Origin of the sequence: Streptomyces sp. NPDC004647, assembly GCF_040609575.1 — a bacterium.
In the GTDB taxonomy this organism is placed as follows: Bacteria; Actinomycetota; Actinomycetes; order Streptomycetales; family Streptomycetaceae; genus Streptomyces.
The window spans coordinates 1-51,394 of record NZ_JBEXKU010000057.1; the positions used below are offsets into that span (position 1 = coordinate 1).

Below are 51,394 nucleotides of genomic sequence, written 5' to 3' on the forward strand. Positions count from 1 at the left end.
GTTCAGATCTCGCGCCTACCGCGAATCAGGCCCCCCGCCGTCCCGGTATGCGCCTCGTCGCTCGCCGGGGCGGCCGACGAGCGCGGCGAGTCTCCCGGGGCAGTAGCCGGGCACCGGACCAAGCCCCAGCCCCCGGAGGGCGGGAACATGGGCGGGCCGTGCGAGCCCCCCGGAAGTTGGTCCGCGCAGACTCTCAGCCAGGCGGCGCCGTACGAGGCACGGTGATCGTCACGCACAGCCCGTTCGGCTCCCGCGGGGCGTACGCGATCGAGGCTCCACCGGCGGCCAGCAGCACGCTCGTGATGGACAGCCCCAGACCCGAGCCGGAGACGTTCTGGTGCCGGCCGCTGCGCCAGAAGCGGTCGCCGATCCGGGCCAGTTCCTCCTCCGTCAGGCCCGGCCCGCCATCTGAGACCGCGATGCGTACGGTGTCGCCGTCGGGCTCCACGGCGACCGTGACCGCCGCGCCTTCCGGGGTGAACTTCAGGGCGTTGTCGACAACCGCGTCCAGCGCGCTGGACAGAGCGATGGGGTCGGCCCAGCCAGTCGCCCCGGCCGGGCCCTCGTAGGAGAGTTCGACCCCCTTGCGGTCGGCGACCGGGCGCCAGGCGCCGACCCGCTCATGAGCCAACTCGGCGATGTCCGTCAGCTGGAGGTCCGCCGCCGTGTGCTCGGCGAGCGCGAGATCGAGAAGGTCGTCGAGCACACGCGCCAGCCGCTTGCCCTCCGTACGGACCGCGGCGACCTCCTCGTTGCCCTCCGGGAGTTCGAGCCCGAGCAACTCCATCCGCAGCAGCAGCGCGGCGAGCGGATTGCGCAACTGGTGCGAGGCGTCGGCGACGAACGCGCGCTGCTGTTCGAGCACTTCCTCGACGTTGTCGGCCATCTCGTTGAACGAGCGGGCCAGTCGGCGCAGCTCAGGCGGCCCTCCCCCGGCCGCCACCCGGGACTTCATCCTCCCGGTCGCGATGTCGTGGGTGGCCGCGTCCAGGATGCGTACGGGCCGCAGCACCCAGCCCGTGAGGCGGAAGGCCGCCCCCACCGCCAGCAGCATCGCGGCGAACTCCCCCGCACCGATGAGCAGCCAGCCGTGCAGGGTGCGCGAGCGCATCTGACCGGTGGGCGAGTCGGTGACGACGACCGCGACCACATCACCGTCCCGGACGACCGGCGAGGCGACCGCGAGCCGGCCGCGCTGCCAGGGCCAGACCTGGTGCGGATCATGGCTGCGGCGGCCGGCCAGCGCCTCGCGGAAAGCCTGGTCGCCCTCGCCCTCGTCCGGCACGGCCCAGTCGCCCGGGGAGACGGCCATGGCCGACCGGTCGCGGTAGAAGACCCCGGCCCGGATGCCGTACAGGTCGTGGTACCGGTCGAGTTCCGCGCGCAGCGTGACGAGCCGGCCGCCCTCGTCCGCGGGCTTGCTGGCCTCGGGGCGGGCGGTCACGAACTGGGCCAGGGCCGCAAAGCGCGCGGTGTCGTCGATCCGGTCGACGACCACCCGCTGCTGCTGCGCCGCCGCCAGGCTCCCGGCGAGCGGAAAGCCCAGCGCGAGCAGTACGCCCGCCATCAGGACGATGAGCAGCGGAAGGAGTCGGGTGCGCACGGGGCCGCAGCCGTCTTTCAGGCAGCCGGGGCGACGAGGCGGTAACCGACCCCGCGGACCGTCTCGATCAAGGCGGGCAGGCCCAGCTTGGAGCGCAATGAGGCGATGTGCACCTCAAGGGTGCGGCCGGTCCCTTCCCAGCTGGTCCGCCAGACCTCGCTGATGATCTGCTCCCGGCGGAAGACGACGCCGGGGCGCTGGGCGAGCAGCGCCAGCAGATCGAACTCCTTGCGGGTGAGCGGGACGGGGGTGCCGTCCACCGACACCTGGCGCGTGGGCAGCTCGATGAGCATCGGGCCGAGGCGCAGCGGCTCCGCCGGGCCCGCGGCCGCGTCGTCGGACTCGGCCTCACCGGGGACGGCCCGGCGGCTGACGGCGTGGATACGGGCGAGCAGCTCGCCGGTGTCGTACGGCTTGACGACGTAGTCGTCCGCGCCGAGATTCAGCCCGTGTATCCGGGAGCGCACATCGGCCCGCGCCGTCACCATGATCACGGGCGTGGTGCTGCGCTTGCGGATCCGCCCGCAGACCTCGAAGCCGTCCTGGTCGGGCAGGCCGAGGTCGAGCAGCACGACACCGAACGGGGCGCGGGTATCGGGCAGCAGCGCCTGGAGCGCCTCCTCGCCGCTGCGGGCGTGGGTGACATGGAAGCCGTGCCGGGCCAGTACGGCGGAGAGGGCGGCGGCGACATGGTCGTCGTCCTCGACGAGCAGCAGTCTCATAGGCCCCTCTCTGTCCTGGTGGCCTGTGGCCCCGCCATGCCGGTCATGCGCTCCTCAGGCATCCAGCACGATGCACGCGGTGCACGTCAAGGGCTGTCCGGCCGACCGGACCATCCGTTATGGAGCCGGTAGGGAAGCGGCAGCCACCGGAGGGAATGGCGTCCATAACCGAGCGTCGCCACCGGTATCCGGATCGTTATGCTCAATTTCCCCTCAGATGTAATGACGCTGGTCGGATCGGCTCACTAAGGTCCTCCCAACCGAGGAGGACGGAGCTAGAAGCGGATGACCGAAGTATCGGTGACCAAGGATGCCGCAGCCACGGCGGACGAACTGGTCGTGCTGGACAACGTCAACAAGCACTTCGGCGCGCTGCATGTGCTCCAGGATGTCGACCTGACCATCACACGCGGCGAGGTCGTCGTCGTCATCGGGCCGTCCGGGTCGGGCAAGTCGACGCTGTGCCGAACGATCAACCGGCTGGAGACGATCGACTCCGGCGCCATCAGGGTCGACGGCAAGCCGCTGCCCCAGGAGGGCCGCGAGCTCGCACGGCTGCGTGCCGACGTCGGCATGGTCTTCCAGTCCTTCAACCTCTTCGCGCACAAGACCGTGCTGGAGAACGTGATGCTGGGCCAGGTCAAGGTCCGGCGCACGGACAAGAAGGCGGCCGAGGACAAGGCCCGCGCCCTGCTCGACCGGGTGGGCGTCGGCACTCAGGCGGACAAGTACCCGGCGCAGCTGTCCGGCGGTCAGCAGCAGCGGGTGGCGATAGCCCGCGCCCTGGCCATGGACCCGAAGGTGATGCTCTTCGACGAGCCGACCTCGGCACTGGACCCCGAGATGATCAACGAGGTGCTGGAGGTCATGCAGCAGCTCGCCCGGGACGGCATGACGATGGTCGTCGTCACCCACGAGATGGGCTTCGCGCGATCCGCAGCGAACCGGGTCGTCTTCATGTCGGACGGCCGGATCGTCGAAGAGGCGCAGCCGGAACAATTTTTCAACAACCCCCGCAGCGACCGGGCCAAGGACTTCCTGTCGAAGATCCTGCACCACTGACCGCCCAGGTCTGCCAACGCCTGACGACACAAAGGATGTTCACGATGAAGCTCCGCAAGACGGCCGCAGTGGCCATCGCCGTGCTCGCCCTCACCGCCACGGCGTGTGGTGGCAAGGAGGGTTCGGCGGGCGACAAGCCGGGCGCCGCACCGGACGGCAAGACCGCTCCGAAGCTGCCGACGTACACCGTCGCCAAGGACGTCAAGGTCGACTCGCCGGTGCTGAAGAAGGCCCAGAAGCGCGGCAAGATCGTCATCGGCGCCAAGGCCGACCAGCCGTACCTCGGCTTCGAGGACCAGGCGACCAAGGAGCGTTCCGGCTTCGACATCGAGATCGCCAAGATGGTCGCGGCCGACCTCGGCTTCTCCCCGAAGCAGATCACCTGGGAGACCGTCGACTCCGGCGCACGTGAGACGGCCGTTTCCAAGGGCGATGTCGACCTGATGATCGGCACGTACACGATCAACGACGAGCGGAAGAAGCAGGTCGGCTTCGCCGGTCCGTACTACCACGCCGGTGCCTCCCTGCTGGTGCGCAAGGACGAGAAGTCCGTCACCGGCCCGGACACCGTCAAGGGCAAGAAGGTCTGCTCGATCGTCGGATCCACCCCGCTGCAGACGATCAAGCAGCCGAAGTACGGCGCGAAGGTCACCGAGCTCGCCAAGTACTCGGACTGCGTCAAGCAGCTCCTCGACAACCAGGTCGACGCGGTCACCACGGACGACGCGATCCTGAAGGGCTACGCCGCCCAGAACCCGAAGAACCTGAAGGTCGTCGGCAAGCCGTTCAGCGACGAGCCGTACGGCATCGGCCTCAACAAGGACGACAAGAACCTTCGGGCCGCCCTGAGCGACGCTCTGGAGGCGCACCAGAAGAACGGCGACTACAAGAAGGCGTACGACGCGACGATCGGCCTCTCCGGTTCGGAGTACGTCGACCCGCCGGCCCTCGAGCGCTACTGACGTCCCTTCAGCCGGCCTGCCCTGTACGGCTGCGGTCCGCCGTGGCCGTACGGAGCAGGCCGACTCTTGCCCGTCCGTTGCTTCCCGCCCGCCCCCGCGGAGACACTTCATGAACGTATTGCTCGACAACCTGGCGCTGTTCCGCGAAGGGTTCATCGGGACCGTGTCGCTGACCCTCGTCAGCGGACTGCTCGCCATGGTGCTGGGCGTGCTGATCGCGGGCTGCCGGGTCTCGCCCGTGCCGCCGTTGCGCATATTCGGCACGGCGTGGGTCACGCTGCTGCGCAACACCCCGCTGACCCTGCTGTTCCTCGTCGCGTTCTTCGTTGTGCCGAAGATCCTCTTCCCCGGCATCGACTCGTTCGTTCTGGGCGTCCTCGCCTGCGGCTTCTACACCTCCGCGTTCATCTGCGAGGCGGTGCGCTCCGGCTTCAACACGGTGCCGATGGGGCAGGCGGAGGCCGCGCGCAGCATCGGTATGACCTTCATGCAGTCCATGCGGATCGTGGTGCTGCCGCAGGCCACCCGCTCGGTCATACCGCCGCTGAGCAGCATCTTCATCGCGCTCACCAAGAACACCGCGATCGCCGGCGCGTTCTCGAACGTCGAGCTGTTCAACGTCTCGAAGACGCTGAGCAATGACGGCTACGACATCGCCGTCATCTTCGTCTGGGTCACCCTCGCCTACCTGGTCATCACCTTCACCATCAGCGGACTCTTCCGCCTGCTGGAGCGCCGTATGGAGGTCGCCCGATGAGCGCGAGCGTGCTCTACGACGCACCGGGTCCCAAGGCCCGGGTGCGCAACCTCATCTACTCGGTCGTCGGCACACTCCTGGTGCTCGGCCTGATCGGCGTGATCGTCGCCCGGCTGGCCGCCGAGGGCGAGTTCGCCCCCGCGATGTGGGACATCTTCAACTACGCGGGTATCCGGAACAACATCCTCGAGGGCCTGCTCGCCACCCTGAAGGTGTTCGCCCTCGCCGCGGTTCTCTCTCTCGCATTCGCCGTGATCCTGGCCGTGGGGCGGCTCTCCGACCACAAGCCGGTGCGCTGGCTGGCCACCGGGTTCATCGAGCTGTTCCGCTCGGTGCCACTGCTGATCACGATCTTCGCGCTGTGGGTGGGCATCGCCGACACCCTGTGGTCGGACCTCCTCCATCTGCCGGGCAGCATCGACATCAATTCGATGTGGGCGCTGGTCATCGGTCTCACGATCTACAACGGCTGTGTCCAGGCCGAAGTGCTCCGCGCGGGCATCAACGCGGTGCCCAAGGGGCAGCGTGAGGCGGCGTACGCGCTGGGGATGAGCAAGACCCAGGTCATGACGACCGTGCTGGTGCCGCAGGCTGTGCGGTCCATGCTGCCGACGATCATCAGCCAGCTCGTGGTGACCCTCAAGGACACCTCGCTCGGCTACATCATCCTGTTCCCGGAGCTTCTGCAGACCACCCGGCTCATCGCCGGCAACACCCTGGTCGACGGCAGCTATCCGTACGTTCCGGTGATCATCGTCATCGGCACGATCTATGTGGCGCTGTGCATGGCGCTCTCCTCCCTCGCGACGTGGATCGAGAAGCGTGGGCGGCGTGCGAAGACCGGCATCACCGTGGCCGCGGCCGCGGAGCCGGCCGAGGCGCCCGGGGTGCTCGACGTGACCGGGGCGGACCACACCGCCAATGAGCCGGAGGGGCCCGATGGGCCTTCTGTGACGAAGAACTGACGCCTCGGCGGCAGCGGCGCCCACGTCGCTGCCGCCGTCGCTTGACGCAGGCACCCGCAGTGGGTTGCATACGAAGTGTGATCGCGCACCGGGCTCCCCTTGGCATTTCCTGTACGACCCGAACGGCCGCGGGAGCCACGCCGTGGACCCGGTGATCATCGCTGGGGCCGGGCCCGTCGGTCTGTCCCTCGCCCTGGCCCTCACGCGGCGCAATGTGCCCGTCGTCGTCCTCGACGAGAGCCCGGGACAAGATGAGACGCGTCCCGCGCGGACCGCCGTACTCCGGCCCGACACCGCCGGCTTCGTCGGCCGGCTCGGCTGCGCCCCCGCTACGGAGGACGGCTGCCGCTGGACCGCCTCGCGGACGATGCGCCGCCGCCAACTCGTGCACCGCCAGGAGTTCGGCGACGCTGAGCCGGCCGGGGCCGGGGCCGCTCCGGGAGCCCCGCTCCACCTGCCCCAGCACGCCCTGACCCGGCGGCTCCGCGCGGCACTCGCCGAGGAGAGCCTCGCATCGATCGCCACCGGCAGCCGGCTCGACGCCCTCGAACAGGACGAACGGGGAGTCACCGCGCACACCCGCGGCTCGGGGTCCCCCTCGGCGCAACCGGGCGGAGGCACCTGGTGGCGGGGCAGTTACCTCGTCGGCTGCGACGGTCCACGGTCCACGGTCCGCAAGCTGCTCGCGGTGCGCTTCCCGGGACGTACTGCCGTCGAACGGCACGCCGTGGCGGCGTTGCGCGCCGCGCTGCCCTGGCCCGGCGAGGCCGTACTGCACCGCTCCCCGCCCCGCGGCGGGGACGTGATGGCCCGGCCACTCCCGGGCGGGGTGTGGCGGATCGACTGGCTGCTGCCGCCGCGCGGCGAGCTGGTCACCCCCGAAGCGCTCGTCGCCCGGATCCGCGACACCCTGGCCCTGTGGAACGGCGACACCCCGTCGTACGAACTGCTGGACACCGGTGTGCACACCGTCCACCACCGGTTGGCCCTGCGCTGGCGCGTGGGCCGGGCCTTCCTCGCGGGCGACGCCGCCCATCTGCTCGGCGCCCTGGGGACGCAGGAGTTGGACGAGGGGCTGCGGGACGCGGACAACCTGGCCTGGAAGCTCGCACTGGTCTGGCACCGCCACGCGTCCGAAGCGCTCCTCGACAGCTACCAGGCCGAGCGGCGTTCGGCCGTCGGGGCCCGGCTCCGCGCTGCCGACCAGGCGCTTCCACTCGTACGGGCGGGCGGCGGCTGGCCCGCCGTACGCCGCTCCGTGCTGCCGGGCGCATCCGGCGCGCTCGACGCGCTGCTCACGGACGGCCATCTCGGACGGGGGCCGCTCGGGGCGCCGCCGGTGTACGCGCGCTCCCCCCTCGCGCCGACCAGGCCGGCGGGTGAGGCGGAGGCGGCCACGGCACCCGGGGCGCAGGTGACCGACGTACCGGTCACCGCGCCGGACGGGTCGGCTGCGCGGCTGCGCGACCGGCTCGGCCGCGACCTTCTGGTGGTACTGGTCGCCCCGGGAACGGGTGTGTGGGAGCGGCGTCACTGGCTGAGCGCCGGGCTGATGCCGCGGCTCGCGTCCGCTGTCTCCGCGCTGCCGGTAAGGGCCGAGCTCCTGGTCGCGGAGGGTTACCCGGGCGCGGCAGCGCACACCGTGCTCGTCGTACGGCCCGACGGGCATCTGGTCGCGGCGATGCCCGGGGTCCGGCCGGCCGAGCTCCACTCGTGCGCCGACGCGGCACGCGGAGGGGCGGCAGTGCCGCCACAGGCGGGCGCGGAGAGCGCCGCGCAGTCCGCGGGGGAGGCTTCCGCGCGCCGCTGACCATGGGCTCGGCAGGCGCGCCAACCGAAACGCGACCCGAACGCGAACCGAAACGCGAACCGGGGCGCGCGGAGGAGCCGCGGAGGAGCCGGGCGTCTGGCGACCGCACCCGGCACGTCCGTCCCACCGCCGCCACCGAGTTGACCCGCGCATCCCTGCGTGGTCTACTCCGGAGCGTGACTGACACCCGGCTGTGCTTCTGGCGGAGGGTCCATCTGGACCTGGTCCGCTACGCAGGCTGCGTGTGTCGTCCGTCCTGTTGATCCGCTGCTCCCTCAGCGCGGCTCTGCTCCGCGCACACCTTCGCGATCACTCAGGACGGTTCTGTGTCTTCCACCACTCCCGGCGGCGTTTCCGCCACCCCGCCCGCCCCCGCCCCGTTCCCTGCCCTGTCCGCGTCCGGTGACGGTGGTCCCACGGCCACCGAACTGCTCGACTTCGTACGCCGTACCGCCGCCGATCAGGCACTGATCGGCTCCCTCCCCCTCGACCCCGAAGGCCGCACCTGGATGCGGCTCGACGGCCCGGGGGGCAGCGAGGCATGGCTCATCGGCTGGCCCCCGGGCACCGGCACCGGGTGGCACGACCACGGCGGCTCCCGGGGCGCCTTCGCCACCGCCTCGGGCCGGCTCACCGAACAGTCCCTCGCCGTACAGCTGCCCACCGAGGGCTGGCGGACGCTCGAACTGGCCGAGGACGTCGACCGCGAGCGGCAGCTGCCCCCCGGCCAGGGCCGCGCGTTCGGCCCGCACCATGTGCATCAGGTGCTGAACTTCGCCGCGGAGGAGCACGCCCTCTCGGTGCACGCGTACTACCCGCCGCTGCCGCTGATGCGGCGCTACAGCCGCACGGGGCCGCTGTTGCGGCTCGAGGAGATCGAGCAGCCGGAGGAGTGGACGTGAGCGAGACACACGCGACACAACTGCGGGGCATCGACGCCCTGCTGGCCCAGGCCCGTACGGGGCTGGACCGGCTCGGCCCGGAGCAGGCCGCCGAGGCCGCGGCGGCAGGGGCGCTGCTCGTCGACACCCGCTACGCCGAGCTGCGTGAGCGCGACGGCACCATTCCCGGTGCGGTGATCGTGGAGCGCAATGAGCTGGAGTGGCGGCTCGACCCGCTCGGCAGCCACCGGCTGCCGGAGGCGACGAGCCACGATCTGACCGTCGTGGTCGTGTGCAACGAAGGCTATGCCTCCAGCCTCGCGGCTGTCTCGCTACGGCAGTTGGGGCTGCACCGTGCCACAGACCTGGACGGCGGATTCCAGGCGTGGCGAGCGGCGGGGCTGCCCGTGGAGCAGTCAGGGGTCACCCGGCCGAACGCACCGATCGCCGGCCACTGACCTCGGTGAGTGCGGCTCCTCCCGGCAGAAGACCGCGGCGTCCATGACCGCGGTCCGGACGCGGGTGGCCCCGTTGTCCGGGGAAGGAGGCGGGGCAGGGCAGGGCGAGGTTCTTGCTCAGGGCCTCAGAGGTCCGGGAGATGGTGGTCCAGCAGCTCGGGATCCTCGCCCTCCTCCTCCAGCGCGCGCCGGACCACTCGTCGGGCAAGTCCCTCCGAATAGCCCTTGCGGGCCAGCATTCCGGCGAGGCGGCGGATCCGCTTCTCCCGGTCGAGGCCGCGGGTCGCCCGCAGCTTCCGCTCCACCAGATCCCGGGCGGTCCACTCCTCCTGCTCCGGGTCGAGCTGCCCGATGGCCTCGTCGATCAGCTCGGAATCGACTCCCTTGGTGCGCAGCTCGCGCGCCAGGGCACGGCGGGCCAGGCCCTTGGCGTGGTGCCGGGACTCCACCCACGCGTCGGCGAACGCCGCGTCGTCGATCAGTCCGACGTCCTCGAACCTGGACAGCAGCTCTTCCGCCACGTCATCCGGGATGTCGCGCTTGCGCAGGGCGTACGCGAGCTGCTTGCGGGTGCGCGGAGTCCCGGTGAGCAGGCGCAGGCAGATCGCCCGCGCCTGCTCCTCGGGACTGCGCGGTGGCCCCTGCTCGGCCCTCGACGAGCCGGGGTCACCGCTGTCCGTGCCTACCTCGCCGCCGCTGCCGGTCTCCCCCCAGTTGGTTCGCCGCGTCATGAATCAGCTCTTGGCCGCGGCCTTGGTCGTCTTGGCGGCCTTGGCCGCCGGGGCAGCGACCGGAGTCGACACGGCAGCAGCCGGGTCGGCCCCCGCACCCGCGGCGTCCGCACCGGGCTCCGCCGCCGGCGCCACCGGCTTCACACCGACGCCCAGCTTTTCCTTGATCTTCTTCTCGATCTCGTTGCCGAGGTCGGGGTTGTCCTTCAGGAACTTGCGGGCGTTCTCCTTGCCCTGGCCGAGCTGATCTCCCTCGTACGTGTACCAGGCGCCGGACTTACGGACGAAGCCGTGCTCGACGCCCATGTCGATCAGACCGCCCTCGCGGCTGATGCCCTCCCCGTAGAGGATGTCGAACTCCGCCTGCTTGAAGGGCGGCGCGACCTTGTTCTTGACGACCTTGACGCGAGTGCGGTTGCCGACCGCGTCGGTGCCGTCCTTCAGCGTCTCGATGCGACGGATGTCGAGCCGCACCGAGGCGTAGAACTTCAGCGCCCGGCCACCGGTCGTCGTCTCCGGGGAGCCGAACATCACGCCGATCTTCTCGCGCAGCTGGTTGATGAAGATCGCGGTGGTCTTGGACTGGTTCAGCGCACTGGTGATCTTGCGCAGTGCCTGGCTCATCAGCCGGGCCTGGAGACCGACGTGCGAGTCGCCCATCTCGCCCTCGATCTCGGCCCGCGGCACGAGGGCCGCCACCGAGTCGATGACGATGAGGTCGAGAGCGCCGGAGCGGATCAGCATGTCCACGATCTCGAGCGCCTGCTCGCCGGTGTCCGGCTGGGAGAGGATGAGGTTGTCCGTGTCGACGCCGAGCGCCTTGGCGTACTCGGGGTCGAGTGCGTGCTCGGCATCCACGAACGCGACCGTGCCGCCCGCCTTCTGTGCGTTGGCCACCGCATGCAGCGTGAGAGTCGTCTTACCGGAGGACTCCGGCCCGTACACCTCCACCACGCGGCCGCGCGGCAGCCCGCCGACGCCGAGAGCGACGTCGAGAGCGGTGGACCCGGTGGGAATGACCTCGATGGGGTCGTTCGGCCGGTCACCGAGGCGCATCACCGCGCCTTTGCCGAATTGCCGTTCAATCTGTGCGAGCGCGGCGTCGAGCGCCTTCTCGCGGTCGGTACCTGCCATGGGTTCCACCCGGTTTGCTTGAGTCGATCGCTTCACGTCCATGACGCTAGCGCCTGCCACTGACAATGCGCCCGGGCGTCGGTCTGCCTGTGGAAAACCCAGCCCGCGAACCATAAGAATGGATGTTCGATTTCCGTGTCAAGCGCCACTCCAGCCCCGCAGGTCGCTGGGACTGAGCGCCGTGGGTGACGGGTTTCGCCGGTTGAAACGCTCAACGGCTCAGCCGGGCGCGGCAGGGTTGATCAGGCCACAGCGAGCGGCTGGAACAGGGTGAGCATCAGGCAGGGCACGTCGTCGGTGTCGTAGGCGGTGGCGAACCAGGTGGGATCATCCGTGCCCACCGGATGCTCGAAGAAGACCGTCAGGTACCCGACGACGCCTGCGGCGGTATGGCACGCACGGTGAGTGCGTCGGCCCCGCAGCCGCCTCGGCGAGGGCGGGGCGGCACCAAACCCATCGGAGGAAGTGCGCCATGTTCGTGATCACCGGAGCCAACGGCCGGACCGGCGGAGCCGTCGCCCGCGCCCTAGCTCTTCGGTAACTCTTCGGCCGGTCATCGGTGGCTCTTCGGCAGTCGCTCAGTGGACCCCCGCAGTCCGCGTGCGCACCCCGCGCATGTCTCTGATCAGGCGTCAGCAGGCCCCGGCGGCTCCTCAGCGACCGCGCCGCAGCCCGCGCCGCATCCTCGCGAGAGCCGAGGCACCAGGGTTCCGGCGCGGACGGCCGTGCACCCGTGGGTCGTCCGTGACGTCGTAGCGCTTCACATACGCCCCGAGAAAGGCCTGCAGCGTCGCCGTCGCCGGGATGGCGATCAACGCGCCGACGGCGCCCAGCAGCGCCGTACCCGCGACCACCGATCCGAAGGCGACGGCCGGGTGTATGTCCACGGTCCTGGCGGTGATGCGCGGCTGCAGCAGATAGTTCTCGAACTGCTGGTAGATCACCACGAAGCCGAGCACCCACAGCGCGTACCAGGGGTTGACGGTGAAGGCCAGCAACATCGGCAGCGCGCCCGCCAGATAGGTGCCGATGGTCGGAATGAACTGCGAGAGCACGCCCACCCACAGCGCCAGGGCGGGGGCGTACGGGACACCCAGGAACTCCAGCAGGACGTAGTGCGCGCCCCCGGAGATCAGCGCCATCAGACCGCGCGAGTAGAGATATCCGCCCGTCTTGGCGACCGCGATCTCCCAGGCCCGCAGTACCTCCGTCTGCTTGGCGGGGGGCAGCACCGAGCACAGCGCCCTGCGCAGCCGGGGGCCGTCGGCTGCGAAGTAGAACGAGAAGAGCGACACAGTCAGCAGCTTGAAGAGCCCGCCGAGGACGGTCGCCGACACGTCCAGCACCCCGGAGGCGCTGTTCTGGGCGTACTTCCTCAGCCAGTCGGACCTGAGCAGGCTCTCCTGGATCTCCACCCGCGACAGGCTCGTCCGGAACGTGTCGTTGATCCAGCGCATCACCGAGTCCAGGTACTGCGGGAAGTTCTCCACCATCGTGACGATCTGGCCGGCCAGCATCGAGCCGAGCAGCACGAAGAACCCGGCGAAGAAGACGATGACACCGAGGAAGACCAGCGCGGTGGCCAGGCCTCGGCGCATTCCGCGCGCGGCCATACGGTCCACCGCGGGCTCCATGGCGAGCGCCAGGAAGAAGGCGATCAGGACGTTGACCAGGAGCCCGATCAGCTGGTGGAAGGCCCAGTTCGCGAGCTGGAAGCAGGCGAAAAGGGCGAGCGCCAGCACGATGGCCCGGGGCAGCCAGCGGGGTATCCGGTCGCCGCGGTCCGCGGGCGCACCGGGTCGGAGACCGTCCTGAGCTGCTTCGTCTGCTGCCACCCGGCAAGTCTGGACTACCGACCGGCGGGCCCCTCCGTCACCCCGGACTTCAGTGCCGGCGTCCCGGCAGGGAGCCGTCCGCCGTCATCGCTCCATCCGCCGTCATCGCTTGTCCGACGGGATGTCCAGGGCGGCGCACACCCCGCGCCACACCTCCTTGGCGTTCCACCCGGCCGCCAGTGCCTCGTGAACGGTCCGCCCGCCCAGCTCGGACATCACATGATCACGCGCGAACGAGTCGGCGTACGCCTCGCCGAAATAGTCCGCCATCCGCTGCCAGAAGACCGTCAACCGCATGAATTCCGCTCCGTACCCGCTTTGACCTGCACGTTTCCCGCCTCTCGCGCCCCCGCACGACGGTCAGGGGGTTTCCAGGGAGCTGGCCTCCCCATCGAACCAAGCATCCATGGCGGCGCGACCTCGCGTGCCTGCGTCGGGCATGAAGTGTGTGTATGTACGCAGAGTAAAGCCAGGGTCGGCGTGCCCGAGCCATCGGGCGAGGGAGACGATCGACTCGCCGGCTTCGAGCTGGACACTGGCGTAGGTGTGGCGCAGTGCATGGAAGCCGAGCTCGCGCGACGGCTCCCACTTGCTTCCGCCGGCGTCGGCGTCCACCTTGCTGATGAGCCCCGCGGAAGCGAGCGCGGGCTTCCAGAGGCGCGTGTTCCATGTGTCGCGGTTGCATGCGCGCCGCTGCCGGGTAGCCAGGAAAAGCGGGTAAGCACGCGGAGCCCAGTCGACGCGCTGCCGTTCGTTCTGAGGTTCGTGGGGGCTCTCCCACGGGAGTTCCACCGTGACCGGCTGCCAGCGCTTCGCGTGCTGCTTAATGCTGGCCAGGACGCCGGGCGTCGCATCGACTTCCCGCGTCTTTCCGCCTTTGGGTAGCGCGAAAAAGAGGCGGCCGTCGATCATGCAGGCTTGCCGCCGGACATGCACGACCCCATTCTCCGTGTCGATGTCCTCCGGGGACAGTCCGAATGCCTCGCCTTGGCGCAGGCCGAGCCGCCCAAGTCGACCACGAGGCGGTGCTGCTCGGAGAGTCCGGCGCGTACCCGCATAGCCTGCTCGCGCGACCACGCTCGCGCCTTCTGCGCAGGCTTGGAGATCACCGACCTGACACCAGCGGAACGCCGCGTCTGGCAGGCATTCCCGCTCGGCGAAGGCGTCGACTTCCGCGAGAGGGCCGACGACGACCCCATGGCCGGCACGTCCTGGGGTCTCGAGCGGACGGTACGGGCAGAGGTGCTGCGGGCGCTGCTGCTCGACGGGCCAACGCAGGACGGTGAGATAGCGGGCCTGAAGCTGACAGGCGCGCGCATCACGGGGCGGCTGAACCTCACGTACGGGATGGTCGAGCACGCCGTTCGGCTGCGGTCCTGTCACTTAGAGCAGTGCCCGAACCTGTACGGGGTGCAGATCCGCGCCCTTGAGCTGAGCAACTCGGCACTGCCTGGGCTCACTGCTGGAACCCTCCGTGTCGATGGGCCTCTGGCGGTCGGCCCAGTAGCACACGCGCGTGCCGGTACGCGACGTGGGGATCTTGGCCGTTCGGCGCAGGCCTTGAGCGGGGATAAAGGGGGCATCGGGTCCGGGGGCGGTGTAGGTGCCGGGGACGCCGTGGCGGAAGCTGATGGCGTGGGTGTGTCCGTGGCGGTCGACCTCGATGTCGAGCCGGGCGGAGAGAGCGTTGACCACCGAGGCGCCGACGCCGTGCAGACCGCCGGAGGCGGCGTAGGAGCCGCCGCCGAACTTTCCGCCGGCGTGGAGTTTGGTGTAGGCGATCTCGACGCCGGACAGGCCGGTGCGGGGTTCGGTGTCCACGGGGATGCCGCGGCCGTTGTCGCTCACCTCCACCGACCCGTCCTCGTGGAGGATGACCTCGATGCGGTCGCAGACGCCGGCCAGAGCCTCGTCGACGGCGTTGTCGATGATCTCCCCACAGGCAATGCATCAGGCCGCGGCTGTCGCTGGAGCCGATGTACATACCGGGGCGCTTGCGCACGGCCTCAAGTCCTTCGAGGACCATCAGGCGCCGCGCGGTGTAGTCGAAGCCGTCCTGGACGCGGCTGCCGGTGGACGGGACGGAGAACGTGCTCACGCAGTGCTCTATTCAGCTACGGACGGGCAAGGGCGGGTCGCCCAGGCCGCGGATGCGGCCTGGGCGAGTGGGCGGCCAGGAGCTGGCGCGATCAGATGTCGAGGAAGCGCACGTCCTTGGCGTTGCGCTGGATGAAGGAGCGCCGGGCCTCGACGTCCTCGCCCATCAGGACGGAGAAGAGGGCGTCGGCAACGGCCGCGTCGTCGAGGGTGACCTGGCCCAGGACACGGTGCTCCTGGTCCATGGTCGTGATGCGCAGCTCCTCGGCGTTCATCTCGCCCAGGCCCTTGAACCGCTGGATGGAGTCGTCCTTGACCCGGCGGCCGTCCTGCCGGCCCCGTTCCAGCAGTACATCGCGTTCGCGGTCGGAGTAGGCGTACTCCACATGGTCCCGGCTCCACTTGATCTTGTAGAGCGGCGGGCGGGAGAGGTAGACGTGCCCGTGCTCGATCAGGGGCCGCATGAAGCGGAACAGGAAGGTCAGCAGCAGGGTGTTGATGTGCTGGCCGTCGACGTCGGCGTCCGCCATCAGAATGATCTTGCGGTACCGGAGCTTCTCGATGTCGAAGTCCTCGTGCACGCCAGTGCCGAACGCGGAGATCATCGACTGGACCTCCTGGTTGTGCAGGATCTTGTCGATACGGGCCTTCTCGACGTTGAGGATCTTGCCGCGGATGGGAAGGATCGCCTGGTACTGCGGGTTGCGGCCGGACTTGGCCGAGCCACCGGCGGAGTCGCCCTCGACGATGAAGATCTCGCTCTTCGCCGGATCGTTGGACTGACAGTCGGACAGCTTGCCCGGCAGGGCCGCTGACTCCAGCAAGCCCTTGCGGCGGGTCAGGTCCCGTGCCTTGCGGGCCGCCAGCCGGGCGGTGGCCGCCTGGGTCGCCTTGCGGACGATGTCGGCCGCCTCGTTGGGGTTGCTGTCGAACCAGTCCGTCAGATGCTCGTGCACGACCTTCTGCACGAACGTCCTGGCCTCGCTGTTGCCCAGCTTGGTCTTGGTCTGGCCCTCGAACTGCGGCTCACCCAGCTTGACCGAGATGATCGCCGTCAGACCCTCGCGGATGTCCTCACCCGTGAGGTTGCCGTCCTTTTCGCGCAGCAGCTTCTTCTCGCGCGCATACCGGTTGACGACCGTGGTCAGCGCCGTACGGAAGCCCTCCTCGTGGGTGCCGCCCTCGTGGGTGTGGATGGTGTTGGCGTAGGAGTAGACGCTGTCGGTGAACTGGCTGTTCCACTGCAGCGCGACCTCCACCGACAGCAGCCGCTCGGTGTCCTCGGCGGCGATGGAGACGACGGAGGGGTGGACCGGCTCACCCTTGCGGGCATTGAGGTAGGCGACGAAGTCGGTGATGCCGCCGTCGTAGCGGTGGGAGACCGTCTTGGCCGCCTGCTCCCCGGCGGTGTCCGGACCCGCTTCGTCGGCCGCTGCCGTCGCGCGGGCCGACTCGCGCTCATCGGTGAGGGTCAGGGTCAGCCCCCGGTTGAGGAAGGCCATCTCCTGGAACCGCCGGGCCAGCGTCTCGAAGGAGTACTCGGTGGTCTCGAAGATGCCGCCGTCCGCCCAGAAGGTCAGGGACGTGCCCGTCTTCGAAGTGGCCTCGTGGCGGGCCAGCGGCGCGGTCGGCGCTCCGCCCTTGTACTCCTGGGTCCACCGGTAGCCGTCGGTCCAGATCTGTGCCGACAGCCTGGTCGAGAGCGCATTGACCACCGACAGGCCCACACCGTGCAAGCCGCCGGAGACGGCGTATCCGCCGCCCCCGAACTTGCCGCCCGCGTGCAGCACGGTCAGTACGACTTCCACGGCCGGCTTCTTCTCCACCGGGTGCATGCCGACGGGGATGCCGCGCCCGTTGTCGATCACCCGCACGCCGCCGTCGGCCAGGATCGTCACATCGATCCGGTCGGCCACCCCGGCCAGCGCCTCGTCGACGGAGTTGTCCACGATCTCCTGCACCAGATGGTGCAGACCCCGCTCACCCGTGGAGCCGATGTACATCCCGGGCCGCTTGCGTACCGCGTCCAGCCCGTCCAGGACGGTGATCGCGGTGGCGTCATACGCAGCAGCCCCGGCATGGCCGTTCTGCTCGGCGCGGAGCTCTCGGGGGCGGCGTGAGTGCCGGAAGTAGTCACAATGCTCTCTTTTCGGGCACGGCAAACCACGCTCCCGCGCGCCACGGCGCGAGAGCGGTCGGATCGCTGGACGGAAAACGTGTCGCGGGCAAGCCAAAGAAGCCCCTCAGGGCCCGCAGACCCCGACGCCAGGAGGGCGACGAGGCGCTTTCCAGGATACCGAAAACCCCATGCACACCTAGGGCGAGAAGCCCCCCAGGCGCCCCTCTCGCCGCCGCTGAGCCTGCCAGCCAATCCCCCCTGCCCGGCCAGCAGTAAAACCCCGGAGGGTGGCACGCGGGGGCTTTCTGGGCGCTTTGGCGCGCCGGGCTAAGGGAACTTTTTCGAGCGTGACGCTCCGCGGTCGAAAGCCGGCATCCCGGGGCGCGCGGCGGCCCGCCGTCCGCAGTGGTCAACGATGACCGGCTCGCCCAGCCAGCCGCCTGCCGGGCAGCGAGTGAGACAGGCCAACTGCCGGAGGAATGCAGGCTCGACATGCCCGCCCAGTGGCAGGGCACGACCCCCATGGCATCGGAGCGAGCGCGACTGCGGCGGTCCCCCCGCCAGCGCACACAAACCGTAAGATCGAAATTCACACTCCGCCCCGACTGCCCACCCCGCAAACGTTCGTCGTCCAGGTAGTCGCCGAGCTCATCCGCAAAGTGGAACTGCAACGGACAACGGAGGCGGTCGACTTGGGGATGCGGCGAGTGGACGCCTGATCGCTGATGTAGCTGTTACCTCGGGCTTCGCGCCGAGTCTTGCGAAAGGCGTGGAACCAACTGGCTGGAACCGAGAAGGTTGACGTGGGAAAGGCGTACCCTTCCCCCCATGACCGACCGCCATCCGAGGCACCCGGAGGTGCGGCGCTCCGCGCCGGAATGGGTGAAGACGGAGACCCTCCGCCCGGAGGCAGCCGGAGTCGACCCGGAAGCGCCTGAGTACCTGCCGCGGCACCACGATCTAGTCCTGGCGACCAACATGCTGGCGGCTGGCCTTCCCAAGGGAAGCCGCCTGGGGCTTCTGTATGGGATCGGCGCCCGCCTGCGCGATCTGGGACGGCACTGGGTCATCGAGGAGGAACCCAGCTCCAGAGCCCCAGCGGCGGAGGATCTGACGCGCCTCCTCCTACGCACAGCGGAGGAAGCCCCCGGCATCCCGTGCAGCACTTCTGGACTGCTTTACGGCCTTGACCCTGCGCCGCCTTCCGCCTCGTCGTTGGCTCTTGACGGACAGCACCAGCTTTTGGAGATGAAGGATGAACTTCATCTAGCTACTGGTTCAGGCAAGTCTTGGGCCATCGTGGCCTTCTGGACCGAGCGGTTGTATCAGCGACTGGGCCGCCTCAACCGGCACGGAGCAGTCCCAACAGCTGCCGAGGTCGTGCATATTGCCGACGAAGCGCACGCGCTCTCAGCGCTCCTGCTGGACCTCACGCAGCGCCTCCTTACCAGCTGCGTCAAGTGCTTCGGGCACTTCATTGCTCTTCCGCCCAATGACTCCTCACCATGCGGTGTCTTGCGTCTGGCCGTGCCGCGCGTGCCCCGGGCTCCAGGTACGAGTGCGACTCTCGGCCCGACTAAGTTCGCCCTCGCTGCATAGCTTCGCGCGGGGGCGTCGAGACCCGCGTGAGGTTGATCGTGAACGTGTCCCCCTGGTTGCTCCCATATCTGGTGTTGTTGCCCGTGGCCATCTGGTGGTACGGCGTAAGAGCCCGTCGGCTTTCGCGGCGCGTCAGGGCATGGGCTTCGCGTTTGAAGGTGCGGTCCCTCGCCGCACTCAAGCGTCGGCTCTGGCGCTTCCTGACAGAGCCCTCCCCTTTCGAAACCGATGAGGAGTCGCCGCAGACGGCCCCGCTGCGTCCCCGGTCCTGAACGGGTGAGTTGCGCGTGAGCGTTGAGCGGGTCACCTCCGCTCAGGGTGGTGACCCTCTCAACGTGCAGCGGCTACTTCACCGGCCAGTCGCCGAGTCAGCGAACCCGCAGACACCCGGGCCGCTGCTGGCCCTTGTGAGGCTGCTCCTGCTGAGTACGGCGGTGGTGTCGGACCTTGCTGCTACGTTGCGCGCTCCGGGGTTGGCCTGAGTGAAGGTGCACTGGGTGGAACCGCGGACCGAACGAGCCGAGCAGCCCGGGAGCACGATGTCCCACCTCACTCCGCGAAGCCTCAGCCACGGGTCCCGGCGGACAGCAGGCCGGCTGAAGACGCGGGTGCGCAGCTACTCCGCGGGCCGACAGTTCCTCCTCGGCCTGGCCGTGGGATTCCCACCCGTCCTCCTTCACCTGTGCACCATGCGCTCGGGACTGTCGTTCCCGGCCTCTGCGGCTTTGCTGGCCATGTCAACCGCCGGGTGCGCGACCTCGGTCTGGTTGATGCGCCCGTGGTTCGACTCACTGTCGAGAGCAGAGCAGAGACGGATCACCGCGCTTCCGATGGTCGGGTACATCGCGCTGGGATCGCTGTTCGTACTCTGCACGATTCTGCTGGCCTTCTCCGGCCGTTGGGCATCGTCCCTAGCTCATGCGCCAGCCGCCGCGTGACTGTGTCGCGCACCACGCCCTCCGACCCGCACTTCCGGCACCACGGATCCGGCTCGGCGACTCGGCACTCGATCACCGCCTGATCCGGCTCAAGGCGTTGCCCGACGGCTTCCAGACCGAGTTCATCGAGACGGCAGAACGTGGTCAGACAGGGCGCGGCGAAGATAGCGTGGAGCATGTCGAGGTCTTTCGGATGGGCAGTGTAGGAAGAACTTCCATCCTGGAAGACCTCCACGCCTACCCGCCAACACCCCCGACTACGAAGAGTCGATGAACGTCGCCGATCAGTAAACGTAGACGTACTGATTGAGGACGTTGATCGAAGGCGACGGATGGCTCTTAGTGGTGCCGTGGGGGTGCACCCAATGACAGATGTGTCGCAGGCGTGGGGCCCACTTGGATGTACCGAGGTAACGATCACTCCGCTGATCTGGGGTTTTTGCGCTGGTTGGCATTGAAGCGCGCTTTCTTCTGACGATTCCCACACGTGTTCATGTCACACCATTTGCGGGTGCGACTTTGGCTGGTGTCGAAGAAGGCGGCTTGGCAGGTTGGTGATGCACACAAGGCCAATTTTCCGTCTCGTTCGCCTGCGATGATGCTGATCGCGTCGGCGGCGATCACGCTGAGGGCATCTTCCACGCAGGAAGCCGAGCCAAGTAGCCATCGCCGCTTACCCTCGGGCGTCAGGATAGCCGCGGCCCGACCCTGAGCGCTGCAGTCATTGATGACTTGGACAGCAGACGCAGGGAGAGCGTCCTGGATCGCGGCCGCTGTCGCGGCGGCGTGAATCGACTCCCTCAGTTCCCGAGCGAGGTCGAGCTGGGCAGTGGTGCAGGACGCCACGGCGAGGCCGTTCACTGCCAGCCAGTCGACGAGTCGGTGCGGCGTGGGAATGCGCTCCACAGCGTTGCCATGACGCTCCGACAGAGTCCCCGTGAAGCTGGTCGCTAGCACGTTACCGAGGCGGAAGTCAGGGAACCCAGCACGCATGGAACCACCTTAGCAGGTTGCAGCGTGGCTCGGAGAACTGCTAGAACCTCCTTAGTCGGTTCGCGATAGATCGTAGCCGGTTCCACGATGGCCAGGAGGTCTCATGCCCCGTCTAACCAGCGACGTGCAAGCATTTGAAGCCCACGCAACTGACGCTGACCTCGACGATCTGCGCGCGCGACTAGCCGCGGCGCGACTACCGGAGGCTGAGACGGTCTATCGCGCCGCGCCCGACCCTCACCGATGGGAACAGGGCGTTCCTCTCGCCGACCTCGTCGGTGTCGTGAACTACTGGCGCACCGGGTACAACTGGCGGTCGTTCGAAGCGCGCCTTAACCGGATCGGCCAGTTCCGCACGACCATTGATGATCTGGGAATCCACTTCCTGCACCGCCGATCCGCGCGCGCAGATGCCACTCCTCTGATCTTGACGCACGGCTGGCCAGGCAGCATTGCTGAGTTCATCGATGTAGTAGACGAGCTGGCAGATCCGAAAGATGCAGACGCGCCAGCGTTCCACGTCGTGGTCCCGTCGCTACCAGGCTTTGGTTACAGCGACAAGCCGACCACCACCGGGTGGGGAACCGAAAAGATCGCGGCCGCATGGGTAGAACTGATGGGAAGGCTCGGCTACAGCAAGTTCGCAGCCCACGGCGGCGACTGGGGAGGTGTGATCACCACGGTCCTCGGCGGCAGGTTCCCGGCGCACGTTCTCGGCATCCACACAACGTTCGCGGAGGCACCACCCGGGTTGACAACGGACGGGCTGACGGCGGTCGAGCGCAAGTGGACCGAGGAAACCCGCGATTTCTGGCGCCACCACGCGGCGTACGCGAAGCAGCAGGCGACCCGACCGCAGACCATCGGCTACTCGCTCGTCGACTCACCGGTCGGGCTTCTTGCCTGGATCCTTGACAAGTTCGCCGAGTGGTCAGACACCGAAGATAGCCCGTTCGAGACGATTTCCAGAGACAGCGTTCTTGACAACGTCACCCTGTATTGGCTGACGCGGACCGGCGCATCGTCGGCCCGCATTTACTACGAAAGCCACAACTCGCTCGATCCCGAACTTCGGGTCGACGTCCCGTCAGCAATCAGTATGTATCCCCGCGACATCGAGAAGTGTCCGCGCGCCTGGGCACAGGAGCGGTACCGACAGATCGTCCGATGGAGGTCGCCCGAAATCGGGGGACATTTCCCGTCGCTGGAGGTTCCCGAGTATTTCGTCAAAGATCTACAAGAGGGCCTCGCGGCAGTGCTGGCCGCTAATCGGTGAACGCGGCTGGGTGCCGGCACTCGATCACCGCCTGATCCGGCTCAAGGCGTTGCCCGACGGCTTCCAGACCGAGCTCATCGAGACGGCAGAACGTGGTCAGACAGGGCGCGGCGAAGATAGCGTGGAGCATGTCGAGGTCTTTCGGATGGGCAGTGTAGGAACTTCCATCCTGGAAGACCTCCGCGCCTACCCGCCAACACCCTCAACTGCGAAGAGCCGATAATCCCCATGAGGGTGCTCTCTTCGGGACGCCGTTCGAGGCCACTCCGGGTACCTCGTCGATGGCAGGCATCGGCTCCCCATCCGGGTGCCATCGCTCGCGAAACCCGGCCTGTCCGCTTGGAACTGAAGAGCCTTCCTCGCCCTGAGCCACAGAGAGTTGTCGCCATCAGGCCAGGTCACGGGCCCAAAACTCCCCGGTCGCAGCCTCACTCCAGGGGGTTTCCAGGGGGTTCGAGCACGAATCCAGGGAGTTTTCAGGGTGTTTCAGCGCGGGACGGACCGGGACACGAAGGGCTCTGCCTGCGCACAACAGTGCAGGTCGTAGCACTCACTGACGAGGATCTCCGCAGGTCGACGGCTCTTCCGTTGCCAGAAGACCGTCAACCGCATGTGCCCGGTATCCAGCCCTGGGAGTGCAGCCGGGCACTTGTCGCTGACCGGCGGCGCATTCCGCCCTACGGTCGGGTCATGGCCCGATCCGGAGCAACCCCTCTCGCCCGCGCCGAGCAGTTCGTCTGGCTCACCGCCCGAGTGCTCGAGCAGCGCAGGTTCGCCTACCACTTCCTGTCCGGCACCTCCGGGGATCCTGGGGAGGCGAGCCGGTCCCACGCGGCCGACGCCGTCGAGACGGCTCTGGAGGCGTACCGCAACACCGACGGCGGCTACGGCCACGCCCTGGAGCCCGACCTGCGCGGCCCGGTCAGCCAGCCCCTGCACACCGCGCACGCGCTGCGGGTGCTCGACGGCATCGGCCGCTGCGGCGGCCAGCGCGTCGAACGAGTGTGCCGTTACCTGACGGAGGTATCCACCGAGGACGGAGCTCTGCCCGCGCTCCATCCCTCGCAGCGCGGCTACCCCGCTGCGCCCTGGATCCCGATCGTGGACGACCCGCCGAGCGATCTGCTCGCCACCGGGCCCGTGGTGGGGCTGCTGCACCGCAACGAGGTGTGGCACGCCTGGCTGTTCCGGGCCACCGACTTCTGCTGGGCGGCCGTCGAGTCGCTGGAGAAAACGCACCCGTACGAGGTAATGGCGGCCGTCGCCTTCCTCGAGGGAGCGCCGGACCGGGCGCGCGCCGAGGCCGCCGCGGAGCGGCTCGGGCGGCTCGTACGGGAGCAGGAGCTGGTGGTGCTGGAGCCGGACCGGGCGCGGGACCATCCGGTGCCGGAGGGCTACGGGCCGGGCGAGCACCACTTCCCGTACGACTTCGCGCGGACCCCGGATTCCCCCGCCCGCCGCTGGTTCACCGATGCCGAGTTCAGCCGGTCGCTCGACTTCCTGGCGGACGCGCAGCGGGAGGACGGCGGCTGGCCGATCCGCTGGCGCGCCTGGGCGCCGGGCACTGAGCTCGAATCCCGGCCGATGGTGACGGTCGAGTCGCTGCTGACGCTGCGCGCCTTCGGCCGTCCCCTCTGATCGCGCTCACTGATCCGGCCTCATCGCGGCCCGTCCCCGGGCTCGCGCAGGGAGGCCGGGCCAGCCCGGCAGCCGGCCGGTGCAGCAACGCCGGCTTCCCGAGCACCGGACCGCGCCGGACGGTGCGTCACCCGCCGAGCGCTCGTACGCCCGCGGTGACGAGCACGGCGAGGGCGACGACCACCAGGAAGGGGGCGCGCAGCACCAGCGCGAGCGCCGCCGCCACGAGCCCCGCCGCGCGGGCGTCCAGTACCAGGGCGCGCCCGTCGTCGCCGAATGTCTGGATGGCGATCAGCGCGGCGAGCAGAGCGACGGGGAGCAGGGCCGCGAGCTGTCTCACCCTCGGGCGCTCCAGTGCGCCCGAGGGCACGGAAAGGCCCAGCAGCTTGACGAGGTAGCAGCCGAGAACGGTGACGCCGATGGCGATCCAGACGCTCATCGAACCTCCTCGGTGATCTCACCGGACGTCTCACCGGACGTCTCACCGGTCTCGGACGCGGTCTCCGCGGGCGCGGCCCCACGGCCCCGCAGCGCGAGCACGACGGGTGCCGCGACAGCCGCGACGAGGACCGGCACACCGGTCGGCAGCAGCGGGTGGCAGACGAGGGCGAGCACGACGGCGAGTCCTGCCACGGCGCGCTCGGAGGCTGTATGGAGCATGGGCGCCAGCAACGCGAGGAAGACGGCCGGGCCGGCCGCGTCCAGCCCCCACGCGTTGGGGTCGCCGAGAGCGGCGGCACCGAGTGCGCCGAGCAGCGTGGTGAGGTTCCACAGCACGTACAGGGTCAGCCCGGTGACGGTGAAGCCGATCCGCGCGCTGCGCCGGTCGGGCTGGGCGAGGGCCACCGCGGAGGTCTCGTCGATGACCCAGTGGGCGGCGAAGGGGCGCACGGCACGCGGGAGGCGGAGCAGTTGGGAGAGCCGCAGCCCGTAGAAGGCGTTGCGTACCCCCAGGAAGAACGCCCCCGCCGCGGCGGTGAACGGGTTGCCGCCTGCCGCGAGAGCTCCGACCAGGGCGAACTGCGAGGCGCCGGTGAAGACGAGCAGGCTCAGCGCGCAGGTCTGGAGGAGGGTGAGGCCCGCGCCCGCCGAGGTCACGCCGAAGGCGAAGCCGGAGAGCCCGACGGCGACCCCCACGCCCAGAGCGTCGCGCACCACTGCCGCGTCGGGGCGTCCCGCCGGCTCCGTCGGTATTCGAGTCGGTATTCGAGTCCGTTCTGTCACGCCCCGAACGCTACGAGCCGGAGCCGGGCTCCGTCTTGTACATTCTTGCGGCTGCGCCCGTGGCCCGGTCCGGGGTGGCGTCTGTCGCCGCGGAGGCGCGGAACCGCTCCCGCCGGTACGCCCCGGGCGGCACTCCGACGATCCGGCCGAAGTGACGGTTCAGGTGCGGCTGATCGGTGAAGCCGACCGCTACGGCGGCCTCGGCGGGTGCCGTCCCCGCGTCCAGGAGGCCGCGCGCACGCCGCACCCGGGCGTCGGTGAGCCAGGCGTGGGGCGGCATGCCGTAGGTGTCGCGGAAGGCCCGAAGCAGCGCGAACGGGCTGGTGCCGAGATCGCTCGCCAGCTTCTCCAGGGACGGCGGATCGACCATCCGGTCCTCGAGCACGGCGCGGGCGCGTTCGGCCCGGCGCGCGCCCGCTGTGGGCGCCGTGCGCGCCGGCATCGGCCCGCCGTGCAGGCGCAGCAGCCGGGCGAGTACGACCCGCAGCAGGGTGTCGGCGGCGAGCGCGTTCCCTTCCTCCGCGGCCCGGTGCACCTCGGTGACCAGCCTGCAGGAGTAGGGGTCGTCGACCACCGCGGAGGCGAAGGCGGGCGTCCCGCGGATCGTGGTGGTCTCGGCGGCGATCCCGGCGACCGTGTCCGCGTCCGGATAGAGCGCGCTGTACGTCCAGCCCTCGGGAACCGCGGCCCGACCGGTGTGCGGGCTGCCGGGGTTGATCAGCGCGAGCCCGCCGGCCCCGGCGCGCTCCACCGTGCCCCGGTGCTGGAACGCCTCCACCCCCTCGGTGATCGCGGCGACGACGAAGTTCTCGTGGGTGTGCCGGACGAACCTCTTGTGCACGTACCGCGCCCGCAGCAGATCCACGCCGGGCAGCTCGGGGTACTGCCAGTACCGCGCGCTCTCCTGCCTCGCCATAGAGCCATTGTGCGCCGCCTCCGCGCACCGCTGACCTGCGGGTCCGGACCGTTGTCAGTGCCGGGGTGCACGATGGGGAGCATGTCCGACGACCCGGCCGCCTCTGCCCTCGACGCGTTCTCGCCCGCGACCCGTGCCTGGTTCAAGGGAGCCTTCACCGCGCCCACCGCCGCGCAGGCGGGTGCCTGGCAGGCCATCGACGAGGGCTCGGACGTGCTGGTCGTGGCCCCGACCGGGTCGGGCAAGACACTCGCCGCCTTCCTCGCCGCTCTGGACAGTCTGGCGGGCACGCCCCCGCCCGCCGAGCCGAAGAAGCGCTGCCGGGTGCTGTACATCTCACCGCTCAAGGCCCTCGCGGTCGACGTGGAGCGCAATCTGCGCAGCCCGCTGACCGGCATCAGGCACGAGGCCGTACGGCTCGGGCTGCCGGAGCCGGAGGTGCGGGTCGGCATCCGCTCCGGTGACACCCCGCCCGCCGAGCGCCGCTCCATGGCGCTCCGCCCGCCGGACATCCTCATCACCACCCCCGAGTCGCTGTTCCTGATGCTCACCTCCTCCACCCGGGACGCGCTGGCCGGGGTGGAGACGGTCATCGTCGACGAGGTGCACGCGGTGGCGGGCACCAAACGGGGCGCGCACCTGGCCCTGTCGCTGGAGCGGCTGGACGAGCTGCTCGAGCGCCCGGCCCGGCGGATCGGCCTGTCCGCCACCGTCCGTCCCGTGGACGAGGTCGCCCGCTATCTGTCGCCGCAGCGCCGGGCCAAGGTCGTACAGCCGCCGTCCGGCAAGGAGTTCGACCTGTCGGTGGTCGTACCGGTGGAGGACCTCGGCGAGCTCGGCGGCTCACCGGCCGCGGACACCGAGGGCGGCGGCATCGGCGAGAAGCCGTCGATCTGGCCGCATGTGGAGGAGCGCATCGCGGACCTGGTGGAAGCCCATCGCTCCACCATCGTCTTCGCCAACTCCCGCCGCCTCGCGGAGCGGCTGTGCAACCGGCTCAACGAGATCGGATACGAACGCGCCACCGGTGAGCCCATGCCGGAGCACCACTCCCCCGCCGAGATCATGGCTGAGTCGGGCGCTGCCAGGGGCGCGCCTCCGGTGATGGCCCGGGCGCATCACGGGTCGGTGTCCAAGGAGCAGCGGGCGCTGGTCGAGGAGGACTTGAAGGCCGGCCGGCTGCCCGCCGTCGTGGCCACCTCCAGTCTCGAACTGGGCATCGACATGGGTGCGGTGGACCTCGTCGTCCAGGTCGAGTCACCGCCCTCCGTCGCCTCCGGACTGCAGCGGGTCGGGCGCGCCGGCCACCAGGTGGGCGCGGTCTCCACCGGTGTGGTCTTCCCCAAGTACCGCGGCGACCTGGTGCAGGCTGCCGTGGTCACCGAGCGGATGCGCACCGGCGCCATCGAGTCCCTGCGCGTCCCGTCGAACCCGCTGGATGTCCTGGCACAGCAGATCGTCGCGATGACGGCGATGGACAGCTGGGACGTCGACGAGCTGCTCACGGTGGTCCGGCGGGCCGCCTCGTTCGCCTCGCTGCCGGAGTCCGCCTACACCGCGGTGCTGGACATGCTCGCCGGCCGCTACCCCTCGGACGCCTTCGCCGAGCTGCGCCCCCGGCTCGTATGGGATCGCGTGGCGGGGACGGTGACGGGCCGGCCCGGCGCGCAGCGGCTGGCGGTGACCTCGGGCGGGACGATCCCGGACCGCGGCCTGTTCGGCGTGTTCCTGGCCGGTGCGGACCCGAAGAAGGGCGGCGGCCGGGTCGGCGAGCTCGATGAGGAGATGGTCTACGAGTCGCGGGTCGGCGATGTCTTCACCCTGGGTACCACCACGTGGCGGATCGAGGACATCACGCGCGACCGGGTGCTGGTCTCGCCCGCGCCCGGGGTGCCGGGGCGGCTGCCGTTCTGGAAGGGCGACCAGCTCGGCCGCCCGCTCGAACTGGGCCGTGCGCTGGGCGCGTTCCTGCGCGAGGTCGGCGCTCTCGCCCCCGACGACGCCCGGTTGCGCCTGGTGGCGGCGGGCCTGGACGCCTGGGCGGCGGACAATGTGCTGGCGTACCTCACCGAGCAGCGCCAGGCCTGCGGGCACGTCCCGGACGACCGGACCATCGTCGTCGAGCGGTTCCGGGACGAGCTGGGCGACTGGCGGGTCGTCGTGCACTCGCCCTTCGGTGCGCAGGTGCACGCCCCGTGGGCGCTCGCGCTGGGCGCCCGCCTCTCCGAGCGGTACGGCATGGACGCCCAGGTCATGCACGCGGACGACGGCATCGTGCTGCGGCTGCCGGACGCCGATGTGATGGGCCTGGACCTGCTCGACATGGACGCGGACCAGGCCCGGCAGGGCACCGAGTTCGACTCCGGCCAGTCCCCGGTGGGCGCCGCGGATGTCGCCTTCGACAAGGGCGAAGTGGATCAGCTGGTCACCGACCGGATCGGCAGCTCGGCGCTGTTCGCCTCCCGCTTCCGTGAGTGCGCCGCGCGCGCTCTGCTGCTGCCGCGCCGAAACCCCGGGAAGCGCACCCCCCTGTGGCAGCAGCGCCAGCGTGCCGCCCAGCTCCTCCAGGTCGCCTCGGAGTTCGGCTCGTTCCCGATCGTCCTGGAGGCCGTACGCGAGTGCCTGCAGGACGTCTTCGATGTGCCCGGCCTCACCGAGCTGATGGGCGATATCGAGTCCAGACGGGTCCGGCTCGTCGAGGTCACCACAACCGAGCCGTCCCCCTTCGCCCGCTCGCTGCTCTTCGGCTATGTCGCGCAGTATCTGTACGAGGGCGACTCCCCGCTCGCGGAGCGGCGCGCGGCCGCCCTGTCGCTGGACTCGCGACTGCTGGCCGAGCTGCTGGGCCAGGCCGAGCTGCGCGAGCTGCTCGACCCCGAGGTGCTGTCCGAGCTGGAGCGCGAGCTGCAGTGGCTGACCGAGGACCGGCGGGTCAAGGATGTCGAGGGCGTGGCCGATGTGCTGCGTCTGCTCGGCCCGCTGACCGACGCCGCACTGTCCGAGCGCGGCGCGGAAACCCAGTGGGCGCAGGAGTTGGCGGCGGCCCGCCGCGCCATCCGGGTGCGGATCGCGGGGGACGACCACTGGGCTGCCGTCGAGGACGCCGGACGGCTGCGGGACGCGCTGGGCACCGCGCTGCCGGTCGGTGTGCCCGAGGCCTTCACCGAGCCGGTCAAGGACCCGCTCGGCGATCTCCTCGCGCGCTACGCCCGCACGCACGGCCCGTTCACCTCCGCGGAGGCCGCGGAGCGGTTCGGTATCGGCGCCGCCGTCACCGACGGGGCCCTGCACAGGCTGGCCGCCGCGGGCCGTGTCGTCCAGGGCGAATTCCACCCGGCGGGGATCGGACAGGAATGGTGCGACAGCGGAGTGCTGAGACGGCTGCGGCGCCGCTCCCTGGCGGCGCTGCGGCAGGAGCTGGAGCCCGTACCGCCCGCCGCGCTCGCGTCGTTCCTGCCGCAATGGCAGCACGTCGGCACGCACAGCCTGCGCGGGGTGGACGGCCTGCTGCGGGCGATCGAGCAGTTGCAGGGTGCCCCGGTGCCCGCCTCCGCCCTGGAGAAGCTGGTGCTCCCGTCCCGTGTCACCGGCTACTCCCCGGCCATGCTGGACGAGTTGACCGCCTCGGGGGAGGTCGTGTGGGGCGGGGCGGGGGCGCTGCCCGGCAAGGACGGCTGGGTGTCGCTGTTCGTCGCCGACGCCGCGCCGCTGCTGCTGCCGCCGCCCCATCCGCTCGAGACCGGCCCGCTCCACCAGGCCGTCCTCGACGCCCTGTCGGGGGGCTACGGCCTCTTCTTCCGTCAGATAGCGGACCAGGTCCGCGCCGTGGTTCCGGAGTGCACCGAGCCCGAGTTGGCCGACACCGTCTGGGATCTCGCCTGGTCCGGCCGGCTCACCAACGACACCTTGTCCCCGCTGCGTTCCCTGCTGGGCTCCGGCCGCACCGCGGGTGCCACCGCCCACCGGGCGAAGCGCTCCGTGCCCCGCGGCCGGTACGGCACACTCACCGCGCTCACCGGCCGTACGGCCCGGCCCACCGCGTCACGCAACGGCCCGCCGACGGTCGCCGGACGCTGGTCCCTGCTGCCCGAGCGCGAGACCGACACCACTCACCGCGCCCACGCCCTGGCGCGCGCGCTCCTGGACCGGCACGGCGTGGTGACCCGCGGCGCGGTCTCGGCCGAGGGCGTGGAGGGCGGCTTCTCCGCCGCGTACCGCGTGCTGTCCGTCTTCGAGGACACCGGGCAGGCCCGGCGCGGATATGTCGTGGAGGGCCTGGGCGCGGCGCAGTTCGCGATGGACGGCGCGGTCGACCGGCTCCGCGCGGTCTCCACGGCCCGGGAGCGCGAGGCTGCTGAAGGGCCGGTCGCGGCCCTTCCTCCCGGGTTCCCCCAGGAGGCCGCCGGCGGGTCGAGCCGGAACGGCCCGGGCAGGGCGGTCGTACTCGCCGCCGCCGACCCTGCCAACGCCTACGGCGCCGCACTGCCCTGGCCCGAGCCTCCCACCGGCGCCGGCCACAAGCCGGGCCGCAAGGCGGGTGCCCTGGTGGTGCTGGTGGCGGGCGAGCTCGTGCTGTACGTCGAGCGCGGCGGCAAGACCCTTCTCGCCTGGCCGGGTCCCGACGCGGAGAACCCGGACACCGACGCCCGGCTGCATGCCGCCGCCGAAGGGCTGGCACAGGCGACCCGCAACGGCGCCCTCGGTACGGTCACGGTGGAGCGCGCCAACGGTGCGCCGGCTCTCTCCTCCCCCCTGGGGCGGGCCCTGGAGTCCGCGGGCTTCCACGCCACCCCGCGCGGTCTGCGTATGCGGCCGACCTGACGCGCCGCCCCGCGGACCGGGGCCGTTGCGGGGCGGCACGGGAACTGCGCTTCCCCTGTGCGGGAACGGGGCGAGGCAAGGAGGACGAGCCCGCCGGGCGGAAGGGCCGCGTGCTCGCCGGACTGGGAACCGGGCTTGCCCACAGGCCGACCGCAGGCAAGCCGCGAACCGCGGCAGCCGTGTCGTCGCAGCAGGCGGAGGGGCCACCGGCGGATGCTGCGAGCTCGCCCGCAGGACAGAGGGCAGCCGGGAGGCAGCCACGACCGCGCCGCCACGTACCGACCCCGCGGCGGCATCATGGCTGCATGCCTGAAGGAGACACGGTCTGGGGGACGGCGCGGCGGCTGCACGAGGCGCTCGCGGGCGAGCGCCTCGTCCGCTCCGATCTTCGCGTGCCCAAGCTCGCCACCGTCGATCTGTCCGGCCGGGAGGTCACCGAGATCGTCTCCCGCGGCAAGCATCTGCTCACCCGGGTCGAGGGCGGCCTCACCCTCCACTCCCATCTGCGGATGGACGGCACCTGGCACCTCTATACCGCGGGCGAGCGCTGGCGCGGCGGCCCGGAACACCAGATCCGCGCCATCCTGGCCACCCCGGCGCGGATCGCGGTCGGCTACCGCCTTCCCGTGCTCGGGCTCGTGCGCACGGCCGACGAGGACAGCGTCGTGGGCCATCTCGGCCCGGATCCGCTCGGCCCCGACTGGGACCCGGACGAGGCCCTGCGCCGACTGCTCTCCGACCCGTCACGCCCCCTCGGCGAGGCCCTCCTCGACCAGCGCAACCTCGCCGGCATCGGCAATGTCTACAAGTCCGAACTGTGCTTCCTGGCCCGCTGCGCCCCCTGGCTCCCCGTGGGCGAGGTGCCTGACCCGGAGCGCCTGGTGACCCTCGCCAAGCGGCTTCTCGACATCAACAAGTCCCGCCTCGCACGGACCACGACCGCCGACCCGCGCCGCGACCACCGGTTGTGGGTCTACGGCAGGGCGGGTCGGCCGTGCCGGCGCTGCGGCACCGCCGTACTCTCCATGGCTCAGGGTGCCGCGGGCCAGGAGCGGTCCACGTACTGGTGCCCTGCGTGCCAGTCGGCCGAGCCCGCAAACTGACCACAGCCGCCCCCGCCCCAGGCCTGCACCCAGACCGGCACCGCACCCCGCACCCCGCACAACAATTGACGGTCCGTCAGACATGCCCTTACGGTCACGCCATGACCGTCCAGGCGTACGACCTCACGGGACGCAGCGCGTTCGTCACCGGCGCCGCGAGCGGCATCGGCCGCGCCACCGCGGTGCTGCTCGCCGAGGCCGGAGCGGCCGTCCACTGTGCCGACCGCGACGAGAAGGGCGTGCGGGAAACCGCCGGGCAGATCTCGGCCACGGGCGGCACCGCCCACACCCACCCCCTCGATGTGACCGACCGCGCCCAGGTAGCGGCCGCCGTAACCGAGGCCGTACGCATCAGCGGCCGACTCGATGTGATGGCGGCCATCGCGGGCGTCATGCACTCCAGTCCGGTCCTGGAGACCACCGACGGCGACCTCGACCGCGTCCTGGCGGTCAATTTCAAGGGCGTGCTCCACAGCTGCCAGGAAGCAGCCCGCGCCATGATCGCCGCGCGCATCCCCGGCAGCATCGTCACCATGGCCTCGGGCGCAGTCGACACCGGCGCCCCCGGGCTGCTCTGCTACAGCGCCGCGAAAGCCGCCGTCGTCCAGCTCACCAGGACACTCGCCGCCGAAGTGGGGCGGCACGGCGTACGCGTCAACGCCGTCGCTCCCGGCTGGATCCGCACCCCCATGACCGACAGACACGGCTCCGCCGCCCAGCACCGGGCGGAACAGACGATGGTCCGCGCTTCTCCCCTGGGCCGGGTGGGCGAACCCGAGGACGTCGCCCACGCAGTGCTCCATCTCGCCTCGGACGCCTCGTCGTTCACGACCGGTCAGATCCTGCGCCCCAACGGCGGCGTCGCGATGCCCTGGTAGTCCGGGCCGCGGGTTTCGGCACGCAGTGCACGGGCAGCAGACTCAGCCCCCAGCCACCGGCGGCCACGGTCGCCTCCAGCGGTCCGCACTGTTCGGGCTGGACCACGAGGCGCAGCACGGCCCAGCACCACACCGCCACCAGAGCGGGTGCGACCACCCGTCGGCCCGTCGCACCCCCCGCCGGTTTTCGCACCGGCCCGGGGCTTGCCGTACGGGCCGGTATTCGCACCGGCCCCGGACCCGCCGCACGGGCCGGTATTCGCACCGGATCGCCGTCCCCGTCCTCGCGCCATGCCATGACTGCCTCCTCGTCGGCCGGCACGGGGTCCTGCCCGGCCGATGGTGCCGGGCAATGCCCGGCACCATCGGCAACTGGCTGCTGCGCCCCCGGACTGCCCGAATCACCGGATCCCCGGCGCTACGGTCCTCCCGGCTCTGCGGTTTCCTGCTCCGCGGTTTCCTGCTCTGCGGTTCCGGTTCAGGCGTTCTCGGCCTGGAACATCCAGTGGTGCTTCTCCAGATCGGCCGTCAGCCCGATGAGAATGTCCTGGCTCACCGGGTCCGGCTTCTCCGTCGCGGCAATGCGCTCCCGCATCCGGGTGATCACGGAGCCCAGGGCGTTGACCAGCGCCCGCACCGCATCCACGTCCTTGATCCAGCCGTCGGCGATTGTGGCGATCCCGCTGGTCTTGGCGACCGTGTCGGACCGCCCGTCCGGAGAGACGCCCAGAGCCGAGGCCCGCTCAGCCACGGTGTCGGTGTGCGTCCGCGCACTGGTCACGACCTCGTCGAGCTGCAGATGCACCGAACGGAACCGCGGGCCCACGACGTTCCAGTGAACCTGCTTGGCCACCAGGGAAAGATCCACCAAGTCCACCAGCGCACCCTGAAGGGCGTCACCCACGGTCTTGAGATCCTCGTCGGACAGCGGGCTCTTGACGACAGACATCCGGTTCCTCCTGGTTTGTCGTATCGGTCCTCTCAACCATCGCATACCCGCGTCGGCGAGGTCATTCCAGGAAAAACGTCGAGCCCCGGTCGGCGGTGCCGACCGGGGCTCGACGGATGACTACTGGGCTGTGCGGCAACAATCAGGCCGCGACGACGTCGACCGCCTCCGCAGGCGCCTTGATCGTCACCCGCTCCTCCGGGACGCCCGTCACGGACGTCACCGAGACCGAATTGAGCATCGGTCGCATCGACGCAGGCACCGGCTCGCTCGCCGCCGCGGACTGCGCCAGCTCAGCCAGCGACAGTTCGTCGCTCACCTCGCGCATGACTTCGGACATCCGTACGTCCAGCGCATCGCAGATTGACGAGAGCAGCTCGGAGGATGCCTCCTTCTGCCCTCTCTCGACCTCAGAGAGGTAGCCGAGGGAGACCCGCGCCGACGAGGAGACTTCGCGCAGGGTTCGGCCCTGACGCTGGCGCTGCCGACGCAGCACGTCACCCAGCAGGCGACGGAGCAGAATCATCGGTGGCTCCCTCCTCGGACCTCGGATCCGGATCCTTCTCGCCCCACCGTACCGCCTCGGGCCTCGGCCGTGCGGGGAGCGATGACGTGTTCACTCAGGGCTGCAAACATCAATTCCCCCCGCTCTGTTCCGTATCCTGTGCCCGCGCATTTTCGATCAGTTCCCCCAGAAGCAGCCCGAGCGCCGCCTGGACGGTCTGCCGACGGATCTCCGCCCTGTCCCCGTCGAGCCTCAGGTCCAGCCGGCGGCTGGTGCCGCAGGGACCGGCCACTCCCACATGGACCGTGCCGACCGGCTGTCCGTCCTGTGGCTCCGGCCCGGCGACCCCGGTCGTCGACACTCCCCAGTCTGCGCCCAGAAGCCGCCGCACGCCCGTCGCCATCTGTCGCGCGACCTCAGGGTCGACAGCTCCGCGTTCGGCGAGCAGAACGCCGTCCACGCCCAGCAGGGCACGCTTCACATCGGAGGCGTAGGCGGTCACCGAGCCCCGGAAGGCCTTCGAGGCGCCCGCGGCCCCGGTCAGTTCCGCGGCGACGAGGCCACCGGTCAGGGATTCGGCCGCGGCGAGGGTCTGCCCGCGCAGCACGAGCAGCTCGAGCACGTCCGATGCCCGAACGTCGCTCACTGCGCGGCGCCCCCGGCCGCACGTACGCGCTCAGCCGCAATCCCGGCACGGTGCAGGACCAGGGCCTGTCGTACGTAGTCGAGTCCCGTCACCACCGTCAGCAGCACCGCGACAGCCATCACCCAGAAGCGCAGGGTGGCCAGCGGCCCGGTCAGCGCGAGGATGTACATCCCGACGGCCGTGCCCTGGGCGAGGGTCTTGAGCTTGCCGCCGCGGCTCGCGGGAATGACCGCGACTTTGATCACCCAGAATCGCATCAGGGTGATCCCGATCTCCCGGAAGAGAATCACGCCCGTGACCCACCAGGGCAGGTCGCCCAGGCCGGAGAGGCAGATCAGCGCGGCGCCCATGATGGCCTTGTCCGCTATCGGATCGGCGATCTTGCCGAAGTCCGTGACCAGGTTGTACCGCCGTGCCAGCTGACCGTCGAACAGGTCGGTGATCATGGCGACGGCGAACGCCGCCCAGGCGAAGGCGCGCCAGGCCGGGTCGTAACCCCCGTTGTGCAGAAGCAACAACACGAACCCCGGCACGAGCAGCAGCCGGACCATGGTGAGGATATTGGCGATGTTCCACAAACCGGCCTGCGGAACGGCCGGGGCAGTCACCGAGCCGCCCCGCACCGGCGCGCGGCCGGGACCGCCCGCTGCGGACGCGGGGACTCCGCTCATGCGGCTGCCTCCTCGTCCGGACACTCTCCGCGGGCGAGGGGCTCCGCGACCAGGTCGACACCTTCGGTCGCCACCACCTTGGCTTCGACGATACGACCGGGGGCGAGGCCGCCGGCGTCCGTGAGGATCACCTGGCCGTCGGTCTCCGGTGCCTGGTGCACGCCCCGCCCGACAGCGCCCTCCTCGTCGGCGACCGTCTCGACCAGCACCTCGACCGTCTCCCCCAGCCGCTCCTCGGCTCGCTGGGCGGTCAGCTCGTCGGCGAGCCGTGAAATGTGCGCCAGCCGCTCCGCGATGACGTCCTCGTCGAGCTTGCCGTCGTACGTCAGTGCCTCGGTGCCCTCCTCGTCGGAGTAGCCGAACACTCCGATGGCGTCCAGCCGCGCGCCGGTGAGGAAGCGCTCCAGCTCGGCCAGGTCGGCCTCGGTCTCGCCGGGGAAGCCGACGATGAAATTCGACCGGGCACCGGCCTGCGGGGCCTTGGAGCGGATCTGGTCCAGCAGTTCCAGGAAGCGGTCCGTGTCGCCGAAGCGCCGCATCGCGCGCAGCACGCCGGGCGCCGAATGCTGGAAGGACAGGTCGAAGTACGGCGCGACCTTCGGTGTCGAGGTCAGGACCTCGATCAGGCCGGGGCGCATCTCGGCGGGCTGCAGATAGCTGACCCGGATGCGCTCGATGCCGTCGACTTCCGCCAGCTCCGGCAGCAGCGTCTCCAGCAGCCGGATGTCCCCCAGGTCCTTGCCGTAGGAGGTGTTGTTCTCGGAGACGAGCATGACCTCCTTGACGCCCTGGTCCGCCAGCCACCGGGTCTCGGTGAGCACATCGGAGGGGCGCCGGGAGATGAAGGACCCGCGGAAGGCCGGGATGGCGCAGAACGAGCAGCGCCGGTCGCAGCCGGACGCCAGCTTGACCGAGGCGACGGGGCTGGAGTCCAGTCGGCGGCGCAGCGGCGCACGCGGCCCGGAGGCGGGCGCGACGCCCTCCGGGAGGTCCTGGGGCACCGTCGGAAGGTCTCCGTGGCCGGGCAGCGCCACCGAGGCGTCCTGCCGCTCGGCCGGGCTGACCGGCAGCAGCTTGCGCCGGTCGCGCGGTGTGTGCGAGGCGTGAATGCCGCCGGACAGGATGGTCTGCAGTCGGTCGGAGATGTCCGCGTAGTCGTCGAATCCGAGCACCCCGTCTGCCTCGGGCAGCGCCGCGGCGAGATCCTTGCCGTACCGCTCCGCCATGCAGCCGACGGCAACCACGGCCTTCGTGCGGCCGCCTCCCTCGGAGGCCGCGGCCTTCAGGTCGTTGGCTTCGAGAAGGGCGTCGACCGAGTCCTTTTTGGCAGCTTCGACGAACCCGCAGGTGTTGACGACGGCGACGTCGGCGTCGGCGGCTTCCTCGACGAGATCCCACCCGTCCGCCGCCAGACGGCCGGCGAGCTCTTCCGAGTCCACCTCGTTACGGGCGCAGCCAAGAGTGACAAGAGCGACGGTACGGCGTTCGGGCATGAACTCAGCCTACTTTGTCCCGGCGGCGCCCTCCGCTGCCAGGGTTGCCCTGCCCGCCCGAACGAGCCGCGCGTCAGCCTGCCTCAGGATCTCCCTTGGTGTAGCTCAGCCGCTGGACCTGCCCCTTCTCGCCACGGTCGTCGATCTCCTTGCCGTTGACGAAGAGCTGGATCGCCCCCGCATTGCCCAGCACGAGATCGATGCGCTTCTTGTCGGTGAACGTCTTGGAAGCGCCGCGCTTCAGCACGCCCTCGTGCAGCAGGCGCCCGTTGTGGTCCTTCGCCGAGATCCAGCTCGAGCCGTCCTCGGCGGTGAGCTTGACCGTGACCTTGTCGTGTGGCGCCGCCGCGATGGCACTGTCGGACGGCTTCGGGTCGGACGGCTTGTTCTGGTGCGGGCTGGAGCTCGGCTTCGCCGGCTCGGTGGCGTCGCCGGCCACAGCCTTGCCGCTGCCCTTCCCGTCGCCGCTGAAGACGGTGAATCCGACGAACCCGACGACGGCGACGATCGCCGCCACCATCGCCGCGGTCCAGTTGGGCCTGCGGGGTTCGGGCCGGATCCGCTCCGCTTCGAACAGCGGCGCCGCCGGGGTCGGCTCGGGACGCCCGCCGTGCTCGGCGTCGTACTGCTCGACAAGCCCGGCCGGATCGAGGCCGATGGCACGGGCGAGCGTGCGGATATGGCCGCGCGCGTACACATCGCCACCACAGCGGGTGAAATCGTCCTGCTCCATCGCGTGCACGATGGGGATGCGCACCCGCGTGCGGGAACTGACCTCGTCGACGGTCAGTCCGGCATCGATACGGGCCTGCTGAAGGGCGCGACCGACCGAAGGCCGGTCGTCTTCGGCAGATTCGACGGAGGGGCGGTCGTCTTCGACGGAAGGCCGGTCATCTGAGGGGGAGTTGCCGATGGACACGAGGGCGCCTTTCGAGCGTGTAGCCACCTGCTGGATGCTCAGTCTAGGGGTGGTACGAAAGGGTGGGGCAACCGGGAGGACAGAGTTTGTACGCCATCCGAATGGCCGCGCCACCAAGGGTTCGCCTACCCACTCGTCCCACCATTCAACTTGACGTATGGGCAGCGAAAACGGTTGCTCGGTTCCGCCTTACGGGTGAGGCTCTCCGCGGATCACCGCGAGCACCCCGTCCAGGTCGTCCGGTTTGATCAGTACATCGCGTGCCTTGGAACCCTCACTGGGGCCGACGACCCCGCGCGACTCCATGAGATCCATCAGCCGGCCGGCCTTCGCGAAGCCCACCCGCAACTTCCGCTGGAGCATCGAGGTCGAGCCGAACTGCGTCGAGACCACCAGCTCCGCCGCCTGGCAGAGCAGGTCCAGATCGTCGCCGATCTCCTCGTCGATCTCCTTCTTCTTCGCCGTCCCCACCGTGACGTCGTCCCGGAAGACCGGTGCCATCTGAGCCTTGCAGTGCTCGACGACGGCTTCGACCTCGTCCTCCGTCACAAAGGCGCCTTGCATCCGGACCGGCTTGCTCGCCCCCATCGGCAGGAAGAGCCCGTCACCCTTGCCGATCAGCTTCTCGGCGCCCGGCTGGTCCAGGATGACCCGGCTGTCGGCCAGCGAGGAGGTCGCGAAGGCGAGCCGCGAGGGCACATTCGCCTTGATCAGACCGGTGACGACATCGACGCTGGGCCGCTGTGTCGCCAGCACCAGGTGGATCCCCGCGGCCCGCGCCAGCTGGGTGATCCGGACGATCGCGTCCTCGACGTCACGCGGCGCGACCATCATCAGGTCGGCGAGCTCGTCGACGATCACCAGCAGGTACGGGTACGGCGACAGCTCCCGCTCGCTGCCCTCCGGCGCCTTCGCCTTGCCGCTGCGCACCGCCGCGTTGAAGTCGTCGATGTGCCGGTAGCCGTACGCGGCCAGGTCGTCGTAGCGCAGGTCCATCTCGCGGACGACCCACTGCAGGGCCTCGGCGGCGCGCTTGGGATTGGTGATGATCGGCGTGATCAGGTGCGGAATGCCCTCGTACGCGGTCAGCTCGACGCGCTTGGGGTCGACCAGCACCATCCGCACGTCCTCCGGGGTGGCACGCGCCATGACGGAGGTGATCAGGCAGTTGATGCAGGACGACTTGCCGGAGCCGGTCGCGCCGGCGACCAGGAGGTGCGGCATCTTGGCGAGGTTGGCCATCACATAGCCGCCCTCGACGTCCTTGCCGAGCGCGACGAGCATCGGGTGCTCGTCACCGGCGGCATCGGCCAGCCGCAGTACATCACCGAGATTGACCATCTCGCGGTCGGTGTTGGGAATTTCGATACCGACCGCGGACTTGCCGGGGATCGGGCTGATGATCCGGACGTCGGGGCTGGCCACCGCGTAGGCGATGTTCTTGGTGAGGGCGGTGATCCGCTCGACCTTGACGGCCGGTCCGAGTTCGACCTCGTACCGGGTGACGGTCGGGCCGCGGGTGAATCCGGTGACGGCCGCGTCGACCTTGAACTCCGAGAAGACGTTGGTCAGCGAGGCCACGACGGCGTCGTTCGCGGCGCTGCGGGTCTTGCCGGGGCCACCGCGGACGAGGAGATCCAGCGCGGGCAGCGAGTAAGTGATGTCGCCGGAGAGCTGGAGCTGCTCGGCGCGGGGCGGCAGCGGCGGCGCCTGCTCGGGGGCGGCCTTCGTCAGATCCGCGACTCCGGAACTCCGGCCGGTCCGGTCGGTGACGCCGCCCGCGGCCTCGGCTTCCTCCGGCGCGTCCTGCTCCGCGCCGCGCGCGGTCGGCGCCCCTGAGGCCCGATCGGCCGCCACACCGTGGCTCAGACCGGCTACCAACGGCGAGGGATGCACGCCGTGCAGGACCGCGCCGTCCAGCGCCGCTGCCGCGGCCGCCGCCACATCCACCGCGTCCGGGGACCGGCCACGGCCGGGCTGTACGGCGTTCCCACGCGCCCGGCGCCGCTTGGAGAGCGCCGCCTCCTCGGCCTGGTCCGGCCCGGTGTCCCCGGCTGCCGGGCGCCGGCCACCGCGCCTCCGGCGGGCGGGCGCCTCCCGCCACTCCTCGGCGTACTCGTCGTGGTCCTCGCCCGGCCCGGAGACGTCCTGATCCGCCAGGTCCCCGTCCACGAGCCCCAGCTTCGAGCCGAGGAGCCGCAGCCGCCGCGGGATCGCGTTGACGGGCGTAGCGGTCACCACGAGCAGCCCGAAGACGGTGACGAGCGCCAGCAGTGCCACGGCCAGCGCCTCGCCGACCGTGAAGATGAGCGGCCTGGACGCGCCCCAGCCGATCAGCCCGCCCGCGTCCTGGATCGCCTCGGTGCCCTGGCCGCGGCCGGGCGACCCGCACGCGATGTGGACCTGCCCGAGGACTCCGGTGACCAGCGCCGACAGTCCGATGACGATCCGCCCGTTCGCCTCCGGCTTCTCCGGGTGGCGGATGAGCCGTACGGCGATGGTGCCGAGGAGTATCGGCATCAGCAGGTCGAGCCGGCCGAAGGCACCGGTCACCAGCATCTCGATCAGATCGCCCACCGGGCCCTGGAGGTTGGACCAGGTGCCCGCGGCGACCACCAGCGCGATGCCCAGCAGCAGCAGTGCGAGCCCGTCCTTGCGGTGGGCGGGGTCCAGGCCCTTCGCGCCGCGGCCGACACCACGCAGCAGCGCACCGACCGTATGGGCGAGGCCCAGCCACAGCGCACGGGTGAGCCGGTAGACACCGCCGGTCGGGGACGGCGCGGGCCTGGGAGCGGCCTTCTTTGCCGGAGCCCTCTTCGCGGGTGCCTTCTTGGCGGGCGCCGCTTTCTTGGCCGGAGCCTTTTTCGCGGCCGTCTTCTTGGTGGCGCTCCCGCTGCGGCCGGCGCGCGCTTTCGAAGTACCCGCCGTGCTCTGGGCACCTTTGCCGGACGTACGTGAGGCCATGGAGCCGAGATTACCGGTGCCGGACGTGTGGGACACCTGTGCCCAGGTGTTAACCCGTTCGTGTCGTGATGGATCGACCAAGCGGTGACGCTACGTCAACCGGCCAGTGACGTAAACGGTCAGTTCTGGGACCGGACCGCTGACGCGCCGTTCCCCGCGCCCGGCTCGAGCGCGTCGAGCGCCCGCCGCAGCCCGGTGAGTTTGCGCTCCAGATGCGCCGCGGTGGCCACGGCGGCGGCATCCGCGGACTCGTCCAACTGCTTCGACAGCGCCTCGGCCTGTTCCTCCACCGCGGCGAGCCGCGCGGACAGCTCGGCCAGCAGCCCCGCGGGCTCCTTCGCCTCGTCCGGGCCCGGCTGAGTGCCCTCCAACTGCAGCCGCAGCAGGGCCGCCTGCTCCCGCAGCTGGCAATTCTTCATATAGAGCTCGACGAAGACCGAGACCTTCGCCCGCAGCACCCACGGGTCGAACGGTTTCGAGATGTAGTCCACCGCACCGGCCGCGTATCCGCGGAAGGTGTGGTGAGGGCCGTGGTTGATGGCCGTCAGGAAGATGATCGGGATGTCCCGGGTCCGCTCCCGCCGCTTGATGTGCGCGGCAGTCTCGAAGCCGTCCATGCCCGGCATCTGGACATCCAGCAAAATCACCGCGAAGTCGTCCGTCAGCAGCGCTTTGAGCGCTTCCTCCCCTGACGATGCCCGCACCAGCGTCTGGTCAAGCGCGGAGAGAATGGCCTCCAACGCCAGCAGATTCTCCGGCCGGTCATCGACCAGGAGGATCTTGGCCTTCTGCACCATGGCCCGCCCTCCTCGCCCCGGCAGTGAACCGGGCGCCGCCCCAGAGGACGACTCCCTTACGCCGCCCGTCCTTGTGCCGGTCATGGTAGCCGCACCCCGCCTGTCGCCACACCCTGTCACCGCGATGTCACTGTGCACATAGCAGAAACGCGGTGGGAGACCAGAAGGTTCCCCGAATACCGCGTTCCCACACGTGTTCGGCAACGTCAGTCAACAGCGGGCCGCATCCACTGCTTCATGACCGTCAGCAGATGGTCCGTATCCACCGGCTTGGTGACATAGTCGGAGGCGCCCGAGTCGATGCTTTTCTCCCGGTCCCCCTTCATCGCCTTGGCGGTCAGGGCGATGATCGGCAGCCCGGCGAACTGCGGCATCCGGCGGATCGCCGCCGTCGTCGCGTAGCCGTCCATCTCCGGCATCATGATGTCCATCAGAACGACCGCCACATCGTCGTGCTGCTCGAGGACTTCGATTCCCTCGCGGCCGTTCTCCGCGTACAGCACGGACAGCCCGTGCTGCTCCAGCACGCTCGTCAGTGCGAACACATTGCGGATGTCGTCATCGACGATCAGCACCTTCTCGCCGTGGAAACCGCCCTCGAAGCCGCGCTCCACCAGGTCCTGGCCACTTCCCAGCCACGGCTCCCTGGCCGCGGGCACGGACTCCGTCTGCGCCCCGTTCGCGGACTGCTCCTCGGCGGCCTGCGCGGACCGCTTGCGGCGCCGCGAGAGCGCTCCGGCGATCTGCCTCGGGGCCGGCTGGAGCGCCGCGTGCCCATCGGCGGAGTTGAGCTCCGCCATGTCGGCTCCGCTGCCGAGCGCGCCGAGCAGCGGGTCGCCTCCGGGTGCCGCGAGCGACCCGGCGCCGGTGGGGCCGGCGGGCGCGAGCTGCGGGTAGCCCTGCGGCGGCAGTTCGCTGGGGTGCAGCGGCAGGTAGAGCGTGAACGTGGAGCCGCGGCCCGGCTCACTGGCCGCGTGGATCTCCCCGCCCAGCAGCCGGGCGATCTCCCGGCTGATGGACAGCCCGAGGCCCGTTCCGCCGTATTTCCGGCTGGTCGTTCCATCGGCCTGCTTGAACGCCTCGAAGATCACCCGCATCTTGCTGGCCGCGATGCCGATGCCGGTGTCGGTCACCGAGAAGGCGATCATGTCGGCGTCGGGGTCGCGCAGCGAGCCGTGCTCCAGCAGCTGCTCGCGGATCGGGTTCGGCACATCCGCCCCGGCCGTCCTGATGACCAGCTCCACGGCGCCGCCGTCGGTGAACTTCACCGCGTTCGAAAGCAGGTTCCGCAGCACCTGGAGCAGCCGCTGCTCATCGGTGTGCAGCGTGGCGGGCAGCTCTGGTGAGACCCGTACCGAGAAGTCCAGGCCCTTCTCCGCGGTGAGCGGCCGGAAGGTCGCCTCCACGTAGTCCACCAGCTGGACCAGGGCGATACGGGTCGGGCTGACGTCCATCTTGCCCGCCTCGACCTTCGACAGGTCGAGGATGTCGTTGATCAGCTGGAGCAGGTCGGAGCCGGCGCCGTGGATGGTCTCGGCGAACTCCACCTGCTTCGGGGAGAGATTTCCGTCGGCGTTGTCGGCGAGCAGCTTGGCCAGGATCAGCAGCGAGTTGAGCGGCGTACGCAGCTCGTGCGACATGTTGGCCAGGAACTCGGACTTGTAGCGCATGGAGACGGCGAGCTGCTCGGCTCGCTCCTCGAGGACCTGCCGGGCCTCCTCGATCTCGGTGTTCTTCACCTCGATGTCGCGGTTCTGCCGGGCCAGCAGCTCGGCCTTCTCCTCCAGTTCGGCGTTGGAGTCCTGGAGTGCCTTCTGCCGGTTCTCCAACTCCGCCGAACGGATGCGCAGTTGCTCGGTCAGCTCCTGCGACTGCTTGAGCAGCACCTCGGTCTTCGTATTGACGCTGATGGTGTTGACGCTCGTCGCGATCATTTCCGCGATCTGGTTGAGGAAGTCCTTCTGGATCTGCGCGAAGGGCTGGAAGGAGGCCAGCTCGATCACACCGAGGACCTGTCCCTCGAACAGCACCGGCAGCACGATCACATGGGCCGGCGGCGCCTCCCCGAGACCGGAGGCGATCTTCAGATAGCCCGGCGGCACGTTCTCCACCAGGATCGCCCGCTTCTCCTCCGCGGCCGTGCCGATGAGCGTCTCACCCGGCCGGAAGGACGTCTGCATCGTGCCCATCGAGTAGCCGTAACTGCCCACCATGCGCAGCTCGTACGAGCCGTCCTCGGCGGGAGCGCCGACCCCCGTATGGTCTCCGGTCGGCATCGCGAGGAAGAAGGCGCCGTGCTGCGCGGAGACGACCGGGGTCAGCTCGCTCATGATCAGCCCGGCCACGTCCTTGAGGTCGCGGCGGCCCTGCATCAGACCGGAGATACGGGCGAGGTTGCCCTTCAGCCAGTCCTGCTCCTTATTGGCGAGCGTGGTCTCGCGGAGCGTGGCGATCATCGTGTTGATGTTGTCCTGGAGCTCCAGGATCTCGCCGGCCGCATCCACATCGATCTTCAGATTGAGGTCGCCGCGGGTCACCGCTGCGGCGACCGCCGCGATCGCACGCACCTGGCGCGTCAGATTGCCCGCCATCTCGTTCACGGACTCGGTGAGGTCCCGCCAGGTGCCGTCGACGTCACGGACCCGCGCCTGACCTCCCAGCTGTCCTTCCGTACCCACCTCACGGGCCACCCTGGTGACCTGCTCGGCGAAGGACGACAGCTGGTCGACCATCGTGTTGATGGTCGTCTTGAGCTCGAGGATCTCGCCCCGCGCATCGATGTCGATCTTCTTGGTCAGATCACCGGTGGCGATCGCGGTGGTGACCATCGCGATGTTGCGGACCTGTCCGGTCAGGTTGGACGCCATCGAGTTCACCGACTCGGTGAGGTCCTTCCACGTGCCGGAGACGCCCGGTACGCGCGCCTGGCCGCCCAGAATGCCCTCGGTGCCCACCTCGCGCGCCACCCGCGTCACCTCGTCCGCGAAGGACGACAGGGTGGTGACCATGGTGTTGACGGTGTCGGCGAGCTGCGCGACCTCGCCGCGCGCCTCGACCGTCACCTTCTTCGTCAGATCGCCGTTGGCGACCGCGGTCGCGACCTGCGAGATGTTGCGCACCTGAATGGTCAGGTTGTTGGCCATCAGGTTGACGTTGCCGCTGAGATCCTTCCAGATGCCGGTCACGCCGGGCACCCGGGCCTGGCCGCCGAGCTGGCCCTCCGTACCCACCTCGCGGGCCACCCGCGTCACCTGCTCGGCGAACGAGGACAGCTGGTCGACCATCGTGTTCACGGTGGTGACGAGTTCGAGGATCTCGCCCTTGGCGTCGACCGTGATCTTCTTGGACAGATCACCCTTCGCGACGGCCGTGGTGACCTCCGCGATATTGCGGACCTGCGAGGTCAGGTTGTTGGCCATGAAGTTGACGGACTGGGTGAGGTCCTTCCAGGTGCCGGAGACACCCTGCACCTCGGCCTGGCCGCCCAGAATGCCCTCCGTGCCCACCTCGCGCGCCACCCGCGTGACCTGGTCGGCGAACGAGGAGAGCTGGTCGACCATCGTGTTGAGGGTGTTCTTCAGCTCCAGGATCTCGCCACGCGCGTCCACGTCGATCGTCTGGGACAGATCACCACGCGCGACCGCGGTCGCGACCTGCGCGATGTTACGGACCTGGGCGGTGAGGTTGCCCGCCATGCCGTTCACGGAGTCGGTCAGATCGCGCCACACACCGGCCACGCCGGGGACCTGCGCCTGGCCGCCGAGGCGGCCGTCCGTACCCACTTCGCGGGCGACACGGGTCACCTGCTCGGCGAAGGCGGAGAGCTGGTCGACCATCGTGTTGATGGTGTTCTTCAGCTCCAGGATCTCGCCACGGGCGTCGACCTCGATCTTCTGCGACAGATCACCGCGCGCCACAGCCGTGGTCACTTGGGCGATCTGCCGCACCTGGGACGTCAGGTTGCCCGCCATGAAGTTGACGGAGTCCGTCAGGTCCTTCCAGGTGCCGGAGACCCCGTCCACCCGGGCCTGGCCGCCCAGCCGGCCCTCCGTACCCACATCCCGTGCCATCCGGGTCACCTGGTCGGCGAAGGACGACAGCTGGTCGACCATCGTGTTGACGGTGTTCTTCAGCTGGAGCATCTCGCCGGAGACATCGACGGTGACCTTCTGCGACAGATCACCGTTGGCCACCGCCGTCGTCACCTGCGCGATGTTGCGCACCTGGCCGGTGAGGTTGCGGAAGGCGGTGTTCACCGAGTCGGTGAGGTCCTTCCACGTCCCGGCCGCACCCGGCACCTGCGCCTGACCCCCGAGCTCACCTTCCACACCGATCTCACGTGCCACACGCGTCACTTCGGCACCGAAGGACGACAACTGGTCGACCATGGTGTTGACGGTGTTCTTCAGCTCCAGCATCTCGCCGGCCACATCGACGGTGACCTTCTGCGACAGATCACCGTTGGCCACCGCCGTCGTCACCTGCGCGATGTCCCGAACCTGCGCGGTGAGGTTGCGGAAGGCCGTGTTCACCGAGTCGGTGAGGTCCTTCCACGTCCCGGCCGCACCCGGCACCTGCGCCTGACCGCCCAGCAGGCCATCGGCCCCGACCTCGCTCGCGACCCGCGTGACCTCGTCGGCGAAGGTACGCAGTGTCTCGGTCATCGTGTTGATCGTGTCGGCCAGCTGCGCGACCTCGCCGCGCGCACTCACCGTGACCTTCTGCGACAGATCGCCGTTCGCGACCGCCGTTGTCACCTGTGCGATCCCGCGGACCTGAGCGGTGAGATTGCCCGCCATGAGGTTGACGGAGTCCGTGAGGTCCTTCCAGACGCCCGCCACTCCCGGCACCTTCGCCTGGCCGCCGAGCTCGCCCTCCGTACCCACCTCACGGGCGACCCGTGTCACCTCCGAGGAGAAGGAGGAGAGCTGGTCCACCATCGTGTTGACGGTGTTCTTCAACTCGAGCATCTCGCCGGCGACGTGAACCGTGACTTTCCGGGAGAGATCACCCTTGGCGACCGCTGTCGTCACCAGCGCGATGTCCCGTACCTGCGCGGTGAGCCGGTAGGCCATCGTGTTGACGGAGTCCGTCAAGTCCTTCCAGGACCCGGACATTCCACGCACCTTGGCCTGGCCGCCGAGCTTGCCCTCGGTACCGACCTCGCTGGCCACCCGGGTGACCTCGTCGGTGAACGCCGAGAGCTGGTCGACCAGTCCGTTGACCGTACGGCCCACCTTCAGGAACTCGCCGCGCAGCGGGTGCGCCGTCCCGTTGGAGCCCTGCGCCCGCAGGTCCATCCGCTGCTCGAGATCGCCCTCGGAGACCGCCGACAGCACCCGTCCCACCTCGGACACGGGCCGTACGAGATCGTCCACGAGCGCATTCGACGCGTCGACCGCCGCCGACCACGAGCCCTCGCAGGCGCCGGTCTCCAGCCGCTCGGTGAGCTTTCCCTCACGGCCGACCACGCGCCGCACGCGGGCGATCTCGCCCGTCAGATGCAGATTGCGATCGGCAACCTCGTTGAACACAGCGGCGATCTCGGACATCACACCCTCGCCCGACACCGTGAGCCGCTTGCGGAAGTTGCCGTCCCGCATCGCGACCAGCGCGGTGACCAAACGGTTCAGCGCCGCTGTATCCACTTCGGTCGTCCCGTTGTTACGGGATCGTCCGCCTTTCGCGCGCGTGCTTGCACCCCGCGCCGCTGCACCAGACTCCACCGTGTCCCTCCGCAGGGTCGACCGTCCTACCGGGCCTTCTCTTCCAGCTTGCCAAGTGTTTCACCCTGGCCCAACCAGGCCATAACAGTTCGGCAGCATCGCACACTGTCTACCGCCACTCTCCGGGCGGAAACACTCGCGACCGGCATCCGCACCACCCGCGAAGGTAAGTAACCTGGCATCCGGCTGTCCATCCACCCGCTGCACGGAAAGCGGCGATGGCGCGACGACTACAAGGCAAGGCATCGGAGGGGCGCCGTCATGGGGGCCGTCCGGCCACAGGGAGCGGGGATGAAGGAGCGGGGCGAGAGCCTGGTCCGACAGGGCACCACGGACAGTGACATCGACGTGCCCGACGATCAAGGCGACGCCGCGTACACCGACCCCGCGGACCGGGAGCCGGCTCCGGAGCCGGGCGCCGACACATCCATGAGGAGACCAGTGATCACCGCGCGGGCTGCGGCCACCTTCGAGCCGGTCGGGCGCTCGGTCGCCACCGCCCGCGCCTTCGTCCGCGACACGCTCCAGGGCTGGGGACTCCCCGACATCGTCGACGACGCCGTCGTCCTCACCAGCGAGCTGGTGACCAACGCGGTGGTGCACGCCGGCACCGCGGCCGATGTGCTCTGCCTCCGTACGGACAGCGGGATCCGGATCGAGGTCGGCGACCGCTACCCCGAGCGTGACCTCCCACTGCAGAACTCGGGCCGCCAACTCGCGCACCCGGACCGCGAGGGCGGCCGGGGGCTGCTGCTCTGCGGTGCCCTCGCCTCCGGCTGGGGCGTCGAGTACTCCCCCACCCACAAGCAGGTCTGGTTCCGGCTCGACCTCACCGAGCGCCTCGCAGGCACCCGCTCCGCCGGCCCGGCCCTCCCGACCGACGCCCTGCCAGTGGCCGACTCCCGGGTCCGCGTCGCCGTCGTCCAGATCGACCGCGGCGGCGCCGTCAGCTCCTGGAACGACGGCGCGCAGGAGCTCTTCGGCTTCGCTGCCGAGCAGGTCATCGGCAAGCCCTTCGCCGACCTGGCCGCCTGGCCGCACACCCCGGGCACCGGGACCGGCAGCGCCGAGGCGCTCCAGCTCTCCCGCTGGGAGGGCTCGTACGGCATCCGCGGCACCGACGGCCGCGTCGTCCCGATCTACGCCTCCCACCTCCGGGTCCGCGATGCCGAAGGCGAACCCTCCACCGTCTGTCTGCTGGTCCGCGACCACGAGCGGGCTGTCCTGCAGACCACGCTGCGCGCGCCGTCCTCCGGCGACGGCTCCCAGGGCTCCGGCGACAGCCGCGGGCCCGCCGCCGACCCCTTCGAGGTCTTCATCGGCTCGCCGGCCCCCGACGACCTCGACGGTCTCCTCCAGCGCACCGTCGAGCGCGCCCGCGACATGCTCGACGGCGACGCCGCGTATCTCCTGCTCGCCACGGACGACGAGACCGAGCTCGAGGTCAGGGCCTCCACGGGCCTGCCCTCGGCCCGCCAGCGTTTCGCCCGCGTCCCCGTCGAAGCCGGTACGGGCCGCTACGGCTCCGCCCGGATGCCCGCCGTCCACGAGGACCTCACCGTCGTCCCCGGCGCCGTCCCGCTCCTCGGCGGTACCGGCATGCGCTCCGTCGTGACCGTCCCGCTCAAGGTCGAGGGCCGGCTGACCGGCTCCCTGGGTGTAGCGGCCGAGTCCCCCGGCCGCTACACCAACGAAGAGGCGCTGCGTCTCCAGTTCGCCGCCGACCGCATCGCGCTGGCCGTCGAGCGCGCTCGCCTCACCGAACTCGAGCGGCTGCGCCGTGGCTCGCTCTCCTTCCTCGTCGAGGCCTCCGACCTGCTCGCCGGCACACTCGACCGCGACCAGACGCTGGCGCTCATGGCCCAGATGACGGTGCCCACCCTCGCCACCTGGTGTGCCGTCTTCACTGTCGCCGACCCGACCTCCGAACCCGAACTCTCCTATGTACTGCACGAGGACGAGGACCGGATCGACGGTCTCAAGACGCTGCTGGGCAAGGTCCCTCCGCCGGACCCGGTGCCGACACCCGGCGCCCGCGTGTGGACCGCCCCCAGCGAGGCGGCGCACTCCGCGGCTCTCCGCTCCTCGCTGCGCAATCTCGGTCTCGACGATCCCTCCCGGCTCGCGGCAGGCCCCGGCCCGTCCCTCGCCACCGCCTCGGCCGTCGGGGGCGAGACGGTCGTCCTGCCGCTGGTGGCCCGCAACCGCGTCATCGGCATGCTGACCCTGGGCAAGCCCTCGGAGGAGCACTTCCGCCAGGAGATCCTGGAGTTGGCCGAGGACCTCTCACGACGGGCCGCGCTGGCCCTCGACAACGCCCGTCTGTACTCCGAGCGCACCGCCATCAGCCAGTCGCTCCAGCGCAGCCTGCTGCCGCCCGAGCTGCCCGAAGTCCCCGGCGTCGAGGTCGAGGTCATCTACCGCGCGGCGGGCGAGGGCAATGAGGTCGGCGGCGACTTCTACGACCTCTTCCCGATCCGCGACGGCGCGTACGGCTTCGCGATCGGCGATGTGTGCGGCACGGGACCGGAAGCCGCCGCGGTCACCGGCCTCGCCCGGCACGCGCTGCGCCTGCTGGCCCGCGAGGGCTTCAGCGGCCCTGCCGTCCTGGAGCGGCTCAACGCGGCGATCCTCGACGAGGGCGCCCGCAGCCGCTTCCTCACGCTGCTCTACGGCGAGTTGTGGCCGCAGCAGGACGGCAGCGCGGTTCTCAAGGTCGTCTGTGCCGGGCACCCCCTGCCGCTGCGCCTGCGGCAGGACGGCAGCGTCGAGCCGGCAGCCGAACCGCAGCCGCTGCTGGGCGTGATGGAGGACCTGGAGCTGTACGAGCAGACGATCACCCTCGACCGCGGCGACGTTCTGCTGTGCGTCACGGACGGCGTGACCGAGCGCCGCGAGGGCACCCGCATGCTGGGAGACGACGGTCTCCTCGACGTCCTGACGACATGTACGGGCCTCACGGCGGGCGCTGTGGCGGCGCGCATCCTGCGGGCGGTCGAGCGGTTCGCCGCGGAGCCCGCGTCGGACGACATGGCAATCCTGGCGATGCGCGTCCCCGAACTCCCGGACGCCTGAGTACCGGAAGCGCCGGAACAGGAAGTGCCGGAAACAGGAAAGGGCCCCCGCCGACCGGCGGGGGCCTTCTGTGTGGAGCCCCAATACGGAATCGAACCGTAGACCTTCTCCTTACCATGGAGACGCTCTGCCGACTGAGCTATTGGGGCGCAGCAACGGTTCAGATGCTACCCGAACTCGCGTGCGCTCCTGACCCCGCCCCATCGGGCGGCAGGCCATCGGAGTCGGCAACTCCCTATGCGGGCTGGAGCAGTCCACCCAGCGCATTGCAGGCGGACACGACCCGCTGCAACTCGCGCCGCGTCATACCCGCGTCAACGGGAAGCGCCAGACACTCGTCGGCTGCCCGCTCGGTTTCCGGCAGCCACACATCGCGCCGGAAAAGCGGCATCCGGTGCACCGGAGTCTGTACGGGTACGCGGCAGCGCACGCCCCTGGCGCGCAGCGTACGGGCGAACGCGTCCCGGTCGGGCCGTCCGTTCCCGGGGACGCGGACCACGAACTGGAGGAAGGTGTGCCCGGCGCCGGGATGCACGCGCGGAGTGACGACATCGGTGAGCCGCTGGATGAGATAAGCGGCGTTGGCCTGGCGCATCGCCGTCTCCACCGAGGAGGTCCGCTGGACCTCGTGCTCGGCGACGAACAGCCCACGCCGCTCGGCGAGGCGGCCGATACGCACCATGTCCGCACGGTGGCCGAACTGGTGCACCGGTACGACGGCTTGTGTCCGGGCCGTCACCGCGGCCTCGACCGCGGCCGGATCAACACAGAAGGTGTCGGCGTCGATGTCGGCGAAGACCGGCACTCCGCCGGCCTGGCGTACGGCCTCCGCGACCTCGAGGGTCCCGTAGGACGGCACGATGACCTCGCCGCCGCGTACACCCGCGCCGGCCAGAGCTCGTTGAAGCACATCTGCAGGATGTCCCGTTCCCATGACACGGATCGTGCCCGCGCAACGTGAACACCAAGTGGCGGACACCACAACGCGAGAAAGCCCTGCCGGGAACCATGTTCCCGGCAGGGCTTTCTCTGAATGATTGTTCGGCGGCGTCCTACTCTCCCACAGGGTCCCCCCTGCAGTACCATCGGCGCTGAAAGGCTTAGCTTCCGGGTTCGGAATGTAACCG

The 51,394-nt window shown here is 69.9% G+C and carries 38 protein-coding genes, 1 tRNA gene, 1 rRNA gene and 2 pseudogenes; 14 read left to right on the plus strand and 28 right to left on the minus strand.

The window, feature by feature from the left end; all coding sequences use genetic code 11:
- Positions 1–193: 193 nt before the first annotated feature.
- Together ABZW18_RS23635 and ABZW18_RS23640 are read right to left on the minus strand one after the other, a co-directional pair.
- Positions 194–1,603, minus strand: a complete 1,410-nt coding sequence (locus ABZW18_RS23635; protein ID WP_356190584.1) for a HAMP domain-containing sensor histidine kinase — start codon at positions 1,601–1,603, stop codon at positions 194–196.
- A 17-nt stretch (positions 1,604–1,620) separates the two neighbouring features.
- The gene (locus tag ABZW18_RS23640) at positions 1,621–2,325 is read right to left on the minus strand and encodes a response regulator transcription factor (protein WP_356190587.1); all 705 of its coding nucleotides are present in this window, start codon (positions 2,323–2,325) and stop codon (positions 1,621–1,623) included.
- A gap of 285 nt (positions 2,326–2,610) precedes the next feature.
- Here ABZW18_RS23640 and ABZW18_RS23645 point away from each other — a divergent pair, with 285 nt between their 5' ends.
- From ABZW18_RS23645 to ABZW18_RS23675, 7 genes are all read left to right on the plus strand, one after another.
- The gene (locus tag ABZW18_RS23645) at positions 2,611–3,387 is read left to right on the plus strand and encodes an amino acid ABC transporter ATP-binding protein (RefSeq protein WP_356190590.1); all 777 of its coding nucleotides are present in this window, start codon (positions 2,611–2,613) and stop codon (positions 3,385–3,387) included.
- A gap of 44 nt (positions 3,388–3,431) precedes the next feature.
- The gene (locus ABZW18_RS23650) at positions 3,432–4,349 is read left to right on the plus strand and encodes a glutamate ABC transporter substrate-binding protein (protein WP_356190592.1); all 918 of its coding nucleotides are present in this window, start codon (positions 3,432–3,434) and stop codon (positions 4,347–4,349) included.
- Positions 4,350–4,458: 109 nt separating this feature from the next.
- Complete coding sequence (locus tag ABZW18_RS23655) at positions 4,459–5,106, plus strand: amino acid ABC transporter permease (RefSeq protein ID WP_356190595.1); 648 nt, start codon at positions 4,459–4,461, stop codon at positions 5,104–5,106.
- Positions 5,103–6,071 carry an amino acid ABC transporter permease gene (locus tag ABZW18_RS23660; protein ID WP_356190597.1) on the plus strand — a complete coding sequence of 323 codons (969 nt, stop codon included), beginning with the start codon at positions 5,103–5,105 and terminating at the stop codon, positions 6,069–6,071. Before ABZW18_RS23655 ends, ABZW18_RS23660 begins: the two co-directional genes overlap by 4 nt.
- A gap of 142 nt (positions 6,072–6,213) precedes the next feature.
- Entirely contained in the window at positions 6,214–7,881 is a 1,668-nt protein-coding gene (locus tag ABZW18_RS23665; protein ID WP_356190599.1) for an FAD-dependent monooxygenase, read from the plus strand.
- Between the two features lie 389 nt (positions 7,882–8,270).
- Complete coding sequence (locus ABZW18_RS23670) at positions 8,271–8,783, plus strand: cysteine dioxygenase (protein WP_356190667.1); 513 nt, start codon at positions 8,271–8,273, stop codon at positions 8,781–8,783.
- Positions 8,780–9,220, plus strand: a complete 441-nt coding sequence (locus ABZW18_RS23675; protein WP_356190602.1) for a rhodanese-like domain-containing protein — start codon at positions 8,780–8,782, stop codon at positions 9,218–9,220. Before ABZW18_RS23670 ends, ABZW18_RS23675 begins: the two co-directional genes overlap by 4 nt.
- Before the next feature lie 125 nt (positions 9,221–9,345).
- Here ABZW18_RS23675 and recX read toward each other — a convergent pair whose 3' ends face one another.
- From recX to gyrB, 7 genes and pseudogenes are all read right to left on the minus strand, one after another.
- On the minus strand, positions 9,346–9,951 hold the full coding sequence (recX, locus tag ABZW18_RS23680; protein ID WP_356190605.1) for a recombination regulator RecX: 606 nt from the start codon (positions 9,949–9,951) through the stop codon (positions 9,346–9,348).
- A 3-nt stretch (positions 9,952–9,954) separates the two neighbouring features.
- On the minus strand, positions 9,955–11,085 hold the full coding sequence (recA, locus tag ABZW18_RS23685; RefSeq protein WP_356190607.1) for a recombinase RecA: 1,131 nt from the start codon (positions 11,083–11,085) through the stop codon (positions 9,955–9,957).
- 653 nt (positions 11,086–11,738) lie between these two features.
- On the minus strand, positions 11,739–12,920 hold the full coding sequence (locus tag ABZW18_RS23690) for an AI-2E family transporter (RefSeq protein ID WP_356190610.1): 1,182 nt from the start codon (positions 12,918–12,920) through the stop codon (positions 11,739–11,741).
- Positions 12,921–13,022: 102 nt separating this feature from the next.
- The gene (locus ABZW18_RS23695; protein ID WP_356190613.1) at positions 13,023–13,217 is read right to left on the minus strand and encodes a DUF3046 domain-containing protein; all 195 of its coding nucleotides are present in this window, start codon (positions 13,215–13,217) and stop codon (positions 13,023–13,025) included.
- A gap of 63 nt (positions 13,218–13,280) precedes the next feature.
- Positions 13,281–14,303, minus strand: coding sequence for a tyrosine-type recombinase/integrase (locus ABZW18_RS23700; RefSeq protein WP_356190616.1), 1,023 nt, complete (start codon positions 14,301–14,303; stop codon positions 13,281–13,283).
- A gap of 105 nt (positions 14,304–14,408) precedes the next feature.
- Positions 14,409–15,018 (minus strand): annotated as a pseudogene (locus ABZW18_RS23705) (ATP-binding protein); the annotation flags it as partial.
- Positions 15,019–15,109: 91 nt separating this feature from the next.
- Positions 15,110–17,065 carry a DNA topoisomerase (ATP-hydrolyzing) subunit B gene (gyrB, locus tag ABZW18_RS23710; RefSeq protein WP_356190670.1) on the minus strand — a complete coding sequence of 652 codons (1,956 nt, stop codon included), beginning with the start codon at positions 17,063–17,065 and terminating at the stop codon, positions 15,110–15,112.
- An 899-nt stretch (positions 17,066–17,964) separates the two neighbouring features.
- On the opposite strand from gyrB, the gene ABZW18_RS23715 reads away from it, so the two are divergent.
- Positions 17,965–18,735 (plus strand): hypothetical protein, encoded by a 771-nt coding sequence (locus tag ABZW18_RS23715; protein ID WP_356190619.1) that lies wholly within the window; start codon positions 17,965–17,967, stop codon positions 18,733–18,735.
- Between the two features lie 676 nt (positions 18,736–19,411).
- Here ABZW18_RS23715 and ABZW18_RS23720 read toward each other — a convergent pair.
- From ABZW18_RS23720 to ABZW18_RS23730, 3 genes and pseudogenes are all read right to left on the minus strand, one after another.
- Positions 19,412–19,609, minus strand: coding sequence for a hypothetical protein (locus tag ABZW18_RS23720; protein WP_356190674.1), 198 nt, complete (start codon positions 19,607–19,609; stop codon positions 19,412–19,414).
- A gap of 41 nt (positions 19,610–19,650) precedes the next feature.
- Positions 19,651–19,851, minus strand: a pseudogene (locus ABZW18_RS23725) (ISL3 family transposase); the annotation flags it as partial.
- Between the two features lie 239 nt (positions 19,852–20,090).
- On the minus strand, positions 20,091–20,666 hold the full coding sequence (locus ABZW18_RS23730) for a CGNR zinc finger domain-containing protein (RefSeq protein WP_356190621.1): 576 nt from the start codon (positions 20,664–20,666) through the stop codon (positions 20,091–20,093).
- 103 nt (positions 20,667–20,769) lie between these two features.
- On the opposite strand from ABZW18_RS23730, the gene ABZW18_RS23735 reads away from it, so the two are divergent.
- On the plus strand, positions 20,770–21,942 hold the full coding sequence (locus tag ABZW18_RS23735) for an epoxide hydrolase family protein (RefSeq protein ID WP_356190624.1): 1,173 nt from the start codon (positions 20,770–20,772) through the stop codon (positions 21,940–21,942).
- Here the strand turns inward: ABZW18_RS23735 and ABZW18_RS23740 are convergent.
- Positions 21,932–22,072, minus strand: coding sequence for a hypothetical protein (locus tag ABZW18_RS23740; protein ID WP_356190677.1), 141 nt, complete (start codon positions 22,070–22,072; stop codon positions 21,932–21,934). The two genes, ABZW18_RS23735 and ABZW18_RS23740, sit on opposite strands and share 11 nt — an antisense overlap.
- A gap of 560 nt (positions 22,073–22,632) precedes the next feature.
- On the opposite strand from ABZW18_RS23740, the gene ABZW18_RS23745 reads away from it, so the two are divergent.
- Positions 22,633–23,580 (plus strand): hypothetical protein, encoded by a 948-nt coding sequence (locus ABZW18_RS23745; protein ID WP_356190626.1) that lies wholly within the window; start codon positions 22,633–22,635, stop codon positions 23,578–23,580.
- Between the two features lie 127 nt (positions 23,581–23,707).
- Here ABZW18_RS23745 and ABZW18_RS23750 read toward each other — a convergent pair whose 3' ends face one another.
- The 3 genes from ABZW18_RS23750 to ABZW18_RS23760 are packed head-to-tail and all read right to left on the minus strand — an operon-like array spanning position 23,708 to position 25,720.
- A complete protein-coding gene (locus tag ABZW18_RS23750; protein ID WP_356190628.1) occupies positions 23,708–24,019 on the minus strand; it encodes an AzlD domain-containing protein in 312 nt (103 codons plus the stop codon).
- Complete coding sequence (locus ABZW18_RS23755; protein WP_356190631.1) at positions 24,016–24,804, minus strand: AzlC family ABC transporter permease; 789 nt, start codon at positions 24,802–24,804, stop codon at positions 24,016–24,018. The genes ABZW18_RS23750 and ABZW18_RS23755 overlap by 4 nt, the downstream gene beginning before the upstream one ends.
- A gap of 10 nt (positions 24,805–24,814) precedes the next feature.
- Complete coding sequence (locus ABZW18_RS23760; protein ID WP_356190633.1) at positions 24,815–25,720, minus strand: AraC family transcriptional regulator; 906 nt, start codon at positions 25,718–25,720, stop codon at positions 24,815–24,817.
- A gap of 81 nt (positions 25,721–25,801) precedes the next feature.
- On the opposite strand from ABZW18_RS23760, the gene ABZW18_RS23765 reads away from it, so the two are divergent.
- The 3 genes from ABZW18_RS23765 to ABZW18_RS23775 all read left to right on the plus strand — a co-directional run bounded on the left by ABZW18_RS23765 (position 25,802) and on the right by ABZW18_RS23775 (position 32,522).
- On the plus strand, positions 25,802–30,541 hold the full coding sequence (locus ABZW18_RS23765; protein WP_356190635.1) for an ATP-dependent helicase: 4,740 nt from the start codon (positions 25,802–25,804) through the stop codon (positions 30,539–30,541).
- Between the two features lie 305 nt (positions 30,542–30,846).
- Complete coding sequence (locus ABZW18_RS23770; protein WP_356190638.1) at positions 30,847–31,644, plus strand: DNA-formamidopyrimidine glycosylase family protein; 798 nt, start codon at positions 30,847–30,849, stop codon at positions 31,642–31,644.
- Between the two features lie 101 nt (positions 31,645–31,745).
- Positions 31,746–32,522 (plus strand): SDR family NAD(P)-dependent oxidoreductase, encoded by a 777-nt coding sequence (locus ABZW18_RS23775; RefSeq protein WP_356190640.1) that lies wholly within the window; start codon positions 31,746–31,748, stop codon positions 32,520–32,522.
- A gap of 478 nt (positions 32,523–33,000) precedes the next feature.
- On the opposite strand, the gene ABZW18_RS23780 is transcribed toward ABZW18_RS23775, so the two are convergent.
- The 9 genes from ABZW18_RS23780 to ABZW18_RS23820 all read right to left on the minus strand — a co-directional run bounded on the left by ABZW18_RS23780 (position 33,001) and on the right by ABZW18_RS23820 (position 47,192).
- Positions 33,001–33,471, minus strand: a complete 471-nt coding sequence (locus ABZW18_RS23780) for a DNA starvation/stationary phase protection protein (RefSeq protein WP_356190642.1) — start codon at positions 33,469–33,471, stop codon at positions 33,001–33,003.
- A 142-nt stretch (positions 33,472–33,613) separates the two neighbouring features.
- Complete coding sequence (locus ABZW18_RS23785) at positions 33,614–33,997, minus strand: helix-turn-helix transcriptional regulator (protein WP_356190644.1); 384 nt, start codon at positions 33,995–33,997, stop codon at positions 33,614–33,616.
- 109 nt (positions 33,998–34,106) lie between these two features.
- On the minus strand, positions 34,107–34,622 hold the full coding sequence (locus ABZW18_RS23790; RefSeq protein ID WP_356190647.1) for a nicotinamide-nucleotide amidohydrolase family protein: 516 nt from the start codon (positions 34,620–34,622) through the stop codon (positions 34,107–34,109).
- The gene (gene pgsA / locus ABZW18_RS23795) at positions 34,619–35,293 is read right to left on the minus strand and encodes a CDP-diacylglycerol--glycerol-3-phosphate 3-phosphatidyltransferase (protein WP_356190650.1); all 675 of its coding nucleotides are present in this window, start codon (positions 35,291–35,293) and stop codon (positions 34,619–34,621) included. Before pgsA ends, ABZW18_RS23790 begins: the two co-directional genes overlap by 4 nt.
- The gene (gene rimO, locus ABZW18_RS23800) at positions 35,290–36,786 is read right to left on the minus strand and encodes a 30S ribosomal protein S12 methylthiotransferase RimO (RefSeq protein WP_356190651.1); all 1,497 of its coding nucleotides are present in this window, start codon (positions 36,784–36,786) and stop codon (positions 35,290–35,292) included. The genes pgsA and rimO overlap by 4 nt, the downstream gene beginning before the upstream one ends.
- 73 nt (positions 36,787–36,859) lie before the next feature.
- Positions 36,860–37,732 carry a helix-turn-helix domain-containing protein gene (locus tag ABZW18_RS23805; protein WP_356190654.1) on the minus strand — a complete coding sequence of 291 codons (873 nt, stop codon included), beginning with the start codon at positions 37,730–37,732 and terminating at the stop codon, positions 36,860–36,862.
- A 162-nt stretch (positions 37,733–37,894) separates the two neighbouring features.
- The gene (locus ABZW18_RS23810) at positions 37,895–40,669 is read right to left on the minus strand and encodes a DNA translocase FtsK (protein WP_356190656.1); all 2,775 of its coding nucleotides are present in this window, start codon (positions 40,667–40,669) and stop codon (positions 37,895–37,897) included.
- A 119-nt stretch (positions 40,670–40,788) separates the two neighbouring features.
- A complete protein-coding gene (locus ABZW18_RS23815) occupies positions 40,789–41,466 on the minus strand; it encodes a response regulator (RefSeq protein WP_356190659.1) in 678 nt (225 codons plus the stop codon).
- A 206-nt stretch (positions 41,467–41,672) separates the two neighbouring features.
- Positions 41,673–47,192, minus strand: coding sequence for a HAMP domain-containing protein (locus tag ABZW18_RS23820; RefSeq protein ID WP_356190662.1), 5,520 nt, complete (start codon positions 47,190–47,192; stop codon positions 41,673–41,675).
- A 429-nt stretch (positions 47,193–47,621) separates the two neighbouring features.
- Between ABZW18_RS23820 and ABZW18_RS23825 the strand changes: the two genes are divergently transcribed.
- Positions 47,622–50,267 (plus strand): SpoIIE family protein phosphatase, encoded by a 2,646-nt coding sequence (locus ABZW18_RS23825; RefSeq protein WP_356190672.1) that lies wholly within the window; start codon positions 47,622–47,624, stop codon positions 50,265–50,267.
- Positions 50,268–50,340: 73 nt separating this feature from the next.
- On the opposite strand, the gene ABZW18_RS23830 is transcribed toward ABZW18_RS23825, so the two are convergent.
- From ABZW18_RS23830 to rrf, 3 genes are all read right to left on the minus strand, one after another.
- Positions 50,341–50,416 (minus strand) — tRNA-Thr (locus tag ABZW18_RS23830).
- Positions 50,417–50,502: 86 nt separating this feature from the next.
- On the minus strand, positions 50,503–51,201 hold the full coding sequence (locus ABZW18_RS23835; RefSeq protein WP_356190665.1) for a DegT/DnrJ/EryC1/StrS family aminotransferase: 699 nt from the start codon (positions 51,199–51,201) through the stop codon (positions 50,503–50,505).
- Positions 51,202–51,306: 105 nt separating this feature from the next.
- Positions 51,307–51,394: ribosomal RNA gene (rrf, locus tag ABZW18_RS23840) — 5S ribosomal RNA — on the minus strand; the annotation flags it as partial.

Bases quoted from the DNA above. Each gene is read 5' to 3' on its own strand.
- ABZW18_RS23655 (WP_356190595.1), top strand. From the start codon at position 4,459: ATGAACGTATTGCTCGACAACCTGGCGCTGTTCCGCGAAGGGTTCATC.
- rimO (WP_356190651.1), bottom strand. From the start codon at position 36,786: ATGCCCGAACGCCGTACCGTCGCTCTTGTCACTCTTGGCTGCGCCCGT.
- ABZW18_RS23760 (WP_356190633.1), bottom strand. From the start codon at position 25,720: ATGGCGAGGCAGGAGAGCGCGCGGTACTGGCAGTACCCCGAGCTGCCC.
- ABZW18_RS23695 (WP_356190613.1), bottom strand. From the start codon at position 13,217: ATGCGGTTGACGGTCTTCTGGCAGCGGATGGCGGACTATTTCGGCGAG.
- recA (WP_356190607.1), bottom strand. From the start codon at position 11,085: ATGGCAGGTACCGACCGCGAGAAGGCGCTCGACGCCGCGCTCGCACAG.
- ABZW18_RS23715 (WP_356190619.1), top strand. From the start codon at position 17,965: ATGACCGACCGCCATCCGAGGCACCCGGAGGTGCGGCGCTCCGCGCCG.
- ABZW18_RS23770 (WP_356190638.1), top strand. From the start codon at position 30,847: ATGCCTGAAGGAGACACGGTCTGGGGGACGGCGCGGCGGCTGCACGAG.
- ABZW18_RS23835 (WP_356190665.1), bottom strand. From the start codon at position 51,201: ATGGGAACGGGACATCCTGCAGATGTGCTTCAACGAGCTCTGGCCGGC.
- ABZW18_RS23645 (WP_356190590.1), top strand. From the start codon at position 2,611: ATGACCGAAGTATCGGTGACCAAGGATGCCGCAGCCACGGCGGACGAA.
- ABZW18_RS23660 (WP_356190597.1), top strand. From the start codon at position 5,103: ATGAGCGCGAGCGTGCTCTACGACGCACCGGGTCCCAAGGCCCGGGTG.
- ABZW18_RS23750 (WP_356190628.1), bottom strand. From the start codon at position 24,019: ATGAGCGTCTGGATCGCCATCGGCGTCACCGTTCTCGGCTGCTACCTC.
- ABZW18_RS23780 (WP_356190642.1), bottom strand. From the start codon at position 33,471: ATGTCTGTCGTCAAGAGCCCGCTGTCCGACGAGGATCTCAAGACCGTG.
- ABZW18_RS23740 (WP_356190677.1), bottom strand. From the start codon at position 22,072: ATGCTCCACGCTATCTTCGCCGCGCCCTGTCTGACCACGTTCTGCCGT.
- ABZW18_RS23730 (WP_356190621.1), bottom strand. From the start codon at position 20,666: ATGCGTGCTGGGTTCCCTGACTTCCGCCTCGGTAACGTGCTAGCGACC.
- ABZW18_RS23775 (WP_356190640.1), top strand. From the start codon at position 31,746: ATGACCGTCCAGGCGTACGACCTCACGGGACGCAGCGCGTTCGTCACC.
- ABZW18_RS23810 (WP_356190656.1), bottom strand. From the start codon at position 40,669: ATGGCCTCACGTACGTCCGGCAAAGGTGCCCAGAGCACGGCGGGTACT.
- recX (WP_356190605.1), bottom strand. From the start codon at position 9,951: ATGACGCGGCGAACCAACTGGGGGGAGACCGGCAGCGGCGGCGAGGTA.
- pgsA (WP_356190650.1), bottom strand. From the start codon at position 35,293: ATGAGCGGAGTCCCCGCGTCCGCAGCGGGCGGTCCCGGCCGCGCGCCG.
- ABZW18_RS23825 (WP_356190672.1), top strand. From the start codon at position 47,622: ATGAGGAGACCAGTGATCACCGCGCGGGCTGCGGCCACCTTCGAGCCG.
- ABZW18_RS23650 (WP_356190592.1), top strand. From the start codon at position 3,432: ATGAAGCTCCGCAAGACGGCCGCAGTGGCCATCGCCGTGCTCGCCCTC.
- ABZW18_RS23785 (WP_356190644.1), bottom strand. From the start codon at position 33,997: ATGATTCTGCTCCGTCGCCTGCTGGGTGACGTGCTGCGTCGGCAGCGC.
- ABZW18_RS23640 (WP_356190587.1), bottom strand. From the start codon at position 2,325: ATGAGACTGCTGCTCGTCGAGGACGACGACCATGTCGCCGCCGCCCTC.
- ABZW18_RS23735 (WP_356190624.1), top strand. From the start codon at position 20,770: ATGCCCCGTCTAACCAGCGACGTGCAAGCATTTGAAGCCCACGCAACT.
- ABZW18_RS23815 (WP_356190659.1), bottom strand. From the start codon at position 41,466: ATGGTGCAGAAGGCCAAGATCCTCCTGGTCGATGACCGGCCGGAGAAT.
- ABZW18_RS23745 (WP_356190626.1), top strand. From the start codon at position 22,633: ATGGCCCGATCCGGAGCAACCCCTCTCGCCCGCGCCGAGCAGTTCGTC.
- ABZW18_RS23765 (WP_356190635.1), top strand. From the start codon at position 25,802: ATGTCCGACGACCCGGCCGCCTCTGCCCTCGACGCGTTCTCGCCCGCG.